Origin of the sequence: Streptomyces sp. CB01373, assembly GCF_002803075.1 — a bacterium.
GTDB lineage: Bacteria > Actinomycetota > Actinomycetes > Streptomycetales > Streptomycetaceae > Streptomyces.
The window spans coordinates 57672-112926 of sequence record NZ_NNBK01000013.1; the positions used below are offsets into that span (position 1 = coordinate 57672).

Genomic DNA, 55255 nt, shown 5'->3' on the forward strand with positions numbered 1-55255 from the left:
CGCGGCAGGCGCCGACGGAGCCGCGGGCTGGGGAGCAGGCGTACGCTGCGCTGTCGCGCCGCCCCCACCGCCGTAGCCGCCGCCACCGGGACCCGGACCGTAGCCGCCGCCCGGGGGCTGAGGACCGGGGCCGCCGCCTCCCGTCGGGTCGACGACCGCCTCGATCTTCCACTGGACGTTGAACTGCTCGGCCAGCGCCTGGCGCAGCACGTCCTCGCTGCCGCTGCTCGCGAAGTTGTCGCGGGCGCCGGCGTTGACGAAGCCGATCTGGAGGGTGGTGCCGTCGAAGCCGGAGACATGGGCGTTCTGGCTGAGCAGGATCCAGGTGAAGCGACGGCGGTTCTTCACCGCTTCGAGGACGTTCGGCCAGAGGACGCGGGGGTCGAGCCCGCCGCCTGCCGGGGCCGGTGGGGCGGAAGGGACCGGGGCGGCGGCAGGCCTCGCCGAGGGTGCCTGCTGCGCGGGCCCCGTGCTGGACGCACTCGGCGCGCCCGGTGCCCCGCCGCCCGGTGCTGCCGCTGTGGGCCAGCCGCCCGGCCGCCGGCCGCCGCCCGCGGCTGCCGCGGTGGGCCAGGCACCGGGCGCGGCGGGTGCGGCGGCGGGCGGTGCGGGGGCGGGTGCGGTGGGCGGAGCCGTCTCCTGGGGACGGTCACTCGCGGCCGGCGCAGGGGGTGCTGCCGGGGCAGGGGGTGCGGTCGGCGCAGGGGCCTCGGAGGGCGTGGACGCGTCAGGGGCGCCCGAGCCCCGCACGGCAGCCCGAGCCGCGGCCGCTCCACCGCCCGGCGGAACAGGAGGTACGGCGGGTGCCGTACCCGCGGGGCCGCCCACCGCGATCGGCGCTCCCCCGTGCGCCTCGGGCCCTGGCACGTACCCCATCGCAGGCGCACCCGCGCCCGCGGAGAAGCTGACGCCGCGCTCGATGCGGTCGAGGCGGGCCATCACCGACCGCTCGTCGCGGTAGGCGGCGGGGAGCAGGACGCGGGCGCAGATCAGTTCGAGCTGGAGGCGGGGCGAGGTGGCGCCGCGCATCTCGGTCAGGCCCTCGTTGACGAGGTCGGCGGCGCGGCTCAGCTCGGCGGCGCCGAAGGACCGGGCCTGGGCCTGCATCCGCTCCACGACATCGGCCGGGGCGTCGATGAGCCCCTTCTCGGCGGCGTCCGGCACGGCGGCGAGGATCACCAGGTCCCGCAGCCGCTCCAGCAGGTCGGCCACGAACCGCCGGGGGTCGTTACCGCCCTCGATCACATGGTCGACGACCTCGAAGGCGCCGGAGCCGTCCCCGGAGGCGAAGGCCTCGACGACGGAGTCGAGCAGGGAGCCGTCGGTGTAGCCGAGGAGCGAGGTGGCCATGGCATACGTCACACCTTCCTCCCGCGCACCGGCGAGCAGCTGGTCCATGACGGACATGGAGTCACGCACGGATCCGGCGCCGGCCCGCACGACGAGGGGCAGCACCCCGTCCTCGACGGGGATGTCCTCCTTCTGGCAGACCTGGCCGAGGTAGTCCCGCAGGGTGCCCGGCGGGACGAGACGGAAGGGGTAGTGGTGGGTGCGCGACCGGATGGTCCCGATGACCTTCTCGGGCTCGGTCGTGGCGAAGATGAACTTCAGGTGCTCCGGCGGCTCCTCGACCACCTTGAGCAGCGCGTTGAAACCGGCCGACGTGACCATGTGGGCCTCGTCGATGATGTAGATCTTGTACCGGCTGCGGGCGGGCCCGAAGAAGGCCTTCTCGCGCAGGTCACGGGCGTCGTCCACACCGCCGTGCGAAGCGGCGTCGATCTCGATGACGTCGATGGACCCCGGGCCGTTCCTGGCCAGGTCGCGGCACGAGTCGCACTCCCCGCAGGGGGTGGGCGTCGGCCCCTTCTCGCAGTTCAGGCACCGGGCGAGGATCCGCGCGCTGGTCGTCTTGCCACACCCGCGCGGACCGCTGAACAGGTACGCGTGATTGACCCGGTTGTTCCGCAGCGCCTGCTGCAACGGGTCGGTGACATGCTCCTGCCCGATGACCTCGGCGAACGACTCCGGGCGATAGCGGCGGTACAGCGCGAGAGACGACACGCATACGAGGTTATAGGCGCCCACCGACAACGTGTCCGGCCCGTGGACGCAAGCGCCCCCCACGCACCCGCCAGAGCCGACCTACCCTTGCTGCCTTCCGGCCCTGGGGGAGTTCAGTCAGATAGCGCCGCGTGAGGGGCTCCGCACAGAGTACCCGATCCCGGGCACCGGCAACGAGTTCGCGAGCACTCCTCCGAGTCATGTAATGTTTCCGGCGGAGGATTCGCCTAGAGGCCTAGGGCGCACGCTTGGAAAGCGTGTTGGGGGCAACCCCTCACGAGTTCGAATCTCGTATCCTCCGCCAGTGCCTCACCGGGCACGATGTCGAAGGGCCCCCTGGAAACAGGGGGCCCTTCGACGTTGTCCTCAGACCTCGTTGTCCTGGTTTTTGTCCACAGCGGGTGTTCCGGGCGCTCCCCAGATGGCTCGCTCGATCTTCCGGGCCGCTTCCTTGAGCATGGGATCGGTCACGTGCAGATACCGAGCCCGCATCCGGGCGGCCCCTCCCGGCTCCCATCCCATGATCTGGTCGATGACCCGGTCAGGGACGCCCAGCAACATCAGGACCGTGCCTGCGGTGTGGCGCGCGTCATGCAGTCGACCGTCACGAACCCCCGCGTCCTCTAGCAGCCGCTTCCAGTCGTGATAGTCCGTGTTCGGGCTGAGCGGGCCGCCTAACCGCTTGGTGAACACGTACTCCGACTCCACCCACAGGTTCCCGGCCGTCTCGCGCTCTCGCTCCTGTGCTTCCCTGTGGCTGCGGAGCATCACGACCAGGGGCCCGGGAAGAGGCACCGCGCGGCGTCCCGCGCGCGACTTGGTGTTCTTGGTCTCGCGCCGCACCTGCACGCGCTCCGGGCAGTACCCCGGCTTCCGGCCGCAGGGCGCAGCCTCACCGCAACCGTGCTCGTACTTCGGCCGTAGCCGGTTCCGGCGAAGCTTCAGGTACTCGTTGTCCAGGTCGACGTCAGCCCATCGCAGTCCAAGCGTCTCTCCCTGCCGCAGCCCGAGCGCGAGGGCGAGCATCCATCGGGCGCTGTTCCGGCGCTTGTTGACTTCGAGCAGCAGGCTCTGCACCTCGTCTACCGAGTAGGGCTCTACCTCGTTCTCGCCCTCCTCCATGCGTGGCGGCTTCGCCAGCGCAGCAGCGTTCTTGGTCGCGTAGCCGCGCCGTACCGCCTCGCCCAGGGCGGTACGGGCCGTCCGGTGGACCTGGTGAGCAGTGCCCGGCTTGCTGCCGGCGCTCTGCATCCGGCGGTACAGGCTCTCCAGGTGCTCCGGTTCCAGACGGTCAAGCCGGTGCTTGCCGATGCCGGGCACGAGGTGCACCCGAACGGCCACCTCGTAGCCGGCGTAGGTGTTCTCGCTGATCACCGGCCGGGCAATGTTCTCCACCCAGTGCTCAAGCCACTTCGCGACGGTCCACGGCTTACCGGGCTGACGTGCCGAACCCTCGTCGCGCTGCTTCTCCAGCTTCCTGACCTCGTCAACCAGCTCTTTGCGGGTCGGGCGCGTCAGGTGTCGGCGGTAGGGCGTTCCGTCGTCCTTGTAGCCCATGGGAACGCGGGCGTGCCAACGGCCGTCCTTGCCCAGGTAGATAGCCGATTCGCCGTTGGCTCGGCGAGTGCGCTTTTTCTCCTCTGCCACTGGCAGTTCCTCCGGTCGGTGCGAGGTAGACAGACCGGAGCGCCGCCCGCAAGTCGGGCGGCGCTCCGGGAGGGTGAGATCAGGCGACGCGCTGTTCGGCGCGGCGGCGGGCGAGGTAGGCAGCAGGGGCGTCGGCGGGGACGCGTCGGAGTCCGCCGATGGTCAGGGACTCCAGCTCTCCGGTGCGGATGAGGGCATAGCAGGTCGTGCGGCCGATGCGGAGGCAGCGGGCCGCCTCTTCGACGGTCAACAGAACGGGGGCCAGGTCCCCAGCCTCAGCGAGTGGTGCGATGTCCACGGTGGCGATGCTCATGGAACGGTCTCCTCTGGGACTGTCCGTCGGGGGCGGAGTCTGTATCCGGAGTTCACGTGTGTCCGAGGTGCGGATTTCTGCGTCACCTGCGTCATCTGCGTCATTCGCCGCTCTGACCTGCTGTTTCGGGGTGACGCAGCGCGGTGGGGGTGTGTCACCGGTGACGCAGTCCTTCGTCATCGGGTGACGCAGGTGACGCGGGGTGACGCAGGAATCGGCTGTCTGCGTCACCGCTGTTTCGGCAGGTCACCGGGCGTTTTCGGGGTGTGGGTGACGCAGGTGACGCAGCGGCTCTCCACTTCGGACAAAGAGGGGGTGGTGTCTGTTGTGGTGCGCGGCTCAGAGAGTGAAGAAGGAGCCGCTTCGCGGCGCGTTCATCGCAGGGCGGCGCTGCCGCCGAAGAGCAAGAGGAGCACGCGTGGACGGGTGCTCCTCTTGCTTGTGGGGCGGTCGTGGTGCCGGGCGGTCAGAAGGCCGCTTCCTGCTCGGACGGGGGCGACGTGGCGGCCGGCCGCGCGATCTCGATATAGCGGGACGTGTTGGTGCGTCCCCAGTCGATGAGGACGCCCCGGGCGGCGAGGGTGGGCTGAAGGCGCTTGAGTCGGTCTGAGAGCACCTTGCCGGTGGTCGGCCACCCTTTGGGCAGGGGACGGAAGTCCTCGCCCGTGTAGAGGCCGGTGAGGCAGTGGAGCCATTCGGCAGACGTCATCCGCTGCTCGGTTCCCGGGTCGATGCCGGCGGCGTGCTTGAGCACGGTCTGTGCCAACAGGTCGCCCTCGATGACGTCGTCGTTGAGGTCGTCCAGGCTGGCCCGGTAGGCGGCGAGCGCCCCCAGACCGGTGGCCGCGTCGAGCTGCGCGCACAGGTGCGCGAAGTCGGCCATGCGCAGGTCGGTCGGGATGTCCGCCTCCGCTGCCCGCACCTGCACGGTGAGGTCCAGGAGAGAGCCGAGGATGACGGGCAGCACCTCTGCGAAGTCGGACCACAGTTCCGCCTCGGTGCGCCGCACCCGGGGGCGTTCCAGTCGCAGGGGAAGGAGCCGTTCGGCGAGGTCGGGGCGGATGACGCCGACGTCGATGCCGGTCAGGAGCAGGGGGCGGCGGTAGCCGATGCGGAAGACGTCCCCGTCGGTGAACAGGGCGCGCTTGACGTTCTCGGCCCCGGTCACGATGCAGCACATCGCGTCGGACAGTTCCGGGGTCATGTGGGAGAGGTTGTCCAGGGCGGTGACCCAGCCGGCCGCCACCGCCGTGATCAGGTTCTCCTCATCCTTCGGCGCCCGGCGCAGGTCCCCGGTCATGCCCTCGATGATCCGCACGAGCATCCGCCCACCGGTGGACTTGCCCGCACCCTGCGGGCCGGTGAGGAACGGGGCCGGGACGGGCACGGCCGGTCCGAGACAGCCGATGAGCCATGCGATGGCCAGGCACTCGGTCTCCGCAGTGGCGAAGTTGCACAACCGCATCAGCAGATCGATGCCCTTGCCGTCGGTGTCCTTCACCGGCAAAGGCAGCTCCCCCGTGAGCTGGGTACGCCGCCAGCAGACTTCCTGCGGGTCCGGGGTGCGAATGTCCCATCCGGTGGGATGGATGCGCACGGACTGCCCGTCGCTGCGCCCCAGGTCCAGCCACGTCGCCCCGTCGAATCCGGGGGCGACGCGGATGTGCACGGGCTGCACGTCCTCCGTCAGCGCCAACGCTTCGATCAGGTCGAGCGCTTCCTTCATCGCGGTGCCGTTGAACACGCCGATGCCGTCCCTGAACAGTCCGACCATGAGTTCCTGCCGGTGGCTGCCCGTCGTGCCCTGGGAGCGGATCGGGCGGGCCACGGGGTGGCCGTTCTTCTGCGCGTACACGGTCCCGTCGGCGGTGCGGAAGTACCGAAAGTGCGCCTGTGCGTAGTCGGTGATGACCTCGCGGGCCGGGGTCTTCTCGTCGTCGGACATGGTCACATCCCCAGCGCAGTCAGGGCGTTGGTCCACGCGTCGGTGCAGTGCCGCGGCGACTCGCCTTTGGCCTGCGCGGCGGCGAACAGCCGGCCGATGTGAGTGTCGGTGAGGCAGCCGCACCGGCCGTGCGTGGACAGCACCGCGAGGAACGTCCGGTACACGGTGGCGTGGACGGCGCTGCGGGCCTCGGTGATGCGCTGCTCGGCCATGGCGATGCCACGGTCCAGGAAGCGGGGCGTGCGGTGGGGGCACGTTCCGTCCCTGGCCGGTACGGACACGGTGACAGGGTGCGGCGCGGTGGGGGGCGGGGACGGCTTCTTCACGGTCAGCGCGCGGACGGCGTCCGGCAGGGCGGTCATGGCGCCGGTGCCGGGCCCGAGGTAGCGGGCGTAGGCCATGGACGACTTGATGTCGACGCCGGGCCGCACCGCGTTGCGGGACGCCATGATGCCTCGGTAGATCCAGTGCTGTCCGCGCGTCGTCGGCACGGTCCGCGTGTCGGGCAGGGCACCGCGAGCCCAGGCGATGGCGTCCGCGTTGTCCAGGTCGACCACGGTCAGGCCGGCGCCGCCGGGGTGGTAGCCGACGCACACCGCCTGCCGCCACGCCGCGACCCACGGGGACGAGACGATGACGGCCGGGGCCGTGGTGGCGGCGGCCCAGGCGTGGCAGATGCCGGGGCAGCGGCAGGGCCCGGCGGTCTTCATGTTCGGCCGGCCGCCGCACGCGTTGCCCGCGCAGGTGCGGCAGTTGCCGAACGGGACCTTGCCCCTGCGCAGGGGCAGGACCGGCACGCCGGACGCGGCGAGGCCCAGGGCAGTCAGTAGGTGCTCGTTCATGCCGCCTTGGCGGGTGCGCTCTCGCCGGGTGTCGGCGGGTTGCGTCATGCTGGAGTCCTCCAGTTCGTTACGAGCGTGCTGGGTGGCAAGGGCGGCCCCGCTTCATTGGCGTGAGTGGGGGGCCGCCCTTGGCGTAGCTAGTGGTTGGTGGTGCGGGCGATCAGTCCGCGGGTGTGCGTGGTGGTGTTCTCCTGTCGGACCGGGCCGGCGTAGTGGTGGTGGTGTTCGGTGTGGGCGGCCTTGAGGGAGCGCAGGGCCGATCCGACGGCCGCCACGATGGCGGCCACGGCAGCGATGGGCAGGGTGACGAACAGGACGGACGCGAGGGACACGGCGGCGAATCCCTGGCAGGCGAGCCAGACACCACATCCGACGCCGACGCACGCGGCACCGACGCCGATCCCGGCGACGGCGGTGCCGGCGGCCCAGGCGGGGACGATCCGGTGGTCCGGCTGGGGGACCGGGGGCGTGCTGCCGTAGGCGGGCAGGGGGCTGGTGTCGCGGTACGAGGTCGGCACCTCGGGTGCGGGCCGGTAGGCGTCGGCGATGATCCGCCGTGCTTCGGCCGCGGCCTGGTCGTCGGTCATCCCGGCGTCCGGCCGGGCCGGGCTGGGGGTGGTCTCGGGGGTCATGCGGAATCCCTTCCGGTGCTCGGTGAGGGAGGCGGAACCACCCCCTTGTGGGGTGGCTGTGGAGTGGTGTTTCAGGGGTCTGGCCTGCGTGCCTCCCTGACTCCCTGAGCGATCATTTGCACTGGTCAGGGCCAGGGAGGCGGGTCAGGGAGGCGTTCAGGGAGTTCTCCCTGCCTCCCTGACCGGACGGGGGTCGCCTCCCTCTACTCGGAGGCGGAAGCGGAACCGTCTGCGTTGCGGTTGGTGAGGGCGCGGGCGACGCGGTCGCGGCCGACGACCATGCGGCCGTCGGACTTGTACGGCTCGGCGCCGGCGTCCTCCAGGACGCGCTTGAGGTCGCCGGGCGTCCACCGGCCGTAGGCGTCCGAGTTGAGCGCCGAGAGTCGCTTGAGGACGTCGGCGGTGAGCACGCGCGGCGCGTCCCCGAGGACGGCGAAGATGTCGGCGAGCGGGTCACGCTCCTCGCCCCGCTCGATGACGTGCAGCGTGGTCACCCCGTCCCGCAGCGCCTTGGCCCGCTCCGCGATCTCGGTCGCGGTCTCGGTGTCGATGTAGTGCGTGCGCACCGTGATGGACGCCTGTCCGGCCGGGATAGTGATGCCGTCGGAGGCGACGACGACCGTGCCCTTGTCCAGACCGGGCCGCAGCAGGTTCGGCGCGGCCCCGCCGTCCACGGCCTTGTCCCCCAGCGCCATCCGCGCCTGCGACTCGGTCCCGAGCGCGAGGGAGGCGCGGGTGTGGGCGCCCTCGCGTACGAGCTTGGGGAGGTTCTGGTCGGTGGGGTCCTGCGTGCCCTGCCACAGCAGCACGTTCACCGCACGGCCCTGGTTGTGGATCTTCCGCGCGGCGGTGAAGTAGCGGGACGTGGCCTTGCTGCCGCCGTACGGCCGCTTCTGCTCGTCCTTGGCCGGGCACATGAACGCCACCTGCGCCTCATCGACCAGCAGGATCAGCGGCGGGAAGTCGGCACCGTCCGGCGCCTGCAACCGGCGCTCCATCTCTGTGACGCCGCCTTCGAGCATCTCGGTGGCCTCGATGACGTGGTCATCGGTCGGGCCCTGGATCAGGATGGTGGCGAGCCCGATGAACATGGCCCAGTCGCCGGCGCCCTTGAGGTCGGCGATCCGGAACTCCACCGTGCGGTCGAGGGCGAGCCACAGGGCGAGCGCCCGAAGGGCGGCGGTCTTGCCCTGGTTCGACAGGCCCGTGATGAGCAGGTGCCGCTGATACAGGCTCAGCGCGGCAGCGTCGCCGCGCAGGTCCTGTCCCCAGGGGGCGCGGCCCTTGGTGTAGTCGGCGGTCAGGGTGTCGTCGGTGGCCAGCGGGGACGGGCCGATCGGCTCGTCCAGAGCCCCGGAGTCGGCGATCCACAGCCGCACGGTGCGGGCGGCTTCAGGGAGGGTGATGAACACCTCGTGCTCGTGCCGGGTCAGGTTCTCCGCGAGCTTGCGGCGCCGGTTCTGCACCTCGTTCGTCGACACCCCCGACGGCAGGGTCACGTCGACTTCCACGCCGCATCCGGCGATCCGGATCGGACCGAGCATGGACGCGCCGGCGTCGCCCATCTCCTTGATGGCGTTCCGCAGCGCCGGGACTCCGAGGTCGCGCAGGGCCTTGACCACGATGGACGGGGTGATGGGCTCCCCCGCCGTGTCGCGGACGGTCGCGGGGAGCGCCCACGGGGGTGCGGCTTGCTGGTGGCTGCCGACGGCCCACAGGGCGAGCAGGGCGAGGAACGGGCCGATCGAGACGAGCGGCCCCCACACCACCTGCACGATCGTGATCAGCAGTTGAATGAACTCCACCACCGCCATCAGCGGCGTGACCACGTCGGTGACGTCCTTGTTGGCGATGGCCAGGACGACGCCGAGGGCGACCAGGGAACCGATACCCATCCCGGTGCCGACCAGCACCCCCTTCGCAGCGTCCGCCGGGGAGTGGAGCAGGTCCATGCGGCGGCGGTGCCGGGCCTCCCGGAAGCGCTGCCCGCGCTCCTCCCACTCCGCCGCGGCCTCATAGTTCCCGGCCGCTTCCGCGGCCCGGAGCATCCGTTCGTAGCGGGCGGCGGTGCGGCCGTCCCAGGTCCGGCGGGCCACGATCCGCGCGCCCCCGAACACGTAGAGGCCGTGTCGGGCGGCGGTGCGGGTGGCCGTCCGGGTGTGTTCGTGCGTGACCAGCGTGCGGATGGCGCGGCCCGAGCGGACCCACAGCGGCACGACCGGGGCGGCCGGCTGCTCGGGGACGACAGTGAGGGCCGGGCGGGTGTCGACGGCGGGGGGGTCGGTGTGCTTGTGCAGGTGAACGACGTTGCCGCTCATGAGGGAAACACTCCTGACTGCCCCGGTGTCGGGGCGAAGTTGAAGGGGAAGCGGCGGGCCGGCCGGATCCGTGACGGGCCCGGCCGGCGGGGCGGTCACCACCAGCCGGAGGACTTCTTGGCGGACTTGGCGGCGGCGGCCTCGGTGACGATGCGCTGCCGCTCGGTCTGCAAGGCGGTGATCTCCGCGATCAGCCGCGTCTCGGCCGACTGCCACGCGGACTCAAGGCGGCGTTCGGCTCGGTCGGTGCCTCGGCCGCGCATGACTCCGTAGGAGCCGCCGGCCATGGCCGCGACGATCGCGCGCCGCTCGCGGCTGTCCAGCGGCCACATCTCCCGCTCGCGGACCGCCTCCAACTTGCGGTTCGTCTTCTGGATCTCGCGGTCCAGGCGGCGGGTGTCGGGCTTGCCCATGTCAGCTACTCCTCGCGGGTTCGGAGTTGTCGGGGAAGGCGCAGGGAACGCACGTGCCGAGCGAGCCGGGGATGACGTATCCGGCGTCGCGTCGGCACTGCGGGCAGAAGCGGCGGGCGGCGTTGGCCTTGACCAGGGCCGCCCGCCTGGCCGGGGTCATGGGCCGGACGGGCTTGGCCAGGTCGACCCGGTAGAGGTAGGCGACCAGCGGGCCCCGGCGGCGGCGTGGCCTTTCGAGCTGAGCGGCCACGCCCTGGCCACCGGGCCGGAGCCCGCGGGCGCGGAGTTGGCGGCGGGTGGCGTATCCGTCCGGGGCCAGGCGCCACCGGAACACCGGCAGCGCCCCCATCACACGGCCGTCTCAGCCGTGGCGGACCGCTCGGTGAGGATCGTGTCCCGCAGCATCCGGGCGTTGGCCGGCGAGGTGTGCAGCTCCCGGCGGATGGCCTCTGCCGTGATCTGCCCGGTCGACCATCCGGTCGTTACCTTGCGTGCCTCGGTCAGCAGTTGCTCGGGGGTGCGGCGGGTACGGGTCGACTTCGCCGATTCCGGGACACGGCCCGTGGCGCGGCGCGGTCGGGTCGATTCTGCGGGGATCGATCGGGCGGGAGCCGTCTCGATCGGTACCGGCTCGATGGCCGGTGCGACCGTCGGAATCGACTTCACCGCGGTGTCCGACTTGCCCAGATCACAGGGCAGCGGATCGGGCACCGGGAGCCGGGTCAGCGTGACCGTGACCGGAGTCGATTCCGGCTGGTCAGCCATAGACCGTTCTCGACTACTCTCGGTCGATTCCTCCACATTTGTGGAATCGGTTGAAGCGAGAGCCGGGGCCGGGGTCTCGCCGACCGGCACGGCCCCCCAAGCGGGCAGGTCCCATCCGGTGGCGACGCTCGTCAGAGCCCTGCCGGTGCCCTCGCCCTGCCGGGCCCCCTCCAACTCCGACCAGGCCCCGGCCAGTTGCCCGGCGGTCTTGGCCTGGACGCGGGCGACGCGGGCGCCGGCCGCCGTCACGGCCGCCAGCCGGGTCTCCTCGGTCACGGCACCCGCCCGCAGTTGGGCACGGGCCACGGCCGCCTTGTCGCGGGCATCCTGCTGAATGCTGCGGATAGCATCCAGCGCGCTCGGGGTCAGCGCGGTGCGTTCCCACAGCCCGTGCACCAGCCACAGGGCCTTCGCCGCGATCGGCAGCCACGCCACGGCCAGCCACGCGCCGACGGCATGGTCGGCGGTGAGCGCGTGAGTGATCAGGACACCGGTCGCGATCAGCCCGAACGACCAGCCCACGGCGGTCACGGAGCGGGAGTGGTCGCCCTGTGCCGCGAGGCGGCGTTCGTAGGCGAGGGTGGCCAGCCATCCGCCGTCGATGCCGAGACCGACGACCAGGGCGACCGGCCACGGCATCGCCGTACCGAGCCACATGACGACCACGGCCAGGGTGAGCACCATGGACACGGCCGTCATCGCGACGGCGGGCAGTACGGTCTTCGCGCTCACGTCGCGTCCCCTTCCTGCTCGCGCACGTCCACGGCCGCGATCAGAACGACCGGGGTGCTGTCGTCGCTGTAGACCTTGCTGTCCTCGATCCAGGACCACTCAGCGCCCGGCGCCATCTCGTAGCCGAGGCGGGCCAGCGCCGTCCGGCGCTCCGCGATGGTGGGCGCCGGTGCGGACCGCTCCCACTGGAAGGTGGGCCACTCGGTCTCGCCGAGCAGCACGACGTACAGGCGCCACGGCCGGCCGCCGTCGCTCGACATCTGCGCCGTCAACGTCCTCACAGCGCACCCCCCGCGGTGAGCAGGGCAGCGAGGATGAGCAGGGCCCCGCCGGTGTAGGTGAGGTCGACCGCGCGGCGCAGGCAGGTGAACTTGGCGACGGCGAGCCGGGACAGGCCGGCGACGTCCGCAGCGAGGTCCCCGTCGTTGACGACGTCGTTGATCTCGTCGGGGGTGAGGGTGGCCCACAGGGGGAAGCCGTGCCGGCCGCCCAGGTTCGGGCGTACCGAGCGCAGCAGCATCCCGGCCGCGGCGACCAGCACCGCCAGGCCGCCCCCGCCGACGATGGCGGCCGACAGGGTCAGGGGCAGGTCGCGGGCGACCGTCCACGCGCCGGCCAGCACCGCGCCGACGAACGCCAGCAACAGCCCGGTCTTACTGTCGGTCCGCGCGATCTCCGCCTTCACCTCGGCGTGCGCGGCACTCAGGTTCCGGCCGGTGTCGCTCACGCGGCACCCCCGGGCAGGCTCGCGCCGGCCGTGCGGTTGACCAGGGCCACGCGGGCGGCGAGCGCCCGGCGGCGGGCCCGGCGGATGCGGCGGACGTCCAGCTCGGACGGCGTGCGGTCCAACGTCAGGATCTGCGCGTCCAGCAGGTCGACGTCCGCGAGGATCACGGGCATCTCCAGCTCGATCGCGTCCAGCTCCGCGGCCGTCGGCTCCATGAAGTCGGCGAACGCGGTAACAGCGTCCTGAACAGTGACGATGTGACTCATTGGGTCTGGTTCCTTCCAGAGAGGAACGGCCCGAACGCGGCTCCCGGGATGCCCCCCGGGAGCCGCTTGCCGTTGGAGTCGGTTCCGGCTCCCCTCAGCGCTGCTCGTACGAGACGAGCAGCGGAGGCAACCGGCCGCAGCGGGTGAGCGCTGCGGAGAGGTCGAAGGTGCGCGGGTCTTGCACCGCGCGTGCCGCCTTCTTGTCCTGAGGACAGGCGGTAGGTCCTCGGTCCACTGTTGAGTTCTCAAGGAACGACCAGCTCAGGGCCCCACGTGCACGAGCTATCCCGAACCGACACGACAAAGAAGGGCAGGAAGAACCACAGGACTTCCTGTCCTCAACTCCTCTTTAGGAGTTGCTTTGACTATGACGGAGCCCGGGTAAGTCGTCAACACCTCTTGAGGACTTATGCTGAGAGGGCCCACCAGACAGGACGGTGAACACCACATGGCCAAGGCGTATGAGCGCATTGCAGACGATCTACGGCAGCGCATCCGCGCAGGTGAACTCAAGTCGGGCGACCGTCTGCCCGCCGAAACGAAGCTTGTGGACCAGTACCGGAAGAGCCTGCCGACCGTGCGCCAGGCGCTCGGCGTGTTGCAGGCGGAAGGGCTCATCGAGAAGCTGCACGGGCGCGGCAACGTGGTCCGCAAGCCGCGCAGGTTGGTGACCCGAACCAATGGGCGCCACCAGTGGGAGAAGGATCGGGCTCGGCAGTCGCTGGACGAGCGTCAGCAGACGGGTGCAACCGAACACGACACGGGCTTGACCATCTCTGACCTGGTCTTCAGCGCTGAGTTCAGCGAGGTGGAGGCTGACGAGGATCTCGCCGAAGCCTTCGGCGTGCCAGCTGGAACGCGTCTACTGGAACGCGTATACCGAACCCGGTACCGGGAGGAAGAGGCACCGTTCAACGTCTCGCGGTCCCGGCTGCTCTACGACATGGCCTCAGCCAACCCGGCCTTGCTCGACGTGGCCCACGAACCGTGGCCCGGGGGCACTCAGAACCAGCTCCACAGCATCGGGATCGAGGTGGCCCGCGTAGTCGAGCGGGTCACGGCCCGACCGCCTACGTTCGAAGAGTCCGAAGAGTTGGGCCTGACGGCAGGTGTAGCCGTCATGGTCCTTCGGAAGACATGCGTCGATACCGAAGGGCGGGTTGTGGAGGTAGCCGACGTGACGTTGCCAGGAGACCGAACCGAGTTGGAGTTCACGACCCCGCTGGGCAGGTGGTGAGCTGTGGTCCACATCGTCACGGTCATCACTGCTGTTCACGCGCCCGGAGCGGAATTCCTGCCCGCGGCCTACAAGTCGCTCACGGAACAGGAACTGCCGAACGGGTGGGAATGGCAGTGGGTCATCCAGGAAGACGGCGAGACGGACGCTGTAGCGCCGTACGTGCCTGACGACGACCGGGTGAGCTTCGGGCAGGGCCGCGCCGGCCGTGCGGCCATGGCCCGGACCATGGGTCTGTCCCGAGCACGTGGCGAATATGTCAAGGTGCTGGACGCGGACGACATGCTGACACCCGGCACTCTGGCGCGTGACATCGCCGCCCTTGCGAACGGTGAGATCGGGTGGACCACATCGCGGGTGCTCGATCTGCTGCCAGACGGCAGCACCGTGGGATTTGACCAGGACCCGCCTGCTGGCCCGGTCGAAATGGGCGCCGTGCTGGACCACTGGAAGGCGAACGCTTACCGGGCACAAGTCCACCCGGCGACGCTCTGCATGCGGCGTGACCTGGTGCTCGCACTAGGCGGGTGGATGGCTTTGCCTGCGTCGGAAGACACAGGTCTCCTGCTCGCCTTGAACGCGGTCAGCCGCGGTTGGTTCCACGCGGAGACGGGACTCCTTTACCGGAAGTGGCCAGGGCAGGTGACGAGTCAGGCGGCCCACACACACGAGGGCGAGCGGGAAGCGCGCATGGCCGTTGTGGAGGCCAGGGCGCGGACGCTTGCCGCCCTGCCGGGATGGCGATTTGGCAGCACCGACACCCGCTGATGAACGCCAGACCTCTTAGTGAGACGGGATGTGCATCGCCCAGGCAACCACACTGGCCTATGCTGCGGCCGTCACTAGTGACGCGACGTGCTTACGGACAGCCTCACCTCTGTGATAGTCGGCCGTGATAGCGGCGGGCAGCCACCCCGCTCCCTTGGCCACCCCAAGATGCGGGGCAAAACGCTCCAACTCGCCCACCCTCACGGCGACGATTCTCATTGATTCGAGATTGTCGAGAAGCCTTTGAGCTGCCACCGGGTCTGCGTGAAAAGCAAGTTCGCCGTAATCTTTCAAGGACGACCACGGGTTTCCCCTGCTTCGCAATTGGGCCATAAATTCACTCCGGATCTCCGCGGTAAAGCGTTCACCTTGACGGGAAGAAAATACGCCATTCAATGCCGATAGGACGTGTGAGACGTAGGTTGCCTCGCGGGGCTGCCTGAATTCCGCAGTGGCTCGATCGTAGTCTTGCTGCAAAAGAGACCAGTCGCCCCCCATTGCCTGCACGAGAACGCGAAGCTTCCCTCTGTCATTGAGGATGTCCAAGTCAGGGCTTGCGACAACGGGAACACTAACGGAGCGCAGGACTTTGGCGAGACGAGGAAATCCGTCCTTCCCACCGCTAGGAACGAACAAGATGTCCCCGGAAGGAATAGGCAGTCCTCCCTTCGGTTCCCATTCTTCGAGAGCCGAAGAGTAAAACTTGCAATCTCGCTCACCTTCCGCAAGAACCACAGCTTTGTGGAATAGTCCATCTAGCACATTCGAGTATCGAAGGACGGGGTCATCCCAGATTTCCCTCAAGTCGTCAACATTTAGTTGGTGAGCGCGGGTTCGGCCGTCACCTCCTCTCTCCAGGCGAATGATTGAGACGTCCGTTTCAGACTGAAGCAGTCCCGACAAAAGATTTCGGTCGTGCGTCGCCAGCACAACCTGCGTCCGCTTCGATTTTGCCTGTTCGCCGAGAATTCTGCCCAACGCCATGGCCTGCGGGGGATGTAGAAACGCCTCAGGCTCATCGATGAAAACAATGGGATATGCCGACGTGACCAGTGGGACGAGGAGCCCAATCAGACTCTTCATTCCGTCCCCTTGTACCGTCAAAGGTGGAAGAGACGCCAGCGCCCGCCAATACTCCTCGCTGATTTCATCGATCTTGGGGACGGGAACCCCAGTGTCCCCTACTCGAAGGTTGACGTTCCTGCTTAGCCGATCCAGCGTTAGCGGCTGTCCGAAAACCTCTAGTGACATACTGTTAAGTTCATCGAAAAGATCCCTGCGATCTTGCAAGATGTGCAAAGGGGAGAGGGCTGGGCCATTGAAGACGTCTCGCATCTCCACAGGTGCTGCACCGTTCATCCGCCCCCATGCGTCCCCGTAGAATGCAAGGAGATCATTTACCTCCTGCAGGCCGCCTTCTGAGATATCGGGAACGAGACGCCAATTGACAGCGTCGATGGGGACCTGCGCCCCGGGGCGAACGAAATGATTCTGGCCCGACAGATTAACAGTCGTAGCGTGCTGCGATATCCAGGCGCGTGCATCATCGAGACTGCCGGACTGCTTTATCAAAATGCGATCGACGATATGTGCAGTGCTGTTAAGTCTCGCGTTCAAGTGGCCGTGCTTGACGTGCGCAGCAATTTCCCGAAGCAGTGTGGATTTGCCTGCGTTGTTCGGGCCCACAATGGCAGTCACGCCAGATCTTGGAAGGGTGACAATTCCCCCGCCTATGAGTTCAACTGCCGGAATATGGATAGAAAAGTCATCGGCGTTTCCTGCCGAACCGAGCGGTTCCATTGTGCCCCCACCCCTTCGATGCAACCTGTTTAGGGTATCCGCTTTGGGGTCGGCAAGTAAGTGGGAGAGGGGAGCATCCTGGACGTGGTGATCCGGGCAGGCGACCCTACTGCGCTCGCGTGGGCTGTGAGTGGCAACGCGCCTCCCACTCGCGCCAGATAGCGCGGGGAACTTGGTTGGTTCAAGGGCAGGAACTTTACTGACCTGCGGCGGACTGCGTTGTGGCACCGACTCCGAGGGGTCTTCGGGGGTCGCTCGGACCGCACTGACGACGCTGCACTTGGAGTGCGGTGCCGTGACGGACTTCTGGGGTTCTGCGGACGCCGCGACCTTGGCTGTGCCACGCTGCCTGTAGCACAGAACCGCTTCGGTTGGCTGCGGATGGTCCGCCAAACATTTGCAGACCCACCATCGGAGTGGTATCCCGCCACAGTGCCCGCGGGCCGGGCCAGTGTGCTGACGCCAGCCCCATCGCTCTGCCTGTAGGAGGGATGCGGCGCCGGGCCCGAGCGCCGCACCCTGTGTGTCCTTCTGGTCGGAATGTGCCGCCGTTGTAGTTGCGCTCGCAGTTCCTGCCGCTTCCGTCTTGAACACGGTGGTCAAGGAGCGAGGCGCGACTAAGCGGAAGCAGATTGATGCTGAAATCCAACGCGAGCGCCTTTGGCGAAGTCTGCCTCAGAGCTCCACGGATGGCGCGGATGCCGGTAATGCGTCGGACGATGGAGCGGCGGAAGGGGCTGTCTGATCACGAGCCCTCCCTTCCGTAGCATCTCGCCGCCATCCTGTGGAATACGGTGCTACCGCCTGGGACGACCTCACGGTGATTGCGGCGGCCAGCCTGCCGGCACCCTGCGGACCCACTCTCAGCACGCCATCGACCTGGAGTGCGTCCGCCACCACCGCGAACGCTGGCTCCGGTAGACCCAGGCGCCTGACGATCGCGCCCACCGCCGCCGTTCTCAGGGCGCCGCTCGTTGTCCTGGTCCTTGTCCAGTTCGCTGGAGGGCATCAGCGTTCGCCGCCGTACACCCACCGGTCCTGAGCTGCCGCGCGTACCGGCTTGAACACCCTTGTACGGCCATGCGGACAGTTGGAAAGCGTGTTGGGGGCAACCCCTCACGAGTTCGAATCTCGTATCCTCCGCCAGTGCCTCACCGGGCACGATGTCGAAGGGCCCCACCGCAAGGTGGGGCCCTTCGACGTTGTCCCAGAGGCGTATAACCGCGCACAGAGATACACCCACGCCTCGGCAGACGAGCCAACAGGGCCGGCAGGCAGTCGGTTCGTGATGATGCCGCACCCGCCTACGGATCAGATGGCGAAGGGCCGCGCCCGCGTGTGCGGGTGCGGCCCTCGTGACTCGGTGAGCTCAGAGTCGGCGCGTCAGGTGCGCGGTCAGGCTGTGGCGCCGATGTCGGCCTTGCGGCGGCGCACGACGAACACGGCGCCGGTGCCGACGGCGACCGCGGCACCGCCCGCCAGCGCGATCATCGGCAGCGCCGAGTTGGAGCCGGTCTCGGCGAGGTGGCCCTGCGGGACGATCTGGTTGTCGCCGGCGGGCTTGGCCGGCAGCGGCTTCCGGCCGCCCTGCGGCTTGGCGTCGCCCGGGTTGCCCGACTTGGAGCCGGCGGCGAGGACGTCGAACTGGTAGAAGTCGTCGTCGCTGGAGTAGACGCAGTTGCCCTTGTCATCGGCGTACATGCCGATGGAGATGGCGAAGCCCATGCCGGCCGGGGCCTTGCTGTCGATGCTCAGCCGCAGGTCGATGGAGAAGGACTCCTTGGCCTGGACGTCGGTGTAGCCGAGGTAGCCGGCGCCCTCGTCGTTCTCGTTCAGGGAGATGTTCTGCCACGTGCCGGTGGCCGGGTCCTTGTACTGGAGCGTGAGGTAGCTCGTGGTGACTTCGTAGTTCTTCTCGTTGACCTGAGCGGCGAACACACCGAGGTCCACACGCTTGTAGGCGTTGTGGCCGGAGTTGTTGACGTTCAGCTTGAAGTTGTGGAACCCGCTGCCCGCGACGATCTGCGAGGGCAGGCCGGACAGGCTGGTGTGCAGGTTCTTGTCCTGCGTGTAGTCCTCGCTGTCGTTGCACACCTGCGGGCCCGGCGTCTCGGACGGCGAGGCGCTGGGGCTGGGGGTGGCCGGCTCCTCGTCGGTAGTGCCCTCGCCCTTCGAGTCGGACCCGCCCTCGGTGGTGTCGGACCCGTCCTCGGTCTTGGTGTCCGATCCGTCCTCGGTCTTGGTGTCCGATCCGTCCTCGGTCTTGGTGTCGGACCCGTCCTCGGCCTTGGTGTCCGATCCGTCCTCGGCCTTGGTGTCGGACCCGTCGCCTTCCGTCTTGGCGTCGGACCCGCTCAAGGCAGCCGATTCGCTGTCGGTGGAGGCGGGGGTGCTGGAGGAGGAGTCAGGGTTGCCGTCCGTCGCGAAAGCGGCCGGGGCCGCAAGAAGGACAGCAGGCGTGATGGCGGCCGTAGCGGCAGCGAGAGCCAGGTAGCGGCGAATCTTCATGCGAACCTCAGAGACAGGGGTGACCAACGTGTTCGCACAAGAGATCGCTGGGAAACTCAAAAAGTTGCGCAATATTCTGCACGTCAGAATGTGAGGTGCATCACACGTACCTTCGACGTTGCCCGTCTCGGTTTCCGTGGTGGGGGCGGCTACCAGGGGCGGACGAGGACGAGGCCGACCTTGCCGGGTCGTACGGCGTGCTCCACGGCCTTGGTCAGCTCGCCGAGGCCGTACGTGGCGGCCACGTCGAACTGGTCCTTGAGCCCCAGCGCGATCTGCTTCGCGGTGGCGACGTCGGACGCCCGCCTCTCGGCGGAGACCTCGGACAGCCACCGTCCGATGTTCTTGCCCCGCAGCGTCAGCGACTTGCTCAGCAGCGTCGACGCGTGCACCGAGAGCGGCTCCTCGGCGATCAGCCCGTAACTGACCAGCTTGCCGCCCGGCGCCAACAGGTCCAGAAGGCTCTCCGCCAGCTTCCCGCCGATCGGGTCGAGAGCCACACTCACCGGATGGCCACCGGCTGCCTCGCGGACCTCGTCGGCCCACCTCGGATGCTCTGTCGACACGACCGGCGTGTCCGGGAACCGCTCGCGCAGCTCAGCGGCACCGCGATCGCTGCGGACGACGTTGACGAGCGCCAGGTTGTGGAACTGGGCCAGGCCCGTCACCAGCCGCCCGACCGACGAGCCCGCGGCGGTCTGCACCAGGAAACCGTCATATCCGAAGGCCAGGTGCTCCTGCGCCTCACGGCGCAGCATCACCGCGGTCAACGGGTTCGCCAGCATCTGCGCGGCGACTTCGTCCGGCAGCTCATCCGGTACGGCGACGACCACCTCTGCCTCCGCCGCGATCCACTGCGCCCACGCCCCCGGCTGGGGGAAGACCGTCACACGGCCGCCGACCTCGACCCCGGGCGCCACGCGTGTGCCCGGGCCGATGGCCTCCACCACGCCGGTGGCCTCCGCGCCGGCCGGGACCGGTCGGGCAGCACTGCCCGGGTACGCCTCGATGGCCTGGAGATCACCGGGGTGCACCGTGAAGGCGGTGGTGCGGATGAGGACCTGGCCGCGCTCGGGCGCCGTCGGCTTCGGCTCCTCGACGACGGTCAGAACGTCGGCGGGCAACCCTCCACGGGTGTGGACGACACGACGGTTCATGATTCTCCTCATGCGCCGATACGCGCGGGGCTCGGCCGAGGCATCAGCGACGTCCCGCAGCAGCGGGTTCCGCCACTGAGTGCCCCGTCAAGCCGCATCAGCCCCCCGCCCTCACGCAGCCCCCTGGTCACGCTCGCACGCCGGGCAATCAGCGGCACAGTCGGCTGGGCCGATCGGGTCATGGGCCTCATGAAGCGCCCTTCGAACGGGCGCGCGTCGCGGAGGCCCGGCCGGCTCTTCGCCGGTCGATCAGTCACCCGTACGGCACGGACACCGCGTCTGCGGGCGGCGTTCGGCGCACGATGAGCAACGGACCCGATCTCACTTCGAGGAGGCCGCCATGGGACACGCCGTCGGCGATGTGCTCGGACTGGCGGCCGCTGTCGCGATCAGTCCGCTCCCGATCGTGGCGATCATCCTCATCCTGGCCACGCCGCAGGGACGTCCGAACGGCACCCTGTTCGCTGTCGGCTGGATCCTCGGCCTGGCCGCCCTCGGCGCGATCATGCTGGCGGTAGGAGGTTCCGGCGGCGCGTCCACGCACAAGCACCCGGCCACCTGGGTCGGAGCCCTCAAGCTCGCGCTGGGCGTGCTGCTCGTCCTGTTCGCCGTCCGGCAGTGGCGGGGACGCCCCCGTGACCCCTCACAGGCACACCTGCCGAAGTGGATGGCGGCCATCGACCGTTTCACCCCCTCCAAGGTGCTCGGACTCGGGCTGCTGCTCTCGGCCGCCAACGCCAAGAACGCCCCGCTGACCATCGCCGCCGGTGCCTCGATCAGCTCGGCCGGAATCCCCGTACCGCAGCAGATCGGCGCACTCGCGATCTTCGTCGTCATCGCATCGCTCGGCGTCCTCGCGCCGCTGGCCGTCTACCTGTCCATGGGAGAACGCGCCAAGAGCATCCTCACCGGCTGGCGGGACTGGGCCGCACAGCACAACGCTGCCGTCATGGCCGTCCTCTTCTCCGTCCTCGGACTCAAGCTGCTCGGAGACGGGATCAGCGTCCTCGCCTCCTGAGTGGCCTCTGCCGATCGCTGGCGCGGGCCTGGGGCTCAGTCAGGGCTGGTCGCTTTCGCGTGCCTTCGTGGCGCGGTTCTCCTGTGCCGACAACTCGCGGCGTCTGGCTTCGGCGGCCTCGGTGATCAGGTGGGCCGCGTCGGCGGGGAGGGCCAGGTTCTTCTCCAGCCATACGGCGTCCGTGCCCTGGGTGTGCGTGGCGAGGACCCAGGCGGCGTAGAGGCGTTCGCGGGACGGGGCGGCCGGGGTCCCCAGGGTGGCGCGGACCGCCTCCTCGGGGAAGCCGTCCAGGGTGTGGGCGGTGAACCATGACGTGTCGACCGGCTCGGCGGGCCGGCGGGCCCGTGGGTTCCTGAACAACGGACGGGAACGGCCCCGCCGCATCCTCGTACCCACGATGAGGGCGACCAGCGCAGCGCCCAGCACGGCCGCCGCCACGCCCATGCGGTCGGCGGCGGGGAGCCTCGTCCACACCGGCAGCAGGTATGCCACCACACGATCTCCTTGGTGCGGGTGGGGCGGGATCACATCAGGCCTCCCTCACCTCTCCATCGTCGCCCCGCGTCCGGTGCTCGGCCAGGCCCCCGATCCCGGCTCAGCCGATCTGGACGGCCTTGACCACCAGCAGCAGCGCGGCGATCACCAGGTAGCCGCGCAGCAGGCCCATGCCGAGTCTGAGTCCGGGGGACCAGACGACGGGCTCCAGCAGGGCGAGGGGAGGCATGCGCCAGCTCTCGCGTTCCGAGCGGGGGATCCGCGGAGGCGGAGGCAGTTCCGGGCCCCGGCGGGCGCGGATGACACGCAGTCCCACGGCCGCGCCAAGCAGCCCCACGACCAGCACACCGGTGAGCCACAGCGCGATCCGGGTGGTGTCCAGCGACGGGAACAGGGTCGTCGCGACGAGGATCCCGGACAGCATCAGGAGCACCGCGATGACGGTCGACGCCACCATGTTGAGCCAGCGCGGATTGACCCAGGGGCCGAGGACCGCCCGGTCGTTGCACAGCAGCAGCAGGAACACCGACGCGGAGGGCAGCAGCAGGCCCGCCAGGGCCTGAACGGCGGTCGTGATCAGCCCGAGGGGCGCACCGGGGATCAGCACGATGGCGGCGGCGAGCAGGACCATCCCGGCGTAGGTCCCGTAGAACGCCTTGGCCTCGCGGAAGCTGCGGTGCAGGGAGTGGCGCAGGTTGAACACGTCGCCGAAGGCGTAGCTGGTGGCCAGGGTGACCGCCGCGGCGCCGATGATCGACGCGTCCAGGAGCACGACCGCGAACATCACTCCCAGCACACGGCTGTGCCCGCCCAGGGCCTCGGCGACGCCCAGCGCGTCGGTGAAGTGCCCGGCCGCGCCCGTACCGCTCACGGCGTAGTCGGCGACGACGACGATCGCGACGGCGCCGCCGATCACGACGAGGGAGCCCAGCACGGTGTCCGCGCGCTCATGGCCGACGAACCGCGGTGTGATGCGCTTGTCGATGATGTTGGACTGCTGGAAGAACAGCTGCCAGGGGGCGACGGTCGTACCGACGATCGCGATGATCAGCAGGACGGCCTCCGAGGTGACCCCGCCCCGCACGCCCGGGACGACCAGGTGGTGCACGGCCGCTCCGTAGCGCGGGTGGGACAGCAGCGCCAGTGGCACCAGCAGCAGGCTGACGGCGATGAAGGCGAACATCGCGCGTTCCCAGCTCCGGAAGCTGCCCGAGGCGGTGATCGCCACCAGGGCGACGGCGGCGACCGGCACGGCGATGTACTTGTCCACGCCGAGGTAGCTCAGGGCGAGCGAGACGCCGATGAACTCGGTGACGATCGTCAGGAAGTTCAGCACGAACAGGTCGCCGACGCTGAACCAGCCCCAGAACCTGCCGAAGCGCTCGTTGATCAGCCGGGCGTGCCCGACACCGGTGACGGCTCCGAGCCGGACCACCATCTCCTGGTTGACGATGAGGACGGGGATGAGCAGCAGGAGCACCCAGAGCAGGCTGTAGCCGTAGTTCTGGCCCGCCTGGGCGTACGTGGAGATCCCGCCGGCGTCGTTGTCGCCCACCATCACGATCAGGCCGGGGCCGACGATGGCCAGGAAGGTCAGCAGCCGCCGCTTGAGACTCCGGCTGGAGTCCGCCTCCTCCAGCCGGATACGTCCCAGCGCGCCCTCGATGTCACCGAGGTGGGCCTCGTCCAGCACCGCCGTGCGGCGGGGGCGGGGGCCCGCCGGTGGCGTGGGGCTCCGGTCACGGGGGGCGCCGTCGCGTGCCGGCGTGGCGGCGTGCCCCCGGGCTCCGGGACCGACCGGTGGGACCGGTGGCCTGTCCGGGGCTGCGGGGTGCGCATCGGCGCCGTGCGCCTGTGGGCGCGGGCCGGGCGTGGGTCCGCCCCCGGCCGGGCGCGGACCGGGCTTGGTGGGCGAGTCCGGGTGCGGACCGGGCTCGGGCGGCGTGTCCGGCGGTGGGCTGCCGGACTTCGGCGCGTCCGGCCGCGAGCCCGGCGTAGGCGGACGGTCCTCCGGACGCGCGCCGGGCCGGGACCTACGGTCCTCCGAGCGAGCCCCCGACTCGGGCGGACCGTCCTCCGGGCGGGCGCCGGGCGGCGGCTGCTGCGGCGGGCGCCGGGCGGGCTGCCGGTCGGGCCGGGGCTGCCGGGGTTCCCTCATGGTGAGGGCTCCTCACGCCCATCCGGTCCCCCGGCGCCGCCGGCACCAGTGGCGCCAGGGATGCTTCCGGCCTCAACGGTCCGATGCGCGTCCGGTGGCGGGGCCACTTCCCGGCGCCGCCAGTCCTCCGGCAGTGTCGCCTCCAGTACGTCGTCGACCGTGATCACACCGAGCAGGACTCCTTCGTCGTCCACGACCGGCAGGGTGATGAGGTTGTAGTCCGTCATCAGCAGGGCGACGTCCACCAGGTCCGTGTCCGGGCCGACGCGCACGGGATCGGCCTCGCTCACCTCGGCCAGCCGGAGCCCGGGGTCGCTCTGCAGGATGGTGACCAGCCGGACCCAGCCGAGCAGCCGGCCGTCCTCGTCGACGGTGTAGACGCTGGTCAGCGCCTCCGGTTGGAGCCGGTTCGCGCGCCTGACCGCAGCCTCGGCCTCGCTCACGGGCGTATCCGGGGGCAGGGCCAGGAAGTCCATCCCCATCAGGCCTCCGGCACTGGCGGGGTTGAAGCCCATCAGGGTCAGCACCTTGGCCCGCTGTCCGGCGGGCAGCAGGTCCAGCACGGGTCGCCGGCGGCCCTGGCGCAGATCGTCGATGGCGTCGGCCGCGTCGTCCGCCCGCATCCGCGCCAGGACGGCGGCGATCTCCTCGTCGGTGCGGGCGTTGAGCAGCCGGGAGGCCCGGTCCTCCTCCAGTTCCTCGAAGACGTCGGCCTCCAGCTCCGGATCCTGCCGGACGTCGCCGAGGATCTCGCGTTCCTCGTCCCTGGAGGCGTCTTCGAGCAGGTCGGCGATCTCCGCGGGCCGCAGGCGCCGGATCCGGGCCGTGGGACGGCGGACCAGCGCGCTGCGGCTGTGTCCGATCAGCGGCTCGAACGCCTGCCAGTCACGGCACGCGTGCCCCGTCGCACGGTCCCCGAAGATCCCGAGCAGTCGGTGCGGGCGGTGCGTGTCCACGCCCGACAGCAGCCACTGGCCGTCGCGCTCGGCCAGTTCCAGGTCCTGCGCGCGGACCAGGCGGGCCTCGCCCACGTCGATCAGCCGGTGGCCCAGTACGTCCGCCCGCAGCAGCACCTCACCCTCGCGCCGCCCGAACGGCCGCAGGTCGAGCCGTGCGCTCTCGAGTTCCACCAGGCCCTCGGCGTCGAGAGCAGCCACCTGTTCGACCGGGACGAACAGCTCACGGCCGCCCACGCCGACCACGAGCCCGGTCACCACCGGATAGTCGGCGCCGCGCAGCCGGACGATCACGTCGGAGAGCCGCCCGAGCGACCGGTCGCCCGGGTCCACCACGGGGCGCTTCACCAGCGACGACAGATGAACGGGCGCCTGCTCCCGGTGTGCCGCCGGCCGCGGCGAAGACGGACTCACGGTCATCGCTCTGCCCTGCCCGAACGTCGACTGCCCCCGCGACCAACGGTATTGAATCACCGCAAACACACGCAAACGCCCCGCCGACGGCAAGGTGGTGTGTCGATCGGCGTCTCGAACGGCCCCTCGAACGGTGTCTCGAACGGCGTCAGGAGCCGTCGTCCAACCGGCCCAGTTGTTCGGCGAGTTGGAAGAGGGCCGGCAAGGCGGTGGCGATGGCGGAGCGGGTCGTGTCGTCCAGGGAGGCCAGGGCGGCGTCCATCCGGCGTTCGTGGGCCGTGGTCCACGCGGTGAGCTGGTCGCGGCCGGCGTCGGTGAGGGTGACGACGGAGGCGCGGCGGTCGGCGGAGTCGACCTCGCGCGCGACCAGGCCCGTCGTGATCATCTGGCCGATCAGTCCGCTGACGGTGCTCGGTGCGAGCCGCTGGCGGGCCGCGAGGTCGCTGATCCGGGCGGGCGAGTGCTCGCCGAGCACCTGGAGCAGCTCGACCTGGGCCATGGGCAGCTTCTCCCACGGATAGTCGGTGCGGATCGAGGCCCGCAGGGCGCGGCGCAGGCGGGTGACAGCCTCGGTCAGCAGACGGGCGTCCAGCGCCTCGGCGGCGGGGCCGAACAGGGGAAGCTCGGAACGGGGCTGCGCGGACATGCGGCAAGGGTAGCCGGGTCCACGCGGGCGCCCTCCTGCTCGCGGCGGCACCGCCTTGTCCGCCGGTTCACGCGGGGTGTTCACCGTCTCACGCGCGTGGTTCACCGGTCTCACTCGCCTCCTCACGCCCCGAGTTCCGACTGGGACCGCCCGTGGTCGCCCCGCTCGGGACCCAGCCGGGCCGAGACCACGGCGACGGCCGACACCGCCACCAGGATCGCCGCGGACCACCGGGCGCCGGCCTCGGTTCCACCGCCGGCCGCCAGGTGCAGGGCGAGGGTCACCAGTGCCACCCCCAGGGCGGTGCCCAGACCGCGGGTCATGTTGACCAGACCGCCGCCGGTGCCGGAGGAACGGGCCGGGATCGCGCCCATGATCAGCGCGTTGTTGGCCGGGGTGAACGTCCCCAGCCCCACGCCGACCAGGGCCAGCAGCGGCACCAGCCAGGCGATGGTCAGCGGAACGGCCATGAGCGCGGCCGTGGCGAGGAGGAACACGCCGGCTCCGGCCAGGCACCGGCCACGGTCGCTGAGGGAGCGCGGCAGCAACCGGTCACCGCCCGTGGCGCCGAGGGCGAACCCGGCGGGCAGCGCGGTCAGCACCAGCCCCGCGGTCAGCTCCGAAGCCCCCCGCGCGGTCAGCACGACCGGCACCAGCACCAGCGGGCCGAACAGCACCAGGTATCCGCTGAGCGCCCCGACCAGCCCGAACGTCACCGCGCGCACCCGCAGCAGCGCGAGGTCGAGCAGGGGCGCGGCGATCCGCCGCTGACGGCGGGCGAACCCCCAGCCGGCCAGGGCGGCCACGCCGAACAGCAGGACCACGCTCCAGCCGGGCACCGGCAGACCGGAGGCCGCAGACACACCGAGCAGAGCGCAGGTCGTCGCCACGGCCAGCAGCGCCAGTCCGGCCCAGTCGAAGCGGGTCACCCTCGTACGGGCCCTGGTGCGCGGCAGCAGATAGTGCCCGCTCACCAGCGCGACCAGCCCGACCGGCACGTTCACCCAGAACACCCAGCGCCAGCCCAGGGTGGACACCAGCGCCCCGCCCACCGTGGGCCCCAGGGCGAGCCCCAGCGCCTGTGCGGCGGCCTGCACGCCGAGCGCGCTGCGCATCCGCCCGCGGGGTGCGCTGGTGGTCACCAGCGCGACGCTGTTGGCCTGCATCAACGCCGCTCCGGCCGCCTGCACCACCCGGAAGCCCACCAGCGCCACCAGGGAGGGCGCCAGTCCGCAGGCGGCGGACGCCAGTGTGAAGACGGCGAACCCGTACAGGTACAGCAGCTTGCGGCCGTGGGCGTCCGCCAGCCGCCCGGCCGGCACCAGCAGCGCCACCAGGGCCAGCAGATACGCCAGCGACACCCATTCCACCGCGGCGAGCGAGGTGTGGAACTCGGTGCGCAGGCTGCCGTAGGTCAGCGTCACGATGCTCGCGTCCAGCTGGCCCATGAACGCCCCGAAGCACACCGTGGCCACGGCCAGCCGCCAGGCGTTCGGCCGCGACCGGATCCCCTCCGGGCGGGCCCGCTCCGCGGTGAGCACGGCGGGCCAGCGCGGGCGGGGCGGGGTGTGCGTCGTATCCGGAGCCATGACTTCAGATTACATCGGTCACCGAACTATTCGGGCTCCGTCCGATCAGGCCCCTCCCATGACGGCACCCCTTCGGCCTCATGGGTCCTCTTGACCTCATGAGCCTCCTCAGTCCTCCATCACCGCGACCGCGTCGAACCCCGCCTGGTGCAGGGTCCGGTGCACGGCGCGCCGGGCTCCGCGAATGGTGACCGCGGTCGCCGGCCACCGCGTGGCGGCCCGCAGCAGGGCGTAGGCGCAGGCGAGGTCGAGGTGGGTGGCCCCGCTCATGTCCACGACCCACTCGTCGGTCTCGCTCAGCTGCGGTGCCGCGAGTCGTTCCTCCAGCGGCCGCAGGGCGTGGGCACCGATGTCCCCGGTGAGGACGAGCTCGGCCCGCCGGTCGTCGGTCGCCCTGATCATCAAGGGCGACGCCGGGAGATGCGCTGCTGCCATGGCGGCCCTCCTTCGCGTGCGCCACACTCCGTCCACCTCCATGGTGAACCCGGCGCCAGGTCCGTGGGGCCCGGCGCCGGGGAACGTCCGGCTCAGAACCTCTTGCCCGCCGCGCCTCCGGCCGGTCGCGCCGGTCGTGCCGTCGTCGCGGTGCGGCGGGCGTCACGGACGCGGGCGGCGGACGTGGACATGGGCGGGGTCCCGGGGTGCGGAGTGCGGGGCTGACGGTGGCGGGGCGTGGCCCGCCGGGGCGGGCGGGTCAGGGTGACCTGACGTACGAGCTGCTGGAAGCAGGCCAGGGAGGCCAGGCCCGGCAGGGCCGCGGCCGCGATGTCGACGATCGTCCTGGGCGCCTGCAACACGCACAGGAGCATGGCGATGGACGAGAAGATCAGCACCACGCCCCAGGAGTGGACGGCGCGGCGCCGGTGCAGCGCGGACCGCAGCACGGACAGCGAGGCGACCAGCCAGGGACCGTAGACGAGCAGGGGCCACCAGGAGGCGATGCCGCCCTCCATACGGGCCACGGCCACGACGTGGAGGGGATCGTAGGCAACCATTCCGCCGAAGAAGCTCACCGAGGAAGCGATCACCGCGGTCAGCGCGGCGATGACATGACTGGCGGTCCGCAGGACGTCCGGACGCTTGCGTTCCCGGATCTTTCGATGGCGCCGGGCGACCCCCTTCAGGGGAGGCAGTTCCTCCGTGATCGCCTGGAGGTTCTCCAGGGGCGTGCTCGGGGCGGCCTCGGCGACCGGCGCCTCGTCGAGGGCGACGGGGACATCAGGGATGCCGGGGATGTCCGGCCGGTGCTCCTCCATGGCGTCCTGGAGCATGAAGGCCAGTTCCTCGGCCGGGTCCCAGGTCGCGTCCGGCGGCTCCAGGGGAGAGGTGAAGAACTCCGCCGGACCCCGGTGCCGCCCGGTGCCCGCCCCCTGGTATCCGCCCACATGGCCGGAATAGCCCGAAAAGCCCGAATAATCTGCCGAATGGCCGGAACGGCGATCGATACGTTCGTCGTACATGACGCGGCCGGTTATTCCGCTCCCGGGAAACGGGACCGGCCCACCGATCCGAGCCAGCGGCGGGCGAGGTCGGCTTCCAGCGTGCTCATCGCGTCCAGGAAATCCCGCAGCAGGGGTTCCGTCACCTTGAGGGCGACGGGGAAACCGCCTCTGGTCAGGGTCCCGTTGACGGTGGCCGACGAGTGCACGGGAGCGGGGAGGTAGGTGTAGGGGCCCAGCGCCACCGCGTGAGCGGCGACCGGGTCCCCTCGCTCCTGACCCCCGAACAGACCCCAGTACCCTTCCCTGGTTGCCTTAGTCATATCTCGACTAACGCCGTCCGACTTTCCCCGGATGCGCGGCAAATGGGTGAAGGAATTCCCTGATTAGCTCTATATGTGCGATCGGATGTCTCATCCGTACAAATGAAGAGACGGACATGGGGCGGTGAGCCGCCGTTCGGCGTGCGGCACGTCGACAGTACGTCCCTTCGGACGCATGTCACGGGTACCGACCCGCCGCGTTCCGCACGGGCGACGCGCCGGCCTGCGTCCCTCGGCCGCTAGCGCGGGATGTGGACCTTCCGCTCCTCGCTCGCCTGGTCGATCTCCGACACCCGTACCGTCGCCTTCATGGTCCAGGTGCCGGGGATCGGGAGATTGAGGGTGTCGGTGCCCCAGTAGCCGCCCCTGTTGGTCAGCGCGGCGTCGATGGGGCCGATGTTCCGTGCGGGCAGGGACAGGGACAGGCGCAGTTCGGGGACGGTGGTCAGACCGCCGTCCGGACCGTAGACGACGGCCTCCACCGCGTTCTGGCCGACGCGGCCCGGTTCCAGGGTGATCTGCACCTTGCCGTGACCGCCGGGGGTGCCGACGTCGAACGGGATGATCGTGACGGAGGCGCCCGGGACCCCGGCCACGGGCGCGGCCTGCGCCGCCTCGGCGGCCGCGCGGCCCGGCAGGGTGCCGGCCAGCACCGTGGTGAAGACCAGGACCGCGATGCCCACGGCGACCTCGGCCAGCACCGAGCGGCGCAGGGCGCGGCGGCAGACGTCGGGGGCGGACACGGATGTCTTCGTACCGGACTCCTCCGCCGGTGCCTTCCCGTCGGACGCGGCCGGGTCCGCGTCCGCCGTCACCAGCCGTGCCGTCCAGCGCCGGGAGTGGGCCGCCACGGCCAGCAGCAGCGCCACCACCACGAGTTTGACCAGCAGCAGCCGGCCGTACTCCGTGCCGGTGAGCGTGGTCCAGGAACCGAGGCCGCGCCAGGACTGGTAGACGCCGGTGACCACGAGGACGACGACGGCGCCGAAGGCGATCCGGGAGAAGCGCACCACCGCGGCGGTCAGCGCGGGACCGTCGACGGAAGGCGCCGAGGCACCGGCCGCCGTCCGGCCAACCGCACCGGCCGCCGCGCGAGCCGGACCGTCGACCGGAGCGGCCGAGGTCGCGGCGCCGTCCGAGGCCCCCGTGGCCGCAGTGCCCTCCAGGGCCGCGACCGTCGTACGGCCGCCGCTGCCCTCTGCAGACACCGTGACCGCCGCCTTCGCCTTCGGCTCCGGGTCGCCGTCCGGAGAAGCCGGGGGCGCTTTCCGGCGCGTGGCCGGTGGCGCGGCGCGTCCTGTCTCCGGCTCGTCCGGTGTGGCGTGCTGAAGGGTGGTCAGGAGGGCTGTCAGGCCGCCCAGCCAGACCGCCATCGCCAGCAGGTGCAGCACCGACGACGTCATCGCCACCGGAACCTGGATGCCGGCCGAGGCGTGCTCGGACCCCGCCCACGTCAGTGCCAGGGCGAGGGCCAGCGCGGCGCCCGCCGCCAGGTTCGCACGAGAGGGCTTCTCCTCCGGCGGGCGCCGGGACAGCCGTACGAGAAGGAGGGCCGCCGGTGCGAGCAGGGCCAGGCGGGTCAGCAGCACCAGGCCGGGGCGGCCGGTCAGGGTGCGGGCGAAGGCCGCGGGGTCGAAGGCCGACGCCGGACCGGTCCCGGTCTCGTAGGGCGCCCGCAGCACCAGCAGGGCGAGCGTGGAGGCCAGCAGCGCCCACCAGCCCGCCACCAGCGGCTTGCGCAGCGGGCCCGTGTGCGGCGGGCGGCACAGCAGTGCGAAGGCCGCCGTGCCGATCAGCAGGGCGGCGGCGCCGTAGGAGGTGTAGCGCGCGAGATCGTAGAGGCCGCGGGTCGTGGGGTTCTCGGCCGGCCCGGTGTCGATCGCGGCCATCGTCGGGGACGGCTTTCCCACGGAGAAGGTGAAGGCGCCGGAGACGGGGTGACTGTCCGCCGACACCACCCGCCACGCCAGGGTGAACGTGCCTTCGCCGAGCCCCTCGGGGAACGCCACCCGGGCCGTGTCCGGACGCCCCGGCGCGTGCTGCGGCTCGCCCGTAGGCACCCGCCGCCCCTCGGGGTCGAAGAGACGGAAGGAGTCGTCGAGCAGGCTGACGGACTCGGTGAAGGACAGAGTGACCGTGCCGGGCGCCGACTTGAGGACGGTTCCGTCGGCGGGGTCCGCGCTCCGCAGTGCGGCGTGCGCCGAGGCGGGTGAGGCGCCACCGAGAAGGAGCAGGACCAGTACCGCGCCGAGCAGCGTCAGCTTCCCAAGTCGCCGCCGCCGTACGCGTCCACGGCGCACAGCGCCGTCCCGACCTTCGCCCCGCCGTCCGGTCACGTCACTTCTCCGTCTTGGCACTCGCCGGCTTCTGGATGGGTACGGACGAAGGCGGCGTTCTGCTCACCGAGTCTTGCCCACCGGGGATCCTCCGTGTCCTCCGGGGCCCTCCGGGATCCTCCGGCTGCGTCCCGCCGTCCGGCGGGCGACCATCGGGACATGGACGTCACCCTTCACCTCGCCCAGGACCCCGAGGCCGACGCGCTCCGCGGCCGCAGTCCGCTCGCCGCCCTGGTCGGCATGCTGCTTGACCAGCAGGTCCCGATGGAGTGGGCGTTCACCGGGACGGCGACGATCGCCAGGCGCATGGGCACCGACGACCTGGACGCCCACGAGATCGTGGCCTTCGAGCCGGAGACCTTCGCCCGGCTCCTGTCGGACAAACCGGCCGTGCACCGCTACCCGGCGTCGATGGCCATGGGGTCGACAGCGGGCGGGAGCTGCTGCGACGGCTGGAGGAGCTGCCCGGGTTCGGCAAGCGGAAGGCGCAGATCTACCTGGCGCTGCTCGGCAAGCAGCTCGGTGTGCGGCCCACGGGGTGGCGGGAGGCGGCGGGAGCGTACGGCGAGCCGGACTCCCACCGGTCCGTCGCCGACATCACCGGGCCCGATTCGCCGGCCAGAGTGCGGGCGCACAAGCAGGAACTGAAGGTGGCGGCCAGAGCGGCCAAATCAGCCACGACGACCAAGACAGTCAAGACGGCCAGGACGACCGGCACCGGCAGGTCGAGCAGGGCGGGCAAGGGGACGAAGTCTTCCGGGAAGTGACCGGGTGGCGGTACGCCCCGGGCGGGCCCCGCGGCGGACGTCAGCCGACCGGCCGGTCCCAAGTGGCGGTGGTCGCGCGCCCGTTCGCAGCATGGACCATGACCGAGCCACCGAGCAGCGGCCCCGCAGGCGCGGGGTACGACGATCGTCTCGTCCACGCCACGCGGGACCCACGGGACGTGCGGACCTCGCCGCCCTCGCCGCCCCCGCAGTACGAACCGCCGCTGGAAGGACCCCTGCACCTGCTGTCCCACGCCGCCTGGCAGGCGGTCCTCGCCACCGGTGCGGCGGCGCTGATCCTCGGCATCCTGGTACTGCTCTGGCCGGGCGCCTCCCTGCTGGCCGCCGGCGTCCTCTTCGGGATCTACCTGCTGGTCAGCGGCGTGCTCCAGCTGGTCTCCGCGTTCGGCACCCACAAGACGGCCTCGTTGCGCGTGCTGGCCTTCATCAGCGGCACCCTGTCGATCCTGCTGGGCCTGCTGTGCTTCCGCGGCGCCACGCAGTCGATCCTGCTGCTCGCGCTGTGGATCGGCATCGGCTGGCTGATCCGCGGCATCACCCTGACGATCGCCGCCGTCCACGACCGCGGCGCGCCCGCGCGCGGCTGGCAGATCTTCCTCGGCGTGCTCACCTTCATCGCCGGGATCGTGCTGATCGACTCTCCGCTGGCGTCGGCCGCGGTGCTCATCGTGCTCGGCGGGTGGTGGCTGGTGGTGGTCGGCGTCTTCGAGATCGTCACCGCCTTCCGCATCCGCGGGCACGCCGAGCACGTCCCCCGTACCGCGTGACCCGTTGTCCACAGCCTGTGTACAACTGTCCAACGGCCGGGACTCCGCACCCGCAGTCCTGGCATGATCTCCGCCGTCGCTCATCGCCGGCATCGCCGGCAGCTCCGTCCCCCGTTCCCGGTTCGCCCGGTTTTGCCGCGGCATTTCCAGCGCCGCACTCCGGTGGCCGGGCTGCGCCCGGAAGGTCTGGGCCGGTAGGCTCTCCGTGTGATCTTCAAGCGCATCGGAAACGGCCGGCCGTACCCCGACCACGGCCGGGAGAGCACCCGGCAGTGGGCGGACGTCGCGCCGCGCCCGGTCCGCCTCGATCAGCTCGTGACCACCAAGCAGCAGCTCGACCTGGAGACCCTCCTCGCGGAGGACTCGACGTTCTACGGCGACCTCTTCGCGCACGTCGTGAAGTGGCAGGGCGACCTGTACCTGGAGGACGGCCTCCACCGCGCCGTGCGGGCGGCGCTCCAGCAGCGCCAGGTGCTGCACGCGCGTGTGCTGGAGCTGGACTGAGCCTCCGGGCTTCGGGCCACCCTCCGGACCGCCGTTCGGCGACGGTTTGGACCTTTTGGGTTCAGCTGAGCGGTCACCAATGATCATCTAGTAGGAATCACCGCTCACGCGCATTACGCTGCGCCCATGAGCATGCTGACTCCCCCCGGCATGGGCGGGAAGTACCGGATCACGGGGAACAGATACCCGCGGATGCGCAAGCCCCGGCGGCGCGGCAGGCTCGCGTTCCTCGCCGCCGCCTCCGTCGCGGTGCTGGGCGTGATCGGCTGGGGCACGTGGCAGCTCATCGACGTCTTCACCGGCGGCAGCAAGGCCTCGGCGGCCAGCAGCGACTGCTCGACCAAGGCTTCGCCCACGGCGAGCCCGTCGCCGACGAACGCGGCCCGGGCGCTGCCCAAGCCGGGCCAGATCACGGTCAACGTCCTGAACGCCACGCCCCGCAGCGGCCTGGCCAAGCAGACCGCGGACGAGCTGAAGAAGCGCGGCTTCCGCATCGGTCAGGTGGGCAACGCGAACGAGGCGTTCGACAAGAAGGTCAAGGGCGCCGGACTGCTCCTCGGCCCGGCGTCCTCGCTGAACACCTCGCTGCCCGTCCTCGCCACGCAGCTCGCCGGGGCGGAGAGCCGCACCGACACCCGCAAGGGCACCGACGTGGACCTGATCATCGGCACCGGCTTCAAGGCGCTGACCCGGTCGGCGGCCGCCGACGAGGCCCTGACCGCCCTGACCGCCCCGCAGCCGGAGGCGACCACTCCGAAGAGCGCCTGCTGAGGTTCCGCGGCCGCCCGGCGGCGGGCGGTTGCCCGCGGGGCGGCCACAGGTGCTCCGGCTGAGGGACGTCGGGCCGTGAGCAGGAGCTACTCGGCGGCGCCGTACATCCGGTCGCCCGCGTCTCCGAGGCCCGGGACGATGTAGCCGTGCTCGTTGAGGTGTTCGTCGACCGAGGCCGTCACCACGGTCACCGGGGTGCCCGCCAGGTCGCGTTCCATGACGGCGACGCCCTCGGGGGCGGCCAGCAGGACGACCGCGGTCACGTCGTCGGCGCCGCGCTTGATCAGTTCCTGGATGGCCGCGACCAGCGTGCCGCCGGTGGCGAGCATCGGGTCGAGGACGTAGACCTGACGGCCGGAGAGGTCCTCCGGCATGCGCGTGGCGTACGTCGAGGCCTGGAGCGTCTCCTCGTTGCGGATCATGCCCAGGAAGCCCACCTCGGCGGTCGGCAGCAGCCGCACCATGCCGTCCAGCATGCCGAGGCCGGCCCGCAGGATCGGCACCACCAGGGGCCGCGGGTGGGAGAGCTTGACGCCGGTGGTCCGGGCGACCGGCGTGTTGATGTCGACCTGTTCGGTGCGCACGTCGCGGGTCGCCTCGTAGGCGAGCAGGGTGACCAGTTCGTCGGCGAGCCGCCGGAAGGTCGGGGAGTCGGTGCGGCGGTCGCGCAGCGTGGTGAGCTTGTGAGCGACCAGCGGGTGGTCGACGACGTGGAGACGCATGGGCCAAGAGTAATCGGGCCCCGATCCGGCCCGCCCGCCCGCTGCCCCATGGGGTGCGGCCCGGACCGCGCCCCGCCACCGTGCTCCGGCGTGGCATCAAACCCGCCATCGGGGGGAAAGTGGGAGTGACGGACTGGGGTGGTGAGCCGATGCCTGAGCGGGAACGGGAACCTGGCAAGGACCCCTCGCGGCGCGCGCGGCGGGAGACGGGGGACCTCCCGGAGACGGCCGGCGCGGTGGATGCCGACGCCGAACGGCGCCGCCGCCGGGCCCGGTTCCTGCGCGACCTCGCCGAGGCGCGGGCCCTGCGCGACCGCGTCCAGCCCCGCCGCGCCAGGACCGCCCGGCTGCGGCACGCCATGCGTATGCGCACGTTCCGCTGGTAGGACGCCACCTGCACCCGCACGGACGCCTCCGACGGTGGGTGTGCGTGGCCGCCGGGGGAAAGCCGCGTACGATCCGCTGGTGGCGGCAACGTGCGCGCTGGTGAGTCCTTTACCGGTGTGCGGTCAAAACTGCTGGACACAGGGAGCCGAAGACGTCCCCTGAAGGCCTTGTTTCTGCCACGATTCCGAGTGGGTGGGGCTCGGAGCCCAGCTCCCCCGCCCACAACCTCCGCCGGGGGGACCCCCAACCGGCACGCCTATGACCAGTGGGAGAGTCACGGTGTACTTCGCCGCACTGCTCGCGCGCACCGAAGACGGGTGGGAAGCGAGCGACACAGAGCTCGACGATGTGGAGACGCTGGCCGACCTGGCCGAGCTGGCCCGGGAAGCCTCGACCGACGACGACACGGTGCTCGTCCTGATCGAGCAGGAGGACGCGTGGTTCGGCGTGGTCCGCGTGGAGGGCGAGGACGACCCTCGCATCTACGTGTCCGACGCCGCCGCCGCCGCCCGCAGCTCGTACGGCGAGATCCTGCTCACCGACGAACTGCTCGGCCGGGAACCCGGCGACGACGGCCCCGACCTGGACTCCCTCGACCTCGACGGCACGGAGGAGGGTGAACCGGCCTCCGCCGAGGACGAGGAGGAGCCGTCGGGCGAGGCCATCACGCACAGCCCGCTGGGCGACGGCGGAATCCTCGCCGATCTCGGCGTCGGCCCGAAGGAGCTGCGCACCCTGGACCCGGACGACGCCCTGAACGCCATCGCCGAGGCCCTGGGCGCCTCGGAGGTCCTGGAGACCGTCCGCTGACCGGGCCGGACGCGCTGCGGACGAACGGGACTCCGGACCCGGCCGAGGTCCCCGACCCCGTGCGGGACCCCTGGCGGGCCGCGATGCGGCTCGCGCTGGACGAGGCCGGGCGGGCTCTCCCCGGTGGGGACGTGCCCGTCGGCGCGGTCCTGCTGGCCGGCGACGGCACGACCGTGCTCGGCGTCGGCCACAACGAGCGGGAGGCCACCGGCGACCCGACCGCCCACGCGGAGGTGCTCGCCATCCGGCGGGCCGCCGCGAGGACCGGGCAGTGGCGGCTGGCGGGCTGCACGCTGGTGGTCACGCTGGAGCCGTGCACGATGTGCGCCGGAGCCCTCGTGCTGTCCCGGGTGGACCGGGTGGTCTACGGCGCCCGCGACGAGAAGGCCGGCGCCGCCGGCTCCCTGTGGGACGTCGTACGGGACCGGCGGCTCAACCACCGGCCCGAGGTGATCGAGGGCGTGCTCGCCGAGGAGTGCGCCGCGCTGCTGACCGACTTCTTCCGCGGCCGCTGACCCCGGCCGCCGGACGGGACGGAAACGGATTTCGGGCCACGGCCCGGTGTGCTGTAAGGTCTCCCTCGGTAGCGTGTCCGAGCGGCCGAAGGAGCTCGCCTCGAAAGCGAGTGTGGCGCAAGTCACCGAGGGTTCAAATCCCTCCGCTACCGCAGATAGACGAAGGGTCCGACTCATAGAGTCGGACCCTTCGCGCGTCTCCGTCTCAGTTCCCGTCTCAGTTAGCCGCACGACGAGCACGATCCCTCGCCGCGACCTCGTACCAACAAAGGCGGGAGGCTCACACGCTTCGCACCCCGTCTACAACATTGCACTTCGGTCTACACCATTGCACTTCGTCCTCTTATGTGACCTTTCGTGCCACGAGCGCTAGGAACTCACGGAGCCCAACCCCCTGATGTCTTTGACCTACCCGCAGCGATCATGCAACGTATTTCCGTGGCCCCCGGGGCTTAGCCCGACTTCCTTCTAAGGAAAGTTGGGCTTCTTGCTGTCTGAGGCCCTACGAGCCCCGCGAAGGGAAGGAGGGCCACCGCAATCCCGCGAGGCCCTAGAAGAGGGGGCCTGCCCGCCGAAATCTTGGCGGGTAAAGGCGGACAGGCCCCCGGAGCCCACAGGGGACCTACTTTGACCGTACACATCGAAGGTGTGCGAATCGCGATCATGGTTATCGGATGTCTGATCGGTTATTTCGTGTTCAAGCACTCCACGCACGCGCGCCCTGGACTTCCCGCGACCCGCGGAGACATCGTCGAAGCCATCAGCGTGGCGTGCGCCGTGATCACCGTCTTGATGCTCCTCTTTGGCGACGTCGGCAAAGGCCAGCACAACGACAGCTCGGCACCGGTGGTGAACCCCACGTCGGTCTTCACCGCGCCGTCCTCCTCCGCCATGCGGAACTAGCCACGTGCTACATGCCGAACGTGCCCCGCCCCTGACAGGGACGGGGCACCCTACGGGCACTCAGCCGTCAACATCCCTCGTGCGCTCAGTCGGCCGCCAGATGAGTCCGTCAACCCGGCGCGCGATATCGCTGCGGACGGCGTCAACCATGTGCTGATACCGCGCGGCCATGGCCGTGGTGGACCATCCCATGATTCCCATAACGGCCCGCTCGGAGACTCCGAGGATCAACAAGACCGTGGCGGCGGTGTGCCGGGCGTCGTGCAACCGCCCGTCCCGCACCTTCGCGGCGCTCAGTAGTTCCTTCCAGTCGTCGTAGTCCGTTCGGGGCGAGGTGCCCTCACCCGTTGGGGTGGAAAACAGCCACCCCTCCTCCGACCAGTCGCTACCGGCCGCCGCTCGTTCGGTCTCCTGCTTGGCCCGGTGAGTCCGCAAGAGGTCCACAAGCTGTGCGGGCACTCCGACGGCCCTGCGTCCCGCGCGGGACTTCGTGTCGGCCGTCTCCGGGTTGGTCCGTTGGCGCTGTGGGCAGTAGCCGGCCTTCCTTCCGCACGTGTCGCCGCATCCGTGGGCATAGCGCGGCCGACGACGGCTCCGACGGACCATCAGGACGCCCCGTTCCAGGTCTACGTCCGTCCATTTGAGGCCGAGCGCTTCACCCTGCCGGAGTCCGAGGGCGAGGGCCACGGCCCAACGTGCGGAGTTCCGCCGTTCGTCCGCCGCACGCAAGAGCCGCTGCACCTCTTCGACGGTGTACGGCTCTACCTCCTCTTCTCGCACGCGGGGTGCCTTGGCGAGCTGGACGGGGTTCCGGACGAGGTGTCCGCGTCGCACCGCTTCGTTGAGTGCAGTGCGGAACGTCCGGTGGATCTGGTGGATCGTCCCCGCCTTGCGGCCGTCGGCTTGCATCCGCCCGTAAAAGTGCTCGATGTGCTCCGGCTTCAGCTTGTCGAGCCGGTGAGCGCCGAGGGCGGGAATCAGATGCTTCCGCACGGCGACGCCGTACCCAACCATCGTGTTCTCGTTGACGGTGAGCGGAGCGATGTTCTCGACCCAGTGCGTCAGCCACGTCTTGACCGTCCAGGGGCGGCCGGCCTTGCGGATGGTCTTAGCGTCGCGCTGCTTCTCCAGCTCACGGACGGCGGCCGTCACCTCGGCCCGCGTCTTGCGCTCCACGTGGCGGCGGTCCGGCTTGCCGTCTTCGCGGATCCCGACCGTCACCCGGCCGTGCCACTTTCCGTCCTTGCCCAGGTAGATGGACGACCGGCCGTTGGGCTGTCGGGTGCGCTTATTGTCCTTCGACTGCTCTGCCATTCGGTGTCCTTACGCGGCGGTGCGGGCACGGTGGTTGTTCGCCCGGCGGCGGGCGACGAACTGAGGTACGGCGTCAGCGGGCACCCTGCGGAGGTGGCCGACGGTGATGGACTCCAGCTCTCCGGAGCTGATGAGCCGGTAACAGACGGTTCGGCCGATCTGGAGGCGGCGGGCGGCCTCTTCGACGGTCAGCAGCACGAGGTCGTGATCTACGGCGGCAGCAATGTGGGCCGTATCCATGCCGTTGAAGCTCCTTCGTCTCGTGCGGAGGGCGTTGAACCCCTGGCCCCCCTCCCGGGAAGTCCGCTACTTCCGCTACCGCCGCTACCGTGCAGGTCAGGGGCCTGTTCGAGGTAGCGGGAAGGGGTAGCGGTAGCGGATGGGTAGCGGCTAGGTAGCGGCAACCGGGGCCGGTTGCCGCTACCGCGTTAGTGCTGGTCAGGCCGCGTTTTCGGTGCCGGGTAGCGGAGGTAGCGGACTTTCCGGGGGAGGGGGGCAGTAGCGGGCCCACGCGTCCCACAGATCGGCGCTGTAGTAGCCCTTCAGGACGCTTCCGGCGGCCTTGATGTTGCGGGAGGCGATCGGCTCGTTGTCCGCTGTCATGTACTCCGCGAGCAGCTTGGACAGGCGCCGGTTGTCGAGCGGCTTGCCGTGCAGGTCCGCCCACGGGGCATCGTCCAGGGCGTTGAGCCGATCGAGGATGGCGACGGTGGGCAGGCGATCAATGCCGACCATGACGTGATCACGCAGGTCGGTCAGCAGCCGGACCCCCAGACTGCCTTTGTCGTTGGCCTTGGACGCGGTCACCAGGGTCACGCAGGCTTCGCGGGCCCTGGTGGGCCAGGCGCCGCCGGCCGCGTCGGCGATGGCGAGCAGGGGTTCCCAGACGTCCGCCGGCCGGTCGGTCACGCCGTCGGGCATCTCGGGCCACGCCCCCATGACCGAGTCGCGGGCCTGCTCCGTCCACTGCGCGAGTCGGTCACGGAGCTTGTGGCCCTCTGCTTCGTGGAGGCGGGCGCGGAAGGCTTCCACGCGTTCGTTGCGGGCCCGGCGCCGCATCCGGATCACGACCGAGCGGGTCATGATCGTGTCCGGCAAGGCTCCGAGTCCGGCGACCGCGACTGCGCAGTACGACGGGAAGGCTTGCACGGTCTGGTTGCCGCCGTCGCCGATGCACCGGTACGTCACGCCGGTGCGACGGTGGCCGGCGTTGAGGAAGCCGCGCAGTTCCTCGTTGTCCCCCGCCTTGGGACCGAAGATCGTGTCGATCTCGTCGAACAGGATCGTGGGCCGCCCGTTGGGGTTGGACACGGACCGGAACAGGGCGGCGGCGGACGCGTTGACGGCCGTCATGGGCTGCGGCACGAGGGTTTCCACGACCTCCAGTGCCCGCGACTTGCCCGACCCCGGCTCGGGGGACAGGAAGGCGATCCGCGGGGTGGAGTCGAAGCAGTCGAGCAGGTGGGCGTGCGCGTCCCACAGCGCCACGGCGATGTAGGCGGCCTCGTGCGGGAAGACGTTGAAGCGGCGGTGGAAGGCTTCCACCTCGTCGAGCAGCGCGGCCCCGTCAATGGCGTTCATGCGGCGGCCCTCCTTTCTCGGGTGGTCGTGGAAGCTCCCGCGCAGCCGGACTTGTGGGCGGCGTACTCGGAGACCAGCGCGGCCACGGCGCGGGGGCCGGCGGCGGTGCCGGTCTGCCCGCAGGCGCAGGCGTAGGCGGCGGTGGGGGTGTCGCCGTAGCGCTTGGACCAGCGGGCCCCGTCCCAGTGATCGCGGTAGACCGGCGGGGCGTAGATGCGGATACCGGGCCGGGCCGGTGTCGGGTCGTCCGTGCCGTGGCGGGCCTCGTCGGTCCGGTACCGGTCAGAACGAAGAGCAGTTCGGACGCCCTTACGGGCGACGTCCTTCGGCTCGCCCACGGCCGCCGGGGGCGTGGCCGGTTGGGCGGCGCGCAGGCCGTCCGGGGTGGTGGTGATGCTCTTCAGGCGAGGACGGGCGCTCATGCCGCATCCCGCCTTGCCTGGTTGTGGGCGATGGACCAGTCCAGGGCGCTGCGGAGGGTGGAGCGGCACTCGGACGCGGACAGTCCGGCCGACTCGCCCCCCTCCTGAAGAGCCTGCTCGACCACCGACCGGGGGAGGTCGCCCCACGCGACGAACCGCCCAAGAGCCCGCGCGGCACGGAACAACGTCGTTTCCCGTTCGCCGACTTGGGCCGCGGCCACGTTCCGCGCCTCGTTGGCGAGCGCTACATCCGCGTATCGGCGGGATTGCCCCGTGATGGCCGTCGAGGGTGCCTGCGACGGCTTGGGGGCCGGTTGCAGGATGGCTTGCAGCCACGCGGGCAGTGCGGCCGTCTCAGGGCGGCACAGCGCTTCGTACGGTCCGGCGGGTGTGATGCTGCCGGCGGCGACGACGTAGCCGCCCCACGCGCGGGTGTCGACCGAATCGGCAACCGTGCCCGCGGTGTTGGTCAGCCGGACGCCGGACGGGGCGGTGAAGTACAGGTGTTGTCCGCCGCTCGCGGTCCGGGTGCGGTAGGTGGTGGGGACGGCGTGCCCGGCGCGCTCGCAGAGCGCCCCAAAGGTCGTCGCGCCGTCAGGCGCGTCCGAACTGCCCTTGTGCTCTGGCGTGTCCAGGTCGACGACCACCAGCCCGGAAGGGCCGGTGGCAATGCCGACGTTGAACGGCGCCCGCGACCACGCGGCGCGGATGCGATCCGGGTCGGTGGTGGCCCGCTGTTCCCACTTGCGGTGTCCGTGCTCGCACGGCCCGGTACCGGGGCAGGTCTTCTCCCCGTGCAGGGCGGGCCGCTTGGCGCCGGGGCGCAGGGGGAAGACGTGCCAGCCGCGGGCGGCGGCGTCCAGCGCTGCGGACAGCAGCGCTAAACGGTCGTCATGGGTCATGCTGGAGACCTCCAACAGGTCTGTTGCGGACTGGTTGGGCAAGGGCGGCCCCGCGATCTTTGGCGAGACGGTGGGGGCCGCCCTTGGCGTTGCTAGTGGTTGGTGGTGCGGGCGATCAGTCCGCGGGTGTGGGTGGTGGTGTTCTCCTGGCGGACCGGGCCGGCGTAGTGGTGGTGGTGTTCGGTGTGGGTGGCCTTGAGGGAGCGCAGGGCCGATCCGACGGCCGCCACGATGGCGGCCACGGCGGCGATGGGCAGGGTGACGAACAGGACGGACGCGAGGGAGACGGCGGCGAATCCCTGGCAGGCGAGCCAGACACCGCATCCGACGCCGACGCAGGCGGCGCCGACGCCGATGCCGGCGACGGCGGTGCCGGCGGCCCAGGCGGGAACGATCCGGTGGTCCGGCTGCGGGACCGGGGGCGTGCTGCCGTAGGCGGGCAGGGGGCTGGTGTCGCGGTACGAGGTCGGCACCTCGGGTGCGGGCCGGTACGCGTCGGCAATGATCCGCCGTGCCTCGGCCGCGGCCTGGTCGTCACTCATCCGGGCGTCCGGTCGGGCCGGGCTGGGGGTGGTCTCGGGGGTCATGCGGAATCCCTTCCGGTGCTTACTCAGGGAGGCGGAACCACCCCCTTGGGGGTGGGCTGTTGAGGGGTGTTTCGGGGGTCTGACCTGCGTGCCTCCCTGACTCCCTGAGCGATCATTTGCGCTGGTCAGGGCGAGGGAGGCGGGTCAGGGAGGCGTTCAGGGAGTTCTCCCTGTCTCCCTGGCCCGTCGGGGGTCGCCTCCCTGTCACTGGGAGGCGGAAGCGGAACCGTCGCTGTCGCGGTTGGTGAGGGCGCGGGCGACGCGGTCGCGGCCGACGACCATGCGGCCGTCGGACTTGTACGGCTCCGCGCCGGCGTCCTCCAGCACGCGCTTGAGGTCGCCGGGCGTCCACCGGCCGTAGGCGTCCGGGTCGAGCGTGGACAGTCGCTTGAGCACGTCGGCGGTGAGCACGCGCGGCGCGTCCCCGAGCACGGCGAAGATGTCGGCGAGCGGGTCACGCTCCTCGCCCCGCTCGATGACGCGCAAGGTGGCCACCCCGTCCCGCAGCGCCTTGGCCCGCTCCGCGATCTCAGTTGCGGTGTCGGTGTCGATGTAGTGGGTGCGGACGGTGATGGACGCCTGGCCGGCCGGGATCTCGATGCCGTCGGAGGCGACGACCAGGGTTCCCTTGTCCAGGCCCTGCCGCAGCAGGTGCGGAGCGGCCCCGCCGTCGACCGCCTTGTCTCCCAGCGCCATGCGGGACTGCGACTCGGTACCGAGGGCGAGGGAAGCGCGAGTGTGGGCGCCTTCCCGGACGAGCTTGGGGAGGTTCTGGTCGGTGGGGTCCTGCGTGCCCTGCCACAGCAGCACGTTCACCGCACGGCCCTGGTTGTGAATCTTCCGCGCGGCCGTGAAGTACCGGCTGGTGGCCTTGCTGCCTCCGTAGGGCCGCCTGTCCTCGTCCTTGGCCGGGCACATGAACGCCACCTGCGCCTCGTCGACCAGCAGGATCAGCGGCGGGAAGGCGGCACCGTCGGGGGCCTGGAGACGCCGGTTCATCTCCTCCACACCCCCCTCGACCATCTCGGTCGCCTCGATGACGTGGTCATCGGTCGGCCCCTGGATCAGGACGGTGGCGAGCCCGTCGAACATGGCCCAGTCGCCGGCGCCCTTGAGGTCGGCGATGCGGAATTCCACGGTGCGGTCCAGGGCGAGCCACAGCGCGAGCGCCCGCAGAGCGGCGGTCTTGCCCTGGTTCGACAGGCCCGTGACCAGGAGCATGCGCTGAAACAGGCTCAGCAGAGCCGCATCCCCGCGCAGGTCCTGCCCCCAGGGGGCGCGGCCCTTGGTGTAGTCGGCGGTCAGGGTGTCGTCGGTGGCCAGCGGGGACGGGCCGATCGGCTCGTCCAAAGCTCCCGAGTCGGCGATCCACAGCCGCACGGTGCGGGCGGCTTCCGGCAGGGTGATGAACACCTCGTGCTCGTGCCGGGTCAGGTTCTCCGCGAGCTTCCGGCGCCGGTTCTGCACCTCGACCGTGGACACCCCCGACGGCAGGGTGACGTCCACCTCGACGCCGCATCCGGCGATCCGGATGGGTCCGAGCATGGACGCGCCGGCGTCGCCCATCTCCTTGATGGCGTTCCGCAGCGCCGGGACGCCGAGGTCGCGCAGGGCCTTGACCACGATGGACGGGGTGATGGGCTCCCCCGCGGTGTCGCGGACGTTCACCGGGAGCGCCCACTGGGGTGCGGCTTGCTGGTGGCTGCCGACGGCCCACAGGGCGAGCAGGGCGAGGAACGGGCCGATCGAGACGAGCGGCCCCCACACCACCTGAACGATCGTGATCAACAGTTGGATGAACTTGACCACGGCCATAAGCGGGGTGATGACGTCAGTGGCGTCCTTGTTGGCGATGGCCAGGACGACGCCGAGGGCGACCAGGGAGCCGATGCCCATACCGGTGCCGACCAGCACACCCTTCGCGGCGTCCATCGGGGAGTGCAGGAGGTCCATGCGGCGACGGTGACGGGCCTCACGGAAGCGCTGCCCGCGCTCCTCCCACTCCGCCGCGGCCTCATAGTTCCCGGCCGCCTCCGCCGCCCGGAGCATCCGCTCATAGCGGGCGGCCGTGCGGCCGTCCCAGGTACGGCGGGCCACGATCCGCGCGCCACCGAACACGTAGAGGCCGTGCCGAGCAGCGCCGCGCGCGGCCGTCCTGGTCGTCTCGTGCGTGACCACCGTGCGGATGGCACGGCCCGAGCGGACCCACAGCGGCACGACCGGCGCGGTCGGCGGCTCGGGGACGACGGTGAGGGTCGGGCGGGTGTCGACGGTGGCGGGCGGGTCGGTGTGCTTGTGCAGGTGAACGACGTTGCCGCTCATGAGAGGGCTACTCCTGACTGCCCCGGACGGGGGCGAAGTTGAGGGGGGAGGCGGCGGGCCGGCCGGATCCGTGATGGATCCGGCCGGCGGTGCGGTCACCACCAACCGGAGGACTTCTTGGCGGACTTGGCGGCGGCGGCCTCGGTGACGATGCGCTGCCGCTCCGTCTGCAAGGCCGTGATCTCCGCGATCAGCCGGGTCTCCGCGCTGCTCCACGCGAACTCCAGGCGGCGGTCGGCGCGGTCGGTGCCCCGGCCGCGCATGACCCCGTAGGAGCCGCCGGCCATGGCCGCGACGATCGCGCGCCGCTCGCGGCTGTCCAGCGGCCACATCTCCCGCTCGCGGACCGCCTCCAGCTTCCGATTCGTCTTCTGGATTTCGCGGTCCAGGCGGCGGGTGTCGGGCTTGCCCATGTCAGGTGCTCCTCGGGACTTCGGAGTGGTCGGGGAAGGCGCAGGGAACGCACGTGCCGAGCGAGCCGGGGATGACGTATCCGGCGTCGCGTCGGCACTGCGGGCAGATGCGGCGGGCGGCGTTGGCCTTGGCCAGAGCCGCCCGCCGGGCCGGGGTCATGGGCCGGACCGGCTTGGCCAGGTCGACCCGGTAGAGGTAGGCGACCAGCGGTCCGCGGCGGCGGCGTGGCCGTTCGAGCTGAGCGGCCACGCCCTGACCACCCGGGCGCAGGCCACGGGCGCGGAGTTGTCGGCGGGTGGCGTAGCCGTCCGGGGCCAGGCGCCACCGGAACACCGGCAGCGCCCCCATCACGCGGCCGTCTCAGCCGTGGCGGCGCGGTCGGCGAGAATCGTGTCCCGCAGCATCCGGGCGTTGGCCGGCGAGGTGTGCACCTCGCGGCGGATGCCCTCGGCGGTCACCTTCGCGTCCGGCCAATCGGCCGTCACCGCTCGTGCCTCATCGAGCAGTTGAGCCGTTGTCCGCTTGGGCCGGGTCGACTTCGCTACGGCGGGCACACGGCCCGTGGCCCGTCGGGGTCGGGTCGATTCCGCGGCCACCGACCGCCGTGCGATCGGGGCGGTCGGAGTCGGCTCGATCGAGGCGAGCGGCTTGAGTGACACGGCCGGCTTCACGTAGTCGACCGGCACCTGATCGGGCACCGGCAGTCGCGTCAGCGTGATCGCGACCGGAGCCGATACCGGCTGGTCAGCCGTAGACCGTTTCCTCTCGGTCCCGGTGGATTCCTCCACATTCGCACTGCTGGTGTCTGCCGGGCCCATCGGGTCGGCTGCGGGTGCGGCGGGCAGATCGATCGGGGCGGTGAACATCGCGGCCAACGCGGCTTCCGCGCCGGCCGTCACCCGATCCCGCTGCACGTCGACCAGCCGCGCCCCCAACGAGTAGTCACCGGTGCCGACCCTGCGGGCCAGCTTCCACGACCGCTTCTCCGCCTTCTCCCGATCCTTCGCCTCGGGGTGGTTGGCGGCGACGGCCCGGTGATAGGCCAGCTCGCGGACGACGGCGGCCGCGCGGGCCTCGGCCTCGGCATCGCGGCCATCGGTGTGGACGACGATCCGACGCGCCAGGAACGCCATGCCCTCAGCCGAGACGCACATGCCCATGGGGGTGACGGCGTAGATGACGGTTCGGCCGATGTCGGGGCCCGCCGTCGCGGCCATCACGGACGCGGCGGCGGGCAGTGCCCACAGCCCCACCCGGATCGGCAGGGGTGAGGACTGTCCGAGCATGGTCAGTCCGAGCAGGACCAGGCCCAGCACGGCGGTGGCGCCCTCGCCGGCGGCGACCGCACCGAGGGCGGTCCCGGTGCCGTAGGCGTGGCCGATGTTGCTGAAGGTGCCGTATCCGCCGATACCGCCGACGGCGGCCATGATGGCGAACGCGGCCCCGAGCACGACCCGTTGCGAGCGGGTCAGTTCCTTGCGGTTCATGCCCTGCCTCCGATCGTGAGCAGGGCGGCGAGGATGAGCAGGGCGCCGCCGGTGTAGGTGAGGTCGACCGCGCGGCGCAGGCAGGTGAACTTGGCGACGGCCAGCCGGGACAGGCCGGCAATGTCCGCCGCGAGGTCCACGTCGTTGACGGTGGTGGTGATCTCGTCGGGGGTGAGGGTGGCCCACAGCGGGAAGCCGTGCCGGCCTCCCAGGTTCGGGCGCACCGAGCGCAGCAGCATCCCGGCCGCGGCGACCAGCACCGCCAGGCCACCCCCACCGACGATGGCGGCCGACAGGGTCAGGGGCAGGTCGCGGGCGACCGTCCAGGCGCCGGCCAGCACCGCGCCGACGAACGCCAGCAGCAGTCCGGTCTTGCTGTCCGTCCGCGCGATCTCCGCCTTCACCTCGGCGTGCGCGGCGCTCAGGTTGCGGCCGGTGTCGCTCACGCGGCACCTCCGGGCAGCATCGCGCCGGCCGTGCGGTTGAGCAGGGCGACGCGGGCGGCGAGCGCCCTGCGGCGGGCGCGGCGGATGCGGCGGGCGTCCAGCTCGGACGGCGTGCGGTCCAGCGTGATGATCTGCGCGTCCAGCAGGTCGACGTCCGCGAGGATCACGGGCATCTCCAGCTCGATCGCGTCCAGCTCCGCAGCCGTCGGCTCCATGAAGTCGGCGAACGCGGTAACAACGTCCTGAACAGTGACGATGTGTTCCATTGGGTCGTGTTCCTCTCGCATAGGAACGGCCCGAACAGCGGCCCCGGTGTTCCAGCACCGGGGCCGCGCGCCGTTGAAGTCGGAACATCCGGCTCCCCTCAGCGCTGCTCGTACGAGACGAGCAGCGGAGGCAACCGGCCGCAGCAGTGGAGCTGCGGAGAGGTCGAGTCGTGCACATGCGCGGTCCTACGCCGCGCCGGCCGCCTTATCGGAGGAGGCGGCCACCTCGTCACGCTGTTGAGTTCTCAAGGAACCGGCGCTTCCTTCGAGCCCCTTCCAGAGCCCTCCGGGCGGCCTAGTACGGCATGACCGTACGGGACACCCCATCCGACTTGTCTGGAGGAGTGCTTGGGCAAGAGATTGCACGAGTCCGGCTTGGAGAGTCAAGCCCCCTGGTCTAACTTGTACGGAGGAGTTGGAGCAGAGGAGAGGGATTGCCGGTGCGACGCGGTATGACCAAGGCGCAGGAAATCGCCCATGACCTGCGTGAACAGATCCTGTCCGGCGGACTGGCAGGGGGTGCGGCGCTTCCGAGCGAATCAAGGATGATGAGCGAGTACGGCTACAGCCGCGAAACCATCCGCGCCGGCGTTCGCCTCTTGGTAGAGGAAGGCCTGGTCGTCACCGGGCAGGGCCAGGGCAAGTACGTCCGTGAGCACTACCCGCCTGTGGTGTGGAACTGGACGACATTGGAGAGTCGTAGTCGCCACGCCACCGCGGTTGAGGGACAAACAGCCGGCGACCAGTGGGCAAGCGTGATCGCCGAGAACGGAAACGCTCCCCGTCAGGACATCACGGTGTCGATCGTCGAGCCTCCATCCCACGTCCGCGCACGCCTCGAACTGCCCGAAGACGGCTTGGCCGTGGCACGCAAGCGCGTCCGGTACATAGACAACCGGCCTTACGCGCTTGCCGACTCGTACTTCCCCCAGGCACTCGTCAACGGCACACCGTTGATGGAGCCCCGAGACGTCTCCGCGCCCGGCGGCATCCTGGCCTCCGTGGGACTCGTGCAAGCCAAGTACGTGGACGAAATCTCAGTGCGCATGCCGACTCGCCAGGAGGCTGAGCTACTTGCCCTTCCCGCGGCAACACCGATCGCAGAGCACACCCGAACGGGCTATGACGCGGGGGGCCGCCCCCTCCGCTGCATGGTCACCATCCTCCCTGGAGACAGGCACAAGATCCTCTATGAAGTCAGCACAGACTGAATATCTCCGCCCCGCAGCGTCGGAGGATGTGCCTGCTCTCTTGGCTCTGCGCGCAGAGGCCGAAGGGTGGCTACGCACCAAAGGAACGGATCAGTGGAGCGACCCGGAAACCGGCGAACGGGCCATCTCGAAATGGCGCGCCAGCATAGATGAGGGGCGCGCATGGGTCGTAGTTGGCGAGCATGATGAAGTGCTCGCCACCGTCAGCCGCGGTCCGGTCGACCGGGATTTCTGGACGGACGCCGACCACCCCGAAACGGCGTTGTACCTGTACAAGCTGATCGTCGCCCGCAGGGCATCTGGCCGGCAGCTCGGCATACGGGTCGTCGACTGGATGTCCCGCCTTGCAGCGCTCGAAGGTCGAAGCTGGGTGCGCATCGACACCTGGCGCACGAACTCCGGGCTGCACGGCTACTACGAGCGGTTGGGCTTCAGGCATGTCCGCACCGAGGAACCGCCCCATAGGCGCTCAGGGTGGCTCGCCCAGCGACCAGCAGGTGAGCTTGCTATGCCTCACGACCTCCTACCGGTATCCTCCCGCGAAAGTCGGCACAGGGAGACGACGGGCCGCGAAGTGCCGTCCCAGAGAGGTTGACGCCCTGGTCACCGGTGACAACGCCGTCTCAGTTTCCGTCTCATTCACCCTCGTCCGGAGACGTTCACGGCGGTTCACGCGGCGGACGGGAGTACGCGGATGAACAGGGCTGAACGGGCCCGGATCACGGGCTGACCAGTACGAACAGACCTCGAAAGCGAGTGTGGCGCAAGTCACCGAGGGTTCAAATCCCTCCGCTACCGCTTCAGAAGGGCCCCGTCCGACAGGACGGGGCCCTTTGTGCGATCATCTACAGCGCTCGGCCCGGACAGTACCGACTACCAGGCAACTCGGCGACCGGGAAGTCACCGACAGGGGGAGGCCACGATGGCGATGAACGCCAAGAGGATCGTCGTCTATGTGGTCGTGGTCTTCGTGCTGTACGTGATCATCACGGACCCGAGGGGGGCTGCGGGCTACGTCGAGATAGGGTTCGAAGGCATCTCGGACGCCGCCAAGGCCATAGGCGAATTCATGACGTGGGCCGCCAACGGAGGAAAATGATGATCCGCCACCTGGTCCTCTTCAAGCTGAACGAAGGCGTGGAGCGGGACGACCCGCACGTCGTCGCCGGGGCCGAGGCCTTCCGCGCCCTCGGCGGGCAGATCGAGGACCTGCGCTTCTGGGAGTGCGGCTGGAACGTCAGCGACCGGCCCATCGCATACGACTTCGCGATCAACTCGGCGGTCGAGGACCCGGACGCGCTGCGCCGGTACCTGGAGCACCCGGCCCATCAGGCGGGCGTGACCCAGTGGCGCGAGTTCGCCACGTGGGTGATCGCCGACTACGAGTTCTGACGGCCCGTACCTTCTCAGCCTTACGGCCGTACGGCTGCACGCTCGGCCCCGCATCGGAACGGTGCGGGGCTTTTCGACGTCTTATGCCCTATTTCATCCCTCAACACGTGCATATGCGGTGCTTGAACACGATGCACCTGTCTTGTGATGCTATGACCGCTTTTGACGGATGAGTTGATCGACGAAGAGGTGGCGTTGACCGTGTCGGCCAAGACTGCGCCGCCCCAGGATCCTGTCTCGGCCCCGGCCCCGGCCGCCCCGACTCCGGCTACCCCGACCCCGACCCCGACTGCGGCCACGAACCCGACTGCGACGCCCACTCCCGCCTCCACTCCCGCTTCGGATTCGGATTCGGCCCCGGCCCCGGCTCCCGAGAAGCGGCGCGGTGCCGACACCCGCGCCCTCACGCAGGTGCTCTTCACCCAGTTGAAGGAGCTCGAACCCGGTACGTCCGAGCACTCCCGCGTGCGCGGGGCGCTCATCGAGGCGAACCTGCCGCTCGTGCGCTACGCGGCAGCCCGCTTCCGCTCCCGCAACGAGCCGATGGAGGACGTCGTCCAGGTCGGCACCATCGGGCTCATCAACGCCATCGACCGCTTCGACCCGGACCGGGGCGTGCAGTTCCCGACCTTCGCGATGCCGACGGTCGTCGGCGAGATCAAGCGCTACTTCCGGGACAACGTCCGCACGGTCCATGTCCCGCGCCGGCTGCACGAGTTGTGGGTGCAGGTGAACAGCGCGACCGAGGACCTGACGACCGCCTTCGGCCGCACCCCCTCGACCGCCGAGATCGCCGAGCGGCTGCGCATCACCGAGGAGGAGGTGCTGTCCTGCATCGAGGCCGGACGCTCGTACCACGCGACCTCCCTGGAGGCGGCACAGGAGGGCGACGGGCTGCCCGGGCTGCTCGACCGGCTCGGCTACGAGGACCCGGCCCTGGACGGCGTCGAGCACCGCGACCTCGTCCGCCATCTCCTCGTCCAGCTTCCCGAACGGGAACAGCGGATCCTCCTGCTGCGCTACTACAGCAATCTGACCCAGTCACAGATCAGTGCGGAGCTCGGCGTCTCCCAGATGCACGTGTCCCGGCTACTCGCCCGTAGCTTCCAGCGATTGCGATCCGCAAACAGGATCGAGGCGTAACCGGCACGAGCGAATCACCCATCAGGGCAGTTCCCGACATCTTCGGGCAGATAAGCCGTCAGACCCCTTCTTTCCAGGGCCGATTCAGTTCTGACTTGTCGACAAGTCCCTACAGCGCGTTGCCGACATGTGACATTCTGCGGGAAGCGCGTTTGCCGAGGCTTCGGCTCCGGTATTCAGGTGAGGGCTGCGTTCTCCTCGTCAGAGAGCGTGGCCGCGACCGTCCCGCGACCCAGAGGGGGTGGCATGTCCGCAGACCAGGGCAGCTCCAAGGTGCTGACGCTCACGAAGAGCGAGACGCCCTCCCCGGCGCTCGAGCCGCTCGACGCCCTCGACGACGTGGCGGCCCTCGAGGCCGCTCCCGCCCCGGCGGCTCCGGCCGCGCCGGCCCTGCCGGCCTCGGAGACCATCGACACCCGCACCCTGTCCCGCTCCCTGTTCCTGCGGCTCGCCGCACTCGACGAGGACAGCCCGGAGCGCGCCTACGTCCGGGACACCCTGATCGAGCTCAACCTCCCGCTGGTCCGTTACGCGGCGGCCCGCTTCCGCTCCCGCAACGAGCCGATGGAGGACATCGTCCAGGTCGGCACCATCGGCCTGATCAAGGCGATCGACCGCTTCGACTGCGAGCGGGGCGTGGAGTTCCCGACCTTCGCGATGCCGACGGTCGTGGGTGAGATCAAGCGCTTCTTCCGCGACACCTCGTGGTCGGTGCGCGTGCCCAGGCGCCTTCAGGAACTGCGTCTGGCGCTCACCAAGGCCAGCGACGAGCTCTCCCAGAAGCTCGACCGCTCCCCGACCGTCACGGAACTGGCCACCGTGCTGGGTGTGTCGGAGGAGGACGTGGTCGACGGCCTCGCGGTCGGCAACGCGTACACCGCCTCCTCGCTGGACTCCCCGACCCCGGAGGACGACGGCGGCGAGGGCTCCCTGGCCGACCGCCTCGGCTACGAGGACACGGCGCTGGAGGGCGTGGAGTACCGCGAGTCGCTCAAGCCGCTGCTGGCCAAGCTGCCGCCCCGGGAGCGCAGGATCATCATGCTGCGCTTCTTCGCCAACATGACCCAGTCGCAGATCGGCGAGGAGGTCGGCATCTCGCAGATGCACGTCTCCCGGCTGCTGACCCGGACGCTGGCACAGCTGCGGGAAGGACTCATCAACGACTGATCCGCACGGTCCGGCGCATCCCGCCCGGCGGGGCACCGGACGCGCGTCGGGCAGCACGGCACGAAGCCGTGGTGATGCCGACTCCTGGCCGCCGAGGCGCCCTTGCGGGCGCGTCGGCGGCCGCGGTACGTCCGGGAGCCGTTTCCCGGCCTCGCACGGGGTGACAAGGCCGGCGGAGTCGTACAGAGAAGAGTGGTTCGCCCTACTTGAGCGCGAGCCAGGCGACGGCCGCGACGACCGCGACCAGGACGACGACACCGACGATCAGGCCGGTGCGCGGGCCGGAGGAGGCCTGCTGCTGGGTGCTCTGAGGGGGCGCATCGTCGACGAACGCGCGGAACATCTGGGTGCTGCCGGCGGGGTCGTAGTTGCCCTGCGGGCCCTGGGTGTTAGCCATGGCCCGAGACCCTAGCGAAAACGCTGCCGCCACCCAAGCGCGGGGCCCGGCACCGCACTTGGCGGGAGCCCCGGAGAGGGGCGGTCCGACGGACTTCCGGACGTGCCTGGTGCGCATCGTGGTCCCGGACCGGCGGACCACACCTCACCTGCGGATTTACATTAGCCAATACTTGCCTTTGCCAACTTTTTGCGCCACCAGGGCCCGATTTGTTTGCCTGCGGCAACCAACCACCTCTACGGTTGCCCCGAGCAACGAATTCGGGGAGGTGTGATGGCCGAGCAGGCGCAGTACGAAGAACTTGCGCGTCAGCTCAGTGCCGTCGGTGCCGTGAAACGGGACATGGGGCGGATACTGCCGCCCCACTGCCCGGCCGGCTCGGCCGCCGTGCTGACCCTTCTCGGCCGCCACGGGGACATGCGCATGAGCAAGCTCGCCGAGCTGCTCGCCGTGGACATGTCGGTGACCAGCCGGCATGTCGCGCACGTCGCCGCGCGCGGCTGGATCGACCGGATCCCGGACCCCGCGGACAAGCGTTCGCGCATCCTGCGCCTGACGCCCGCGGGCCTCGACCAGCTCGACGAGCTGACCCGGCGGAGCACCCGCCTGCTCAGCGAGCGGCTGAGCGACTGGACCGACGACGAGGTCGGCCAGCTGATCCGGCTGATGACGCGCCTGCGCGACAGCTTCGGCGACTGCCGTTCCGCTCCGGCCCGGATCCCCGCGCCCGTTGCCCCCGACACCACCCGTACACCCGCAAGCACGTAAGAAAAAGGAAGCCCATGGCAACGACCACACCAGCCGGTGTGCGGGCTCACGCCAAGCACGGGGGAGGCTCCTCCGGCAGCGCTCCGATGACGCACCGGCAGATCATGGAGGCGCTCTCCGGGCTGCTGCTCGGCATGTTCGTGGCGATCCTGTCGTCCACGATCGTCTCCAACGCGCTGCCGCACATCATCGGTGACCTCGGCGGCGGCCAGTCCGCCTACACCTGGGTGGTCACCGCCGCCCTGCTGTCGATGACCGCGGCCACTCCCCTGTGGGGCAAGCTCGCCGACCTCTACAGCAAGAAGGCGCTCGTCCAGATAGCGCTCGTCATCTTCGTCCTGGCGTCGGCCTGCGCGGGCCTGTCGCAGAACCCGGGCATGCTGATCGCCTGCCGTGTGGTGCAGGGCATAGGCACCGGCGGTCTGTCCGCCCTCGCCCAGATCGTCATGGCCGCGATGATCTCGCCCCGCGAGCGCGGCCGTTACTCCGGCTACCTCGGCGCCACCTTCGCCGTGGCCACCGTCGGCGGCCCGCTGCTCGGCGGTGTCATCACCGACACCTCCTGGCTCGGCTGGCGCTGGTGCTTCTACGTCGGTGTGCCCTTCGCGGTCATCGCGCTGATCGTCCTGCAGAAGACCCTGCACCTGCCCGTGGTGAAGCGGGAGGTCAAGGTCGACTGGGGCGGCGCGTCCCTGATCTCCGCCGCCGTGTCGCTGCTGCTGATCTGGGTCACCTTCGCCGGTGACAAGTACGCGTGGCTGTCCTGGCAGACGTACGCGATGGTGGCCGGTTCGATCGTCCTCGGCCTGCTGTTCGTGCTCGTCGAGGCGAAGGCGAGCCAGCCGATCATCCCGCTGCGCCTGTTCCGCAACCGCACCATCACGCTGGCGTCGCTCGCCTCGCTGTTCGTCGGTGTCGCGATGTTCAGCGGCACCGTGTTCTTCAGCCAGTACTTCCAGCTCGCCCGGGACAAGTCCCCGACGATGTCGGGCGTCATGACCATCCCGATGATCGGCGGTCTGTTCGTCTCCTCCACCCTCTCCGGGCAGTTCATCACCCGTACCGGCCGGTGGAAGGGCTGGCTGGTCAGCGGTGGCGTGCTGGTGACGGCGGGTCTCGGCCTGCTCGGCACCATCCGCTACGACACGGAGTACTGGAAGACGGCCGTCTTCATGGCCCTGCTGGGTCTCGGCATCGGCATGATGATGCAGAACCTGGTGCTGTGCACGCAGAACCAGGTCGCCCCGAGCGACCTCGGCTCGGCCAGCTCCACGGTCACCTTCTTCCGTTCCCTCGGCGGTGCGGTCGGCGTCTCCGCGCTCGGCGCGGTGATGGCCCACCGGATCACCGACTACGTCAAGGACGGCCTGGCCGACCTCAGCCCGAAGTACGCGGCCTCCATGTCCGCCTCCGGCTCGAGTGACACCATCCCGGACATGAACGCCCTGCCCAAGCCGCTGCGCACGGTCATGGAGAGCGCCTACGGGCACGGCATCGCCGACATCTTCCTGATCGCCGCCGCGCTGGCGGCGGTGGCCTTCCTGATCACGCTGTTCATCAAGGAGGTCCCGCTGCGGACCAAGGGCGGGCTGGCGCAGACCGCCGAGGCCGAGTCCGCGCCGCTCGACCCGGCCGCCGCCCCCGTCGTCGCCGAGGCCCTGCCCTCCGAGGCCGCGGCCGGTTCCGCCGGGGAGCGGGTGCCCAGCTGGGCGATGGCCGCCTCCCCCGCCGAGGGCGCCGGGAACGGTCCCGAGGGCACGC

57 protein-coding genes, 2 tRNA genes, 1 other RNA gene and 2 pseudogenes (2 of these 62 only partly in view) are annotated in these 55255 nt (G+C 70.4%); 21 read left to right on the forward strand and 41 right to left on the reverse strand.

Features of this window, described 5'->3' with window-relative positions; translation table 11 throughout:
- Positions 1–2064, reverse strand: partial view of a DNA polymerase III subunit gamma and tau gene (locus CG719_RS22000; protein WP_100570395.1) — the 5' portion only. Its footprint begins 210 nt before the window's first position; the window shows 2064 of its 2274 coding nt (coding positions 1–2064); its start codon is at positions 2062–2064; its stop codon lies beyond the left edge, outside the window.
- 48 nt (positions 2065–2112) lie between these two features.
- Positions 2113–2207: signal recognition particle sRNA small type (ffs, locus tag CG719_RS22005), an RNA gene on the reverse strand.
- 73 nt (positions 2208–2280) lie between these two features.
- Here ffs and CG719_RS22010 point away from each other — a divergent pair.
- Positions 2281–2368: transfer RNA gene (locus CG719_RS22010), tRNA-Ser, on the forward strand.
- A 62-nt stretch (positions 2369–2430) separates the two neighbouring features.
- Here the strand turns inward: CG719_RS22010 and CG719_RS22015 are convergent.
- From CG719_RS22015 to CG719_RS35475, 13 genes and pseudogenes are all read right to left on the reverse strand, one after another.
- Positions 2431–3711, reverse strand: a complete 1281-nt coding sequence (locus CG719_RS22015) for a tyrosine-type recombinase/integrase (protein ID WP_100570396.1) — start codon at positions 3709–3711, stop codon at positions 2431–2433.
- A 79-nt stretch (positions 3712–3790) separates the two neighbouring features.
- Positions 3791–4024: a helix-turn-helix domain-containing protein gene (locus CG719_RS22020; protein ID WP_100570397.1), complete on the reverse strand. Its 234-nt coding sequence runs from the start codon at positions 4022–4024 to the stop codon at positions 3791–3793.
- A gap of 466 nt (positions 4025–4490) precedes the next feature.
- Positions 4491–5969, reverse strand: coding sequence for an ATP-binding protein (locus CG719_RS22025; RefSeq protein ID WP_100570398.1), 1479 nt, complete (start codon positions 5967–5969; stop codon positions 4491–4493).
- Between the two features lie 2 nt (positions 5970–5971).
- The gene (locus CG719_RS22030) at positions 5972–6859 is read right to left on the reverse strand and encodes a bifunctional DNA primase/polymerase (protein ID WP_199836729.1); all 888 of its coding nucleotides are present in this window, start codon (positions 6857–6859) and stop codon (positions 5972–5974) included.
- 89 nt (positions 6860–6948) lie between these two features.
- Complete coding sequence (locus tag CG719_RS22035) at positions 6949–7443, reverse strand: hypothetical protein (protein ID WP_100570399.1); 495 nt, start codon at positions 7441–7443, stop codon at positions 6949–6951.
- A 203-nt stretch (positions 7444–7646) separates the two neighbouring features.
- Positions 7647–9761, reverse strand: a complete 2115-nt coding sequence (locus CG719_RS22040) for a cell division protein FtsK (protein WP_100570400.1) — start codon at positions 9759–9761, stop codon at positions 7647–7649.
- Positions 9762–9856: 95 nt separating this feature from the next.
- Positions 9857–10174, reverse strand: a complete 318-nt coding sequence (locus CG719_RS22045; RefSeq protein WP_100570401.1) for a hypothetical protein — start codon at positions 10172–10174, stop codon at positions 9857–9859.
- A gap of 1 nt (position 10175) precedes the next feature.
- The gene (locus tag CG719_RS22050) at positions 10176–10523 is read right to left on the reverse strand and encodes an RRQRL motif-containing zinc-binding protein (protein ID WP_100570402.1); all 348 of its coding nucleotides are present in this window, start codon (positions 10521–10523) and stop codon (positions 10176–10178) included.
- 490 nt (positions 10524–11013) lie between these two features.
- A pseudogene (locus CG719_RS37415) lies at positions 11014–11671 on the reverse strand (hypothetical protein); the annotation flags it as partial.
- Complete coding sequence (locus CG719_RS22060; RefSeq protein ID WP_100570404.1) at positions 11668–11952, reverse strand: DUF6303 family protein; 285 nt, start codon at positions 11950–11952, stop codon at positions 11668–11670. The pseudogene CG719_RS37415 and the gene CG719_RS22060, both read right to left, overlap by 4 nt.
- Positions 11949–12398, reverse strand: coding sequence for a Pycsar system effector family protein (locus tag CG719_RS22065; RefSeq protein WP_100570405.1), 450 nt, complete (start codon positions 12396–12398; stop codon positions 11949–11951). The genes CG719_RS22060 and CG719_RS22065 overlap by 4 nt, the downstream gene beginning before the upstream one ends.
- Entirely contained in the window at positions 12395–12664 is a 270-nt protein-coding gene (locus tag CG719_RS22070) for a DUF6284 family protein (protein WP_100570406.1), read from the reverse strand. Before CG719_RS22070 ends, CG719_RS22065 begins: the two co-directional genes overlap by 4 nt.
- A 94-nt stretch (positions 12665–12758) precedes the next feature.
- Positions 12759–12899 (reverse strand): hypothetical protein, encoded by a 141-nt coding sequence (locus CG719_RS35475; protein ID WP_159024935.1) that lies wholly within the window; start codon positions 12897–12899, stop codon positions 12759–12761.
- Between the two features lie 213 nt (positions 12900–13112).
- On the opposite strand from CG719_RS35475, the gene CG719_RS22075 reads away from it, so the two are divergent.
- Positions 13113–13901, forward strand: a complete 789-nt coding sequence (locus tag CG719_RS22075) for a GntR family transcriptional regulator (protein WP_100570407.1) — start codon at positions 13113–13115, stop codon at positions 13899–13901.
- Positions 13902–13904: 3 nt separating this feature from the next.
- Entirely contained in the window at positions 13905–14669 is a 765-nt protein-coding gene (locus CG719_RS22080; protein ID WP_100570408.1) for a glycosyltransferase family 2 protein, read from the forward strand.
- A 57-nt stretch (positions 14670–14726) separates the two neighbouring features.
- Here the strand turns inward: CG719_RS22080 and CG719_RS22085 are convergent, their stop codons facing one another.
- The 3 genes from CG719_RS22085 to CG719_RS22095 all read right to left on the reverse strand — a co-directional run bounded on the left by CG719_RS22085 (position 14727) and on the right by CG719_RS22095 (position 20134).
- The gene (locus CG719_RS22085) at positions 14727–16469 is read right to left on the reverse strand and encodes an ATP-dependent nuclease (RefSeq protein ID WP_100570409.1); all 1743 of its coding nucleotides are present in this window, start codon (positions 16467–16469) and stop codon (positions 14727–14729) included.
- Positions 16470–17864: 1395 nt separating this feature from the next.
- Positions 17865–18977: an MSCRAMM family adhesin SdrC gene (locus tag CG719_RS36620; RefSeq protein ID WP_234375701.1), complete on the reverse strand. Its 1113-nt coding sequence runs from the start codon at positions 18975–18977 to the stop codon at positions 17865–17867.
- 149 nt (positions 18978–19126) lie between these two features.
- Complete coding sequence (locus CG719_RS22095; RefSeq protein WP_100570410.1) at positions 19127–20134, reverse strand: zinc-binding dehydrogenase; 1008 nt, start codon at positions 20132–20134, stop codon at positions 19127–19129.
- Between the two features lie 340 nt (positions 20135–20474).
- On the opposite strand from CG719_RS22095, the gene CG719_RS22100 reads away from it, so the two are divergent.
- Positions 20475–21152: a GAP family protein gene (locus tag CG719_RS22100; protein ID WP_100570411.1), complete on the forward strand. Its 678-nt coding sequence runs from the start codon at positions 20475–20477 to the stop codon at positions 21150–21152.
- A 39-nt stretch (positions 21153–21191) separates the two neighbouring features.
- On the opposite strand, the gene CG719_RS22105 is transcribed toward CG719_RS22100, so the two are convergent.
- The 9 genes from CG719_RS22105 to CG719_RS22145 form a co-directional block, all read right to left on the reverse strand.
- On the reverse strand, positions 21192–21644 hold the full coding sequence (locus CG719_RS22105; RefSeq protein ID WP_159024936.1) for a hypothetical protein: 453 nt from the start codon (positions 21642–21644) through the stop codon (positions 21192–21194).
- Positions 21645–21747: 103 nt separating this feature from the next.
- A complete protein-coding gene (locus CG719_RS22110) occupies positions 21748–23340 on the reverse strand; it encodes an Nramp family divalent metal transporter (protein WP_100570413.1) in 1593 nt (530 codons plus the stop codon).
- Positions 23341–23801: 461 nt separating this feature from the next.
- The gene (locus CG719_RS22115) at positions 23802–25175 is read right to left on the reverse strand and encodes a magnesium transporter MgtE N-terminal domain-containing protein (protein ID WP_234375702.1); all 1374 of its coding nucleotides are present in this window, start codon (positions 25173–25175) and stop codon (positions 23802–23804) included.
- A 148-nt stretch (positions 25176–25323) separates the two neighbouring features.
- On the reverse strand, positions 25324–25821 hold the full coding sequence (locus CG719_RS22120; RefSeq protein ID WP_100570415.1) for a MarR family winged helix-turn-helix transcriptional regulator: 498 nt from the start codon (positions 25819–25821) through the stop codon (positions 25324–25326).
- Positions 25822–25943: 122 nt separating this feature from the next.
- A complete protein-coding gene (locus CG719_RS22125; protein ID WP_199836730.1) occupies positions 25944–27410 on the reverse strand; it encodes an MFS transporter in 1467 nt (488 codons plus the stop codon).
- A gap of 108 nt (positions 27411–27518) precedes the next feature.
- A complete protein-coding gene (locus CG719_RS22130) occupies positions 27519–27845 on the reverse strand; it encodes an STAS domain-containing protein (RefSeq protein WP_100570417.1) in 327 nt (108 codons plus the stop codon).
- Positions 27846–27937: 92 nt separating this feature from the next.
- Positions 27938–28795: a DUF2637 domain-containing protein gene (locus CG719_RS22135; RefSeq protein ID WP_234375703.1), complete on the reverse strand. Its 858-nt coding sequence runs from the start codon at positions 28793–28795 to the stop codon at positions 27938–27940.
- Between the two features lie 86 nt (positions 28796–28881).
- Positions 28882–29172, reverse strand: a complete 291-nt coding sequence (locus tag CG719_RS22140) for a hypothetical protein (RefSeq protein ID WP_234375704.1) — start codon at positions 29170–29172, stop codon at positions 28882–28884.
- Between the two features lie 239 nt (positions 29173–29411).
- On the reverse strand, positions 29412–31472 hold the full coding sequence (locus tag CG719_RS22145; RefSeq protein WP_199836731.1) for a copper resistance CopC family protein: 2061 nt from the start codon (positions 31470–31472) through the stop codon (positions 29412–29414).
- A gap of 195 nt (positions 31473–31667) precedes the next feature.
- Between CG719_RS22145 and CG719_RS22150 the strand changes: the two are divergent.
- From CG719_RS22150 to CG719_RS22165, 4 genes and pseudogenes are all read left to right on the forward strand, one after another.
- Positions 31668–32275 (forward strand): annotated as a pseudogene (locus CG719_RS22150) (HhH-GPD-type base excision DNA repair protein).
- 98 nt (positions 32276–32373) lie between these two features.
- Complete coding sequence (locus CG719_RS22155) at positions 32374–33063, forward strand: HdeD family acid-resistance protein (protein ID WP_100570420.1); 690 nt, start codon at positions 32374–32376, stop codon at positions 33061–33063.
- Between the two features lie 207 nt (positions 33064–33270).
- Positions 33271–33567, forward strand: coding sequence for a type II toxin-antitoxin system VapB family antitoxin (locus CG719_RS22160; RefSeq protein ID WP_004943146.1), 297 nt, complete (start codon positions 33271–33273; stop codon positions 33565–33567).
- Between the two features lie 150 nt (positions 33568–33717).
- Entirely contained in the window at positions 33718–34338 is a 621-nt protein-coding gene (locus tag CG719_RS22165; RefSeq protein WP_100570565.1) for a LytR C-terminal domain-containing protein, read from the forward strand.
- 86 nt (positions 34339–34424) lie between these two features.
- On the opposite strand, the gene upp is transcribed toward CG719_RS22165, so the two are convergent.
- Positions 34425–35060: a uracil phosphoribosyltransferase gene (gene upp / locus CG719_RS22170; RefSeq protein ID WP_100570421.1), complete on the reverse strand. Its 636-nt coding sequence runs from the start codon at positions 35058–35060 to the stop codon at positions 34425–34427.
- 149 nt (positions 35061–35209) lie between these two features.
- Between upp and CG719_RS22175 the strand changes: the two genes are divergently transcribed.
- The 5 genes from CG719_RS22175 (at position 35210) to CG719_RS22195 (ending at position 37675) form a co-directional block, all read left to right on the forward strand.
- The gene (locus tag CG719_RS22175) at positions 35210–35446 is read left to right on the forward strand and encodes a hypothetical protein (protein WP_100570566.1); all 237 of its coding nucleotides are present in this window, start codon (positions 35210–35212) and stop codon (positions 35444–35446) included.
- Positions 35447–35726: 280 nt separating this feature from the next.
- A complete protein-coding gene (locus CG719_RS22180; RefSeq protein ID WP_100570422.1) occupies positions 35727–36257 on the forward strand; it encodes a tRNA adenosine deaminase-associated protein in 531 nt (176 codons plus the stop codon).
- 83 nt (positions 36258–36340) lie between these two features.
- A complete protein-coding gene (tadA, locus tag CG719_RS22185) occupies positions 36341–36772 on the forward strand; it encodes a tRNA adenosine(34) deaminase TadA (protein WP_234375716.1) in 432 nt (143 codons plus the stop codon).
- Positions 36773–36839: 67 nt separating this feature from the next.
- A tRNA-Ser gene (locus CG719_RS22190) sits at positions 36840–36924 on the forward strand.
- 475 nt (positions 36925–37399) lie between these two features.
- Positions 37400–37675 (forward strand): hypothetical protein, encoded by a 276-nt coding sequence (locus CG719_RS22195; RefSeq protein WP_159024937.1) that lies wholly within the window; start codon positions 37400–37402, stop codon positions 37673–37675.
- Between the two features lie 60 nt (positions 37676–37735).
- Here the strand turns inward: CG719_RS22195 and CG719_RS22200 are convergent, their stop codons facing one another.
- The 12 genes from CG719_RS22200 to CG719_RS22255 all read right to left on the reverse strand — a co-directional run bounded on the left by CG719_RS22200 (position 37736) and on the right by CG719_RS22255 (position 47416).
- Positions 37736–38989, reverse strand: a complete 1254-nt coding sequence (locus CG719_RS22200; protein ID WP_100570425.1) for a tyrosine-type recombinase/integrase — start codon at positions 38987–38989, stop codon at positions 37736–37738.
- A 9-nt stretch (positions 38990–38998) separates the two neighbouring features.
- Entirely contained in the window at positions 38999–39229 is a 231-nt protein-coding gene (locus tag CG719_RS22205) for an excisionase family DNA-binding protein (RefSeq protein WP_100570426.1), read from the reverse strand.
- A 198-nt stretch (positions 39230–39427) separates the two neighbouring features.
- Entirely contained in the window at positions 39428–40570 is a 1143-nt protein-coding gene (locus CG719_RS22210) for a DUF3631 domain-containing protein (protein ID WP_100570427.1), read from the reverse strand.
- On the reverse strand, positions 40567–40992 hold the full coding sequence (locus tag CG719_RS22215; protein WP_234375705.1) for a hypothetical protein: 426 nt from the start codon (positions 40990–40992) through the stop codon (positions 40567–40569). The genes CG719_RS22210 and CG719_RS22215 overlap by 4 nt, the downstream gene beginning before the upstream one ends.
- Positions 40989–41894: a bifunctional DNA primase/polymerase gene (locus tag CG719_RS22220; protein ID WP_100570428.1), complete on the reverse strand. Its 906-nt coding sequence runs from the start codon at positions 41892–41894 to the stop codon at positions 40989–40991. The genes CG719_RS22215 and CG719_RS22220 overlap by 4 nt, the downstream gene beginning before the upstream one ends.
- A gap of 92 nt (positions 41895–41986) precedes the next feature.
- Complete coding sequence (locus CG719_RS22225; RefSeq protein WP_100570429.1) at positions 41987–42481, reverse strand: hypothetical protein; 495 nt, start codon at positions 42479–42481, stop codon at positions 41987–41989.
- A 204-nt stretch (positions 42482–42685) separates the two neighbouring features.
- Positions 42686–44803, reverse strand: a complete 2118-nt coding sequence (locus CG719_RS22230) for a cell division protein FtsK (protein ID WP_100570430.1) — start codon at positions 44801–44803, stop codon at positions 42686–42688.
- Positions 44804–44898: 95 nt separating this feature from the next.
- Positions 44899–45216: a hypothetical protein gene (locus tag CG719_RS22235; RefSeq protein WP_100570431.1), complete on the reverse strand. Its 318-nt coding sequence runs from the start codon at positions 45214–45216 to the stop codon at positions 44899–44901.
- 1 nt (position 45217) lies between these two features.
- Positions 45218–45565 carry an RRQRL motif-containing zinc-binding protein gene (locus CG719_RS22240; protein WP_100570432.1) on the reverse strand — a complete coding sequence of 116 codons (348 nt, stop codon included), beginning with the start codon at positions 45563–45565 and terminating at the stop codon, positions 45218–45220.
- On the reverse strand, positions 45565–46704 hold the full coding sequence (locus CG719_RS22245) for a conjugal transfer protein (protein WP_100570433.1): 1140 nt from the start codon (positions 46702–46704) through the stop codon (positions 45565–45567). Before CG719_RS22245 ends, CG719_RS22240 begins: the two co-directional genes overlap by 1 nt.
- Entirely contained in the window at positions 46701–47150 is a 450-nt protein-coding gene (locus tag CG719_RS22250) for a Pycsar system effector family protein (protein WP_100570434.1), read from the reverse strand. Before CG719_RS22250 ends, CG719_RS22245 begins: the two co-directional genes overlap by 4 nt.
- Positions 47147–47416, reverse strand: a complete 270-nt coding sequence (locus tag CG719_RS22255; RefSeq protein ID WP_100570435.1) for a DUF6284 family protein — start codon at positions 47414–47416, stop codon at positions 47147–47149. The genes CG719_RS22250 and CG719_RS22255 overlap by 4 nt, the downstream gene beginning before the upstream one ends.
- Positions 47417–47868: 452 nt before the next feature.
- On the opposite strand from CG719_RS22255, the gene CG719_RS22260 reads away from it, so the two are divergent.
- From CG719_RS22260 to CG719_RS22285, 6 genes are all read left to right on the forward strand, one after another.
- Positions 47869–48627 carry a GntR family transcriptional regulator gene (locus CG719_RS22260; protein ID WP_100570436.1) on the forward strand — a complete coding sequence of 253 codons (759 nt, stop codon included), beginning with the start codon at positions 47869–47871 and terminating at the stop codon, positions 48625–48627.
- Positions 48608–49222, forward strand: a complete 615-nt coding sequence (locus CG719_RS22265) for a GNAT family N-acetyltransferase (protein WP_100570437.1) — start codon at positions 48608–48610, stop codon at positions 49220–49222. Before CG719_RS22260 ends, CG719_RS22265 begins: the two co-directional genes overlap by 20 nt.
- 327 nt (positions 49223–49549) lie before the next feature.
- Positions 49550–49726, forward strand: coding sequence for a hypothetical protein (locus CG719_RS22270; RefSeq protein ID WP_100570438.1), 177 nt, complete (start codon positions 49550–49552; stop codon positions 49724–49726).
- Positions 49726–50019 carry a Dabb family protein gene (locus CG719_RS22275; protein ID WP_100570439.1) on the forward strand — a complete coding sequence of 98 codons (294 nt, stop codon included), beginning with the start codon at positions 49726–49728 and terminating at the stop codon, positions 50017–50019. Before CG719_RS22270 ends, CG719_RS22275 begins: the two co-directional genes overlap by 1 nt.
- 201 nt (positions 50020–50220) lie before the next feature.
- Positions 50221–51162, forward strand: coding sequence for an RNA polymerase sigma factor SigF (locus tag CG719_RS22280; RefSeq protein WP_100570568.1), 942 nt, complete (start codon positions 50221–50223; stop codon positions 51160–51162).
- Positions 51163–51408: 246 nt separating this feature from the next.
- Complete coding sequence (locus tag CG719_RS22285) at positions 51409–52329, forward strand: RNA polymerase sigma factor SigF (protein WP_100570440.1); 921 nt, start codon at positions 51409–51411, stop codon at positions 52327–52329.
- Positions 52330–52531: 202 nt separating this feature from the next.
- Here CG719_RS22285 and CG719_RS22290 read toward each other — a convergent pair whose 3' ends face one another.
- Entirely contained in the window at positions 52532–52726 is a 195-nt protein-coding gene (locus CG719_RS22290; RefSeq protein WP_199836732.1) for a hypothetical protein, read from the reverse strand.
- 273 nt (positions 52727–52999) lie between these two features.
- On the opposite strand from CG719_RS22290, the gene CG719_RS22295 reads away from it, so the two are divergent.
- Together CG719_RS22295 and CG719_RS22300 are read left to right on the forward strand one after the other, a co-directional pair.
- On the forward strand, positions 53000–53494 hold the full coding sequence (locus CG719_RS22295; protein ID WP_100570441.1) for a MarR family winged helix-turn-helix transcriptional regulator: 495 nt from the start codon (positions 53000–53002) through the stop codon (positions 53492–53494).
- Between the two features lie 14 nt (positions 53495–53508).
- On the forward strand, positions 53509–55255 hold the 5' portion of the coding sequence (locus CG719_RS22300) for an MFS transporter (protein WP_100570442.1). 824 nt of this gene lie beyond the right edge of the window; 1747 of the gene's 2571 nt are visible here — the first part of the coding sequence; its start codon is at positions 53509–53511; the stop codon falls past the right edge of the window.

What these genes read in the sequence shown, in the direction of transcription:
- CG719_RS22020 (WP_100570397.1), bottom strand. Translation starts at nt 4,024, where the DNA reads ATGAGCATCGCCACCGTGGACATCGCACCACTCGCTGAGGCTGGGGAC.
- CG719_RS22025 (WP_100570398.1), bottom strand. Translation starts at nt 5,969, where the DNA reads ATGTCCGACGACGAGAAGACCCCGGCCCGCGAGGTCATCACCGACTAC.
- CG719_RS22030 (WP_199836729.1), bottom strand. Translation starts at nt 6,859, where the DNA reads ATGACGCAACCCGCCGACACCCGGCGAGAGCGCACCCGCCAAGGCGGC.
- CG719_RS22035 (WP_100570399.1), bottom strand. Translation starts at nt 7,443, where the DNA reads ATGACCCCCGAGACCACCCCCAGCCCGGCCCGGCCGGACGCCGGGATG.
- CG719_RS22040 (WP_100570400.1), bottom strand. Translation starts at nt 9,761, where the DNA reads ATGAGCGGCAACGTCGTTCACCTGCACAAGCACACCGACCCCCCCGCC.
- CG719_RS22045 (WP_100570401.1), bottom strand. Translation starts at nt 10,174, where the DNA reads ATGGGCAAGCCCGACACCCGCCGCCTGGACCGCGAGATCCAGAAGACG.
- CG719_RS22050 (WP_100570402.1), bottom strand. Translation starts at nt 10,523, where the DNA reads ATGGGGGCGCTGCCGGTGTTCCGGTGGCGCCTGGCCCCGGACGGATAC.
- CG719_RS22070 (WP_100570406.1), bottom strand. Translation starts at nt 12,664, where the DNA reads ATGAGTCACATCGTCACTGTTCAGGACGCTGTTACCGCGTTCGCCGAC.
- CG719_RS22075 (WP_100570407.1), top strand. Translation starts at nt 13,113, where the DNA reads ATGGCCAAGGCGTATGAGCGCATTGCAGACGATCTACGGCAGCGCATC.
- CG719_RS22085 (WP_100570409.1), bottom strand. Translation starts at nt 16,469, where the DNA reads ATGGAACCGCTCGGTTCGGCAGGAAACGCCGATGACTTTTCTATCCAT.
- CG719_RS36620 (WP_234375701.1), bottom strand. Translation starts at nt 18,977, where the DNA reads ATGAAGATTCGCCGCTACCTGGCTCTCGCTGCCGCTACGGCCGCCATC.
- CG719_RS22095 (WP_100570410.1), bottom strand. Translation starts at nt 20,134, where the DNA reads ATGAACCGTCGTGTCGTCCACACCCGTGGAGGGTTGCCCGCCGACGTT.
- CG719_RS22100 (WP_100570411.1), top strand. Translation starts at nt 20,475, where the DNA reads ATGGGACACGCCGTCGGCGATGTGCTCGGACTGGCGGCCGCTGTCGCG.
- CG719_RS22120 (WP_100570415.1), bottom strand. Translation starts at nt 25,821, where the DNA reads ATGTCCGCGCAGCCCCGTTCCGAGCTTCCCCTGTTCGGCCCCGCCGCC.
- CG719_RS22125 (WP_199836730.1), bottom strand. Translation starts at nt 27,410, where the DNA reads ATGGCTCCGGATACGACGCACACCCCGCCCCGCCCGCGCTGGCCCGCC.
- CG719_RS22130 (WP_100570417.1), bottom strand. Translation starts at nt 27,845, where the DNA reads ATGGCAGCAGCGCATCTCCCGGCGTCGCCCTTGATGATCAGGGCGACC.
- CG719_RS22140 (WP_234375704.1), bottom strand. Translation starts at nt 29,172, where the DNA reads ATGACTAAGGCAACCAGGGAAGGGTACTGGGGTCTGTTCGGGGGTCAG.
- CG719_RS22155 (WP_100570420.1), top strand. Translation starts at nt 32,374, where the DNA reads ATGACCGAGCCACCGAGCAGCGGCCCCGCAGGCGCGGGGTACGACGAT.
- CG719_RS22165 (WP_100570565.1), top strand. Translation starts at nt 33,718, where the DNA reads ATGGGCGGGAAGTACCGGATCACGGGGAACAGATACCCGCGGATGCGC.
- upp (WP_100570421.1), bottom strand. Translation starts at nt 35,060, where the DNA reads ATGCGTCTCCACGTCGTCGACCACCCGCTGGTCGCTCACAAGCTCACC.
- CG719_RS22175 (WP_100570566.1), top strand. Translation starts at nt 35,210, where the DNA reads ATGCCTGAGCGGGAACGGGAACCTGGCAAGGACCCCTCGCGGCGCGCG.
- tadA (WP_234375716.1), top strand. Translation starts at nt 36,341, where the DNA reads ATGCGGCTCGCGCTGGACGAGGCCGGGCGGGCTCTCCCCGGTGGGGAC.
- CG719_RS22200 (WP_100570425.1), bottom strand. Translation starts at nt 38,989, where the DNA reads ATGGCAGAGCAGTCGAAGGACAATAAGCGCACCCGACAGCCCAACGGC.
- CG719_RS22205 (WP_100570426.1), bottom strand. Translation starts at nt 39,229, where the DNA reads ATGGATACGGCCCACATTGCTGCCGCCGTAGATCACGACCTCGTGCTG.
- CG719_RS22210 (WP_100570427.1), bottom strand. Translation starts at nt 40,570, where the DNA reads ATGAACGCCATTGACGGGGCCGCGCTGCTCGACGAGGTGGAAGCCTTC.
- CG719_RS22215 (WP_234375705.1), bottom strand. Translation starts at nt 40,992, where the DNA reads ATGAGCGCCCGTCCTCGCCTGAAGAGCATCACCACCACCCCGGACGGC.
- CG719_RS22220 (WP_100570428.1), bottom strand. Translation starts at nt 41,894, where the DNA reads ATGACCCATGACGACCGTTTAGCGCTGCTGTCCGCAGCGCTGGACGCC.
- CG719_RS22225 (WP_100570429.1), bottom strand. Translation starts at nt 42,481, where the DNA reads ATGACCCCCGAGACCACCCCCAGCCCGGCCCGACCGGACGCCCGGATG.
- CG719_RS22230 (WP_100570430.1), bottom strand. Translation starts at nt 44,803, where the DNA reads ATGAGCGGCAACGTCGTTCACCTGCACAAGCACACCGACCCGCCCGCC.
- CG719_RS22235 (WP_100570431.1), bottom strand. Translation starts at nt 45,216, where the DNA reads ATGGGCAAGCCCGACACCCGCCGCCTGGACCGCGAAATCCAGAAGACG.
- CG719_RS22240 (WP_100570432.1), bottom strand. Translation starts at nt 45,565, where the DNA reads ATGGGGGCGCTGCCGGTGTTCCGGTGGCGCCTGGCCCCGGACGGCTAC.
- CG719_RS22245 (WP_100570433.1), bottom strand. Translation starts at nt 46,704, where the DNA reads ATGAACCGCAAGGAACTGACCCGCTCGCAACGGGTCGTGCTCGGGGCC.
- CG719_RS22255 (WP_100570435.1), bottom strand. Translation starts at nt 47,416, where the DNA reads ATGGAACACATCGTCACTGTTCAGGACGTTGTTACCGCGTTCGCCGAC.
- CG719_RS22260 (WP_100570436.1), top strand. Translation starts at nt 47,869, where the DNA reads ATGACCAAGGCGCAGGAAATCGCCCATGACCTGCGTGAACAGATCCTG.
- CG719_RS22265 (WP_100570437.1), top strand. Translation starts at nt 48,608, where the DNA reads ATGAAGTCAGCACAGACTGAATATCTCCGCCCCGCAGCGTCGGAGGAT.
- CG719_RS22270 (WP_100570438.1), top strand. Translation starts at nt 49,550, where the DNA reads ATGGCGATGAACGCCAAGAGGATCGTCGTCTATGTGGTCGTGGTCTTC.
- CG719_RS22275 (WP_100570439.1), top strand. Translation starts at nt 49,726, where the DNA reads ATGATCCGCCACCTGGTCCTCTTCAAGCTGAACGAAGGCGTGGAGCGG.
- CG719_RS22285 (WP_100570440.1), top strand. Translation starts at nt 51,409, where the DNA reads ATGTCCGCAGACCAGGGCAGCTCCAAGGTGCTGACGCTCACGAAGAGC.
- CG719_RS22290 (WP_199836732.1), bottom strand. Translation starts at nt 52,726, where the DNA reads ATGGCTAACACCCAGGGCCCGCAGGGCAACTACGACCCCGCCGGCAGC.
- CG719_RS22295 (WP_100570441.1), top strand. Translation starts at nt 53,000, where the DNA reads ATGGCCGAGCAGGCGCAGTACGAAGAACTTGCGCGTCAGCTCAGTGCC.